52 protein-coding genes and 2 tRNA genes (2 of these 54 cut by a window edge) are annotated in these 57389 nt (G+C 59.0%); 39 read left to right on the top strand and 15 right to left on the bottom strand.

Annotated features, from left to right (window positions below):
- Window positions 1-521, bottom strand: the 5' end (the start) of a protein-coding gene (recN, locus tag AAF659_RS12510; protein ID WP_349752103.1) for a DNA repair protein RecN. It extends 1162 nt beyond the left edge of the window; 521 of the gene's 1683 nt are visible here — the first part of the coding sequence; its start codon is at window positions 519-521; its stop codon lies beyond the left edge, outside the window.
- Between the two features lie 199 nt (window positions 522-720).
- On the opposite strand from recN, the gene grpE reads away from it, so the two are divergent.
- The 7 genes from grpE (at window position 721) to greA (ending at window position 10563) form a co-directional block, all read left to right on the top strand.
- On the top strand, window positions 721-1341 hold the full coding sequence (grpE, locus tag AAF659_RS12505; protein WP_349752102.1) for a nucleotide exchange factor GrpE: 621 nt from the start codon (window positions 721-723) through the stop codon (window positions 1339-1341).
- A gap of 83 nt (window positions 1342-1424) precedes the next feature.
- Window positions 1425-3347 carry a molecular chaperone DnaK gene (gene dnaK / locus AAF659_RS12500; protein ID WP_349752101.1) on the top strand — a complete coding sequence of 641 codons (1923 nt, stop codon included), beginning with the start codon at window positions 1425-1427 and terminating at the stop codon, window positions 3345-3347.
- Window positions 3348-3447: 100 nt separating this feature from the next.
- Complete coding sequence (gene dnaJ, locus AAF659_RS12495; protein ID WP_349752099.1) at window positions 3448-4581, top strand: molecular chaperone DnaJ; 1134 nt, start codon at window positions 3448-3450, stop codon at window positions 4579-4581.
- Window positions 4582-4608: 27 nt separating this feature from the next.
- Entirely contained in the window at window positions 4609-5412 is an 804-nt protein-coding gene (gene dapB / locus AAF659_RS12490; RefSeq protein ID WP_349752098.1) for a 4-hydroxy-tetrahydrodipicolinate reductase, read from the top strand.
- Between the two features lie 259 nt (window positions 5413-5671).
- On the top strand, window positions 5672-6817 hold the full coding sequence (gene carA, locus AAF659_RS12485) for a glutamine-hydrolyzing carbamoyl-phosphate synthase small subunit (RefSeq protein WP_349752097.1): 1146 nt from the start codon (window positions 5672-5674) through the stop codon (window positions 6815-6817).
- Window positions 6818-6865: 48 nt separating this feature from the next.
- Window positions 6866-10081, top strand: coding sequence for a carbamoyl-phosphate synthase large subunit (carB, locus tag AAF659_RS12480; protein WP_349752096.1), 3216 nt, complete (start codon window positions 6866-6868; stop codon window positions 10079-10081).
- Window positions 10081-10563 carry a transcription elongation factor GreA gene (gene greA / locus AAF659_RS12475; protein ID WP_349752094.1) on the top strand — a complete coding sequence of 161 codons (483 nt, stop codon included), beginning with the start codon at window positions 10081-10083 and terminating at the stop codon, window positions 10561-10563. Before carB ends, greA begins: the two co-directional genes overlap by 1 nt.
- Here the strand turns inward: greA and yhbY are convergent.
- A complete protein-coding gene (gene yhbY / locus AAF659_RS12470; RefSeq protein WP_349752093.1) occupies window positions 10560-10865 on the bottom strand; it encodes a ribosome assembly RNA-binding protein YhbY in 306 nt (101 codons plus the stop codon). The two genes, greA and yhbY, sit on opposite strands and share 4 nt — an antisense overlap.
- Before the next feature lie 83 nt (window positions 10866-10948).
- Between yhbY and rlmE the strand changes: the two genes are divergently transcribed.
- The 14 genes from rlmE to pnp all read left to right on the top strand — a co-directional run bounded on the left by rlmE (window position 10949) and on the right by pnp (window position 26158).
- On the top strand, window positions 10949-11572 hold the full coding sequence (gene rlmE / locus AAF659_RS12465; protein ID WP_349752091.1) for a 23S rRNA (uridine(2552)-2'-O)-methyltransferase RlmE: 624 nt from the start codon (window positions 10949-10951) through the stop codon (window positions 11570-11572).
- A 110-nt stretch (window positions 11573-11682) separates the two neighbouring features.
- The gene (gene ftsH / locus AAF659_RS12460) at window positions 11683-13611 is read left to right on the top strand and encodes an ATP-dependent zinc metalloprotease FtsH (protein ID WP_502949212.1); all 1929 of its coding nucleotides are present in this window, start codon (window positions 11683-11685) and stop codon (window positions 13609-13611) included.
- A gap of 71 nt (window positions 13612-13682) precedes the next feature.
- The gene (gene folP / locus AAF659_RS12455; protein WP_349752088.1) at window positions 13683-14519 is read left to right on the top strand and encodes a dihydropteroate synthase; all 837 of its coding nucleotides are present in this window, start codon (window positions 13683-13685) and stop codon (window positions 14517-14519) included.
- A gap of 11 nt (window positions 14520-14530) precedes the next feature.
- A complete protein-coding gene (glmM, locus tag AAF659_RS12450; RefSeq protein WP_349752087.1) occupies window positions 14531-15874 on the top strand; it encodes a phosphoglucosamine mutase in 1344 nt (447 codons plus the stop codon).
- 63 nt (window positions 15875-15937) lie between these two features.
- Window positions 15938-16696 (top strand): triose-phosphate isomerase, encoded by a 759-nt coding sequence (gene tpiA, locus AAF659_RS12445; RefSeq protein WP_349752085.1) that lies wholly within the window; start codon window positions 15938-15940, stop codon window positions 16694-16696.
- Window positions 16697-16707: 11 nt separating this feature from the next.
- Entirely contained in the window at window positions 16708-17139 is a 432-nt protein-coding gene (gene secG, locus AAF659_RS12440; RefSeq protein ID WP_349752083.1) for a preprotein translocase subunit SecG, read from the top strand.
- A gap of 60 nt (window positions 17140-17199) precedes the next feature.
- Window positions 17200-17284 (top strand) — tRNA-Leu (locus tag AAF659_RS12435).
- 346 nt (window positions 17285-17630) lie between these two features.
- Window positions 17631-18089, top strand: a complete 459-nt coding sequence (gene rimP, locus AAF659_RS12430) for a ribosome maturation factor RimP (protein WP_349752082.1) — start codon at window positions 17631-17633, stop codon at window positions 18087-18089.
- Between the two features lie 39 nt (window positions 18090-18128).
- Entirely contained in the window at window positions 18129-19628 is a 1500-nt protein-coding gene (gene nusA, locus AAF659_RS12425) for a transcription termination factor NusA (protein WP_349752081.1), read from the top strand.
- 19 nt (window positions 19629-19647) lie between these two features.
- Window positions 19648-22266: a translation initiation factor IF-2 gene (gene infB, locus AAF659_RS12420; protein ID WP_349752080.1), complete on the top strand. Its 2619-nt coding sequence runs from the start codon at window positions 19648-19650 to the stop codon at window positions 22264-22266.
- Window positions 22267-22278: 12 nt separating this feature from the next.
- Window positions 22279-22695 (top strand): 30S ribosome-binding factor RbfA, encoded by a 417-nt coding sequence (gene rbfA / locus AAF659_RS12415; protein WP_349752079.1) that lies wholly within the window; start codon window positions 22279-22281, stop codon window positions 22693-22695.
- Entirely contained in the window at window positions 22692-23606 is a 915-nt protein-coding gene (gene truB, locus AAF659_RS12410; protein WP_349752078.1) for a tRNA pseudouridine(55) synthase TruB, read from the top strand. Before rbfA ends, truB begins: the two co-directional genes overlap by 4 nt.
- A gap of 77 nt (window positions 23607-23683) precedes the next feature.
- Entirely contained in the window at window positions 23684-23953 is a 270-nt protein-coding gene (gene rpsO / locus AAF659_RS12405) for a 30S ribosomal protein S15 (RefSeq protein WP_349752077.1), read from the top strand.
- 78 nt (window positions 23954-24031) lie between these two features.
- Window positions 24032-26158: a polyribonucleotide nucleotidyltransferase gene (pnp, locus tag AAF659_RS12400; protein WP_349752076.1), complete on the top strand. Its 2127-nt coding sequence runs from the start codon at window positions 24032-24034 to the stop codon at window positions 26156-26158.
- A gap of 216 nt (window positions 26159-26374) precedes the next feature.
- On the opposite strand, the gene lon is transcribed toward pnp, so the two are convergent.
- A complete protein-coding gene (lon, locus tag AAF659_RS12395; protein ID WP_349752075.1) occupies window positions 26375-28825 on the bottom strand; it encodes an endopeptidase La in 2451 nt (816 codons plus the stop codon).
- A 149-nt stretch (window positions 28826-28974) separates the two neighbouring features.
- Between lon and AAF659_RS12390 the strand changes: the two genes are divergently transcribed.
- The 4 genes from AAF659_RS12390 to AAF659_RS12375 all read left to right on the top strand — a co-directional run bounded on the left by AAF659_RS12390 (window position 28975) and on the right by AAF659_RS12375 (window position 32221).
- Complete coding sequence (locus tag AAF659_RS12390) at window positions 28975-29838, top strand: tetratricopeptide repeat protein (RefSeq protein ID WP_349752073.1); 864 nt, start codon at window positions 28975-28977, stop codon at window positions 29836-29838.
- 104 nt (window positions 29839-29942) lie between these two features.
- Window positions 29943-30377: a hypothetical protein gene (locus tag AAF659_RS12385; protein ID WP_349752072.1), complete on the top strand. Its 435-nt coding sequence runs from the start codon at window positions 29943-29945 to the stop codon at window positions 30375-30377.
- Between the two features lie 231 nt (window positions 30378-30608).
- On the top strand, window positions 30609-31412 hold the full coding sequence (locus AAF659_RS12380) for a DUF7840 domain-containing protein (RefSeq protein WP_349752071.1): 804 nt from the start codon (window positions 30609-30611) through the stop codon (window positions 31410-31412).
- Complete coding sequence (locus tag AAF659_RS12375; RefSeq protein WP_349752070.1) at window positions 31391-32221, top strand: alpha/beta hydrolase; 831 nt, start codon at window positions 31391-31393, stop codon at window positions 32219-32221. The genes AAF659_RS12380 and AAF659_RS12375 overlap by 22 nt, the downstream gene beginning before the upstream one ends.
- On the opposite strand, the gene AAF659_RS12370 is transcribed toward AAF659_RS12375, so the two are convergent.
- Window positions 32218-32547 (bottom strand): hypothetical protein, encoded by a 330-nt coding sequence (locus tag AAF659_RS12370; RefSeq protein WP_349752069.1) that lies wholly within the window; start codon window positions 32545-32547, stop codon window positions 32218-32220. The genes AAF659_RS12375 and AAF659_RS12370 overlap by 4 nt on opposite strands.
- A 63-nt stretch (window positions 32548-32610) precedes the next feature.
- On the opposite strand from AAF659_RS12370, the gene AAF659_RS12365 reads away from it, so the two are divergent.
- Entirely contained in the window at window positions 32611-33135 is a 525-nt protein-coding gene (locus AAF659_RS12365; protein WP_349752068.1) for a hypothetical protein, read from the top strand.
- A 40-nt stretch (window positions 33136-33175) separates the two neighbouring features.
- Here the strand turns inward: AAF659_RS12365 and AAF659_RS12360 are convergent, their stop codons facing one another.
- Entirely contained in the window at window positions 33176-33754 is a 579-nt protein-coding gene (locus AAF659_RS12360; RefSeq protein WP_349752067.1) for a hypothetical protein, read from the bottom strand.
- Between the two features lie 192 nt (window positions 33755-33946).
- Here AAF659_RS12360 and aceE point away from each other — a divergent pair, with 192 nt between their 5' ends.
- The 4 genes from aceE to cysI all read left to right on the top strand — a co-directional run bounded on the left by aceE (window position 33947) and on the right by cysI (window position 41983).
- On the top strand, window positions 33947-36613 hold the full coding sequence (gene aceE / locus AAF659_RS12355) for a pyruvate dehydrogenase (acetyl-transferring), homodimeric type (RefSeq protein ID WP_349752066.1): 2667 nt from the start codon (window positions 33947-33949) through the stop codon (window positions 36611-36613).
- A 27-nt stretch (window positions 36614-36640) separates the two neighbouring features.
- A complete protein-coding gene (gene aceF / locus AAF659_RS12350; RefSeq protein ID WP_349752065.1) occupies window positions 36641-38299 on the top strand; it encodes a dihydrolipoyllysine-residue acetyltransferase in 1659 nt (552 codons plus the stop codon).
- A gap of 184 nt (window positions 38300-38483) precedes the next feature.
- The gene (locus AAF659_RS12345) at window positions 38484-40280 is read left to right on the top strand and encodes an assimilatory sulfite reductase (NADPH) flavoprotein subunit (RefSeq protein ID WP_349752064.1); all 1797 of its coding nucleotides are present in this window, start codon (window positions 38484-38486) and stop codon (window positions 40278-40280) included.
- Window positions 40280-41983 carry an assimilatory sulfite reductase (NADPH) hemoprotein subunit gene (cysI, locus tag AAF659_RS12340; RefSeq protein WP_349752063.1) on the top strand — a complete coding sequence of 568 codons (1704 nt, stop codon included), beginning with the start codon at window positions 40280-40282 and terminating at the stop codon, window positions 41981-41983. Before AAF659_RS12345 ends, cysI begins: the two co-directional genes overlap by 1 nt.
- Before the next feature lie 101 nt (window positions 41984-42084).
- On the opposite strand, the gene AAF659_RS12335 is transcribed toward cysI, so the two are convergent.
- Window positions 42085-42744, bottom strand: a complete 660-nt coding sequence (locus AAF659_RS12335; protein WP_349752062.1) for a peroxiredoxin — start codon at window positions 42742-42744, stop codon at window positions 42085-42087.
- 207 nt (window positions 42745-42951) lie between these two features.
- Here AAF659_RS12335 and AAF659_RS12330 point away from each other — a divergent pair, with 207 nt between their 5' ends.
- Both AAF659_RS12330 and AAF659_RS12325 read left to right on the top strand, forming a co-directional pair.
- A complete protein-coding gene (locus AAF659_RS12330; protein WP_349752061.1) occupies window positions 42952-44382 on the top strand; it encodes an exonuclease domain-containing protein in 1431 nt (476 codons plus the stop codon).
- Window positions 44383-44564: 182 nt separating this feature from the next.
- The gene (locus AAF659_RS12325) at window positions 44565-45773 is read left to right on the top strand and encodes an acetylornithine/succinyldiaminopimelate transaminase (RefSeq protein ID WP_349752060.1); all 1209 of its coding nucleotides are present in this window, start codon (window positions 44565-44567) and stop codon (window positions 45771-45773) included.
- On the opposite strand, the gene trhO is transcribed toward AAF659_RS12325, so the two are convergent.
- The gene (gene trhO, locus AAF659_RS12320; RefSeq protein ID WP_349752059.1) at window positions 45766-46740 is read right to left on the bottom strand and encodes an oxygen-dependent tRNA uridine(34) hydroxylase TrhO; all 975 of its coding nucleotides are present in this window, start codon (window positions 46738-46740) and stop codon (window positions 45766-45768) included. The two genes, AAF659_RS12325 and trhO, sit on opposite strands and share 8 nt — an antisense overlap.
- Window positions 46741-46881: 141 nt before the next feature.
- Here trhO and AAF659_RS12315 point away from each other — a divergent pair, with 141 nt between their 5' ends.
- The 3 genes from AAF659_RS12315 to AAF659_RS12305 all read left to right on the top strand — a co-directional run bounded on the left by AAF659_RS12315 (window position 46882) and on the right by AAF659_RS12305 (window position 48299).
- Window positions 46882-47853 (top strand): LpxL/LpxP family acyltransferase, encoded by a 972-nt coding sequence (locus AAF659_RS12315; RefSeq protein ID WP_349752058.1) that lies wholly within the window; start codon window positions 46882-46884, stop codon window positions 47851-47853.
- Window positions 47854-47889: 36 nt separating this feature from the next.
- Window positions 47890-48162, top strand: a complete 273-nt coding sequence (locus AAF659_RS12310) for an oxidative damage protection protein (protein ID WP_349752057.1) — start codon at window positions 47890-47892, stop codon at window positions 48160-48162.
- Window positions 48163-48223: 61 nt separating this feature from the next.
- A tRNA-Phe gene (locus AAF659_RS12305) sits at window positions 48224-48299 on the top strand.
- Window positions 48300-48385: 86 nt separating this feature from the next.
- On the opposite strand, the gene AAF659_RS12300 is transcribed toward AAF659_RS12305, so the two are convergent.
- The 3 genes from AAF659_RS12300 to AAF659_RS12290 all read right to left on the bottom strand — a co-directional run bounded on the left by AAF659_RS12300 (window position 48386) and on the right by AAF659_RS12290 (window position 49811).
- Complete coding sequence (locus AAF659_RS12300) at window positions 48386-48622, bottom strand: DUF5062 family protein (protein ID WP_349752056.1); 237 nt, start codon at window positions 48620-48622, stop codon at window positions 48386-48388.
- Window positions 48623-48755: 133 nt separating this feature from the next.
- Window positions 48756-49367 carry a Tll0287-like domain-containing protein gene (locus tag AAF659_RS12295; protein ID WP_349752055.1) on the bottom strand — a complete coding sequence of 204 codons (612 nt, stop codon included), beginning with the start codon at window positions 49365-49367 and terminating at the stop codon, window positions 48756-48758.
- Between the two features lie 81 nt (window positions 49368-49448).
- On the bottom strand, window positions 49449-49811 hold the full coding sequence (locus AAF659_RS12290) for an ArsR/SmtB family transcription factor (protein ID WP_349752054.1): 363 nt from the start codon (window positions 49809-49811) through the stop codon (window positions 49449-49451).
- A 64-nt stretch (window positions 49812-49875) separates the two neighbouring features.
- On the opposite strand from AAF659_RS12290, the gene AAF659_RS15130 reads away from it, so the two are divergent.
- Window positions 49876-50067 carry a YgaP family membrane protein gene (locus tag AAF659_RS15130; RefSeq protein WP_502949211.1) on the top strand — a complete coding sequence of 64 codons (192 nt, stop codon included), beginning with the start codon at window positions 49876-49878 and terminating at the stop codon, window positions 50065-50067.
- Between the two features lie 109 nt (window positions 50068-50176).
- Here the strand turns inward: AAF659_RS15130 and AAF659_RS12285 are convergent, their stop codons facing one another.
- The 3 genes from AAF659_RS12285 to AAF659_RS12275 all read right to left on the bottom strand — a co-directional run bounded on the left by AAF659_RS12285 (window position 50177) and on the right by AAF659_RS12275 (window position 51968).
- Window positions 50177-50452, bottom strand: a complete 276-nt coding sequence (locus AAF659_RS12285; protein ID WP_349752053.1) for a hypothetical protein — start codon at window positions 50450-50452, stop codon at window positions 50177-50179.
- Window positions 50453-50543: 91 nt separating this feature from the next.
- Complete coding sequence (locus tag AAF659_RS12280) at window positions 50544-51353, bottom strand: sterol desaturase family protein (protein WP_349752052.1); 810 nt, start codon at window positions 51351-51353, stop codon at window positions 50544-50546.
- A 48-nt stretch (window positions 51354-51401) separates the two neighbouring features.
- The gene (locus AAF659_RS12275; protein WP_349752051.1) at window positions 51402-51968 is read right to left on the bottom strand and encodes a hypothetical protein; all 567 of its coding nucleotides are present in this window, start codon (window positions 51966-51968) and stop codon (window positions 51402-51404) included.
- 142 nt (window positions 51969-52110) lie between these two features.
- Here AAF659_RS12275 and AAF659_RS12270 point away from each other — a divergent pair, with 142 nt between their 5' ends.
- A complete protein-coding gene (locus AAF659_RS12270; protein ID WP_349752050.1) occupies window positions 52111-53652 on the top strand; it encodes a cryptochrome/photolyase family protein in 1542 nt (513 codons plus the stop codon).
- 17 nt (window positions 53653-53669) lie between these two features.
- On the opposite strand, the gene AAF659_RS12265 is transcribed toward AAF659_RS12270, so the two are convergent.
- Window positions 53670-55196, bottom strand: a complete 1527-nt coding sequence (locus AAF659_RS12265; RefSeq protein ID WP_349752049.1) for an FAD-binding domain-containing protein — start codon at window positions 55194-55196, stop codon at window positions 53670-53672.
- Window positions 55193-55345 carry a DUF2256 domain-containing protein gene (locus AAF659_RS12260; RefSeq protein WP_349752048.1) on the bottom strand — a complete coding sequence of 51 codons (153 nt, stop codon included), beginning with the start codon at window positions 55343-55345 and terminating at the stop codon, window positions 55193-55195. Before AAF659_RS12260 ends, AAF659_RS12265 begins: the two co-directional genes overlap by 4 nt.
- 105 nt (window positions 55346-55450) lie before the next feature.
- Between AAF659_RS12260 and AAF659_RS12255 the strand changes: the two genes are divergently transcribed.
- Both AAF659_RS12255 and AAF659_RS12250 read left to right on the top strand, forming a co-directional pair.
- Window positions 55451-55966, top strand: coding sequence for a shikimate kinase (locus AAF659_RS12255; protein ID WP_349752047.1), 516 nt, complete (start codon window positions 55451-55453; stop codon window positions 55964-55966).
- A 93-nt stretch (window positions 55967-56059) separates the two neighbouring features.
- Window positions 56060-57389 carry the 5' portion of a WS/DGAT/MGAT family O-acyltransferase gene (locus tag AAF659_RS12250; RefSeq protein WP_349752046.1) on the top strand. It continues 32 nt past the right edge of the window, so only the first 1330 of its 1362 coding nucleotides appear in the window; the start codon lies at window positions 56060-56062; its stop codon lies beyond the right edge, outside the window.

Below are 57389 nucleotides of genomic sequence, written 5' to 3'. Positions count from 1 at the left end.
TCCAGGCGCTGGCTCAGGTCGCGCCATTCCTTGAAAGCGTTGCGGACCTGTTCGGCCTGTTCATGATTGCCGCCGAACTCGTCCACCAGCCGATGGTGGGTTTCGCGCTTGAGCAGGGATTGATGCTGATGCTGGCTGTGGATGTCCATGAGCATGCTGCCCAGGGTTTTCAGGTCAGACAGTGTGCAGGGCTGCCCGTTGATGTAGCCCCGTGAGCGACCGTCACGCCGGATGACGCGCCTCAGCACGCAGTCCCCGTCCTGATCCAGGTCGCGTTCCTCAAGCCAGGTTCTTGCCTGCGGGATGCGCGAAAGGTCGAAAACCGCGCTCAGGTCGGCTTTATCCGCTCCTTCACGGACAGCGCCTGCATCCGCACGCGCGCCTGAAACCAGGTTCAGGGCATCCATGACAATAGACTTGCCGGCTCCGGTTTCGCCGGTGAGTGCGGTCATGCCTTTCCTGATGGTCAATTCCACTTTTTCCGCAACAGCGTAGTTGGCGACGGTCAGGTGCGTGAGCATAGATGGCTCCTAGCGTGTATCGATATACAGTATATGGTTATTTGTACAGTTACTTTCTGCAGGTTTCAAGTGGCCGTAACGATCCGGTTTGTGACGAAAGTGGCCAATGGTGGTTGAAACCAGCCCAAACAGCCCCATATTGCTCCGCAGACGTCCCGCAGCGGGCTAAAGAATCTGATACCGAGCAATGAGGTTGATCATGAGTGATGACGAAACCCGTAAGGATGAAGCCGTGAATGAAACGGGCGCGGATGACGGCGCCGACGCGGGAAGCGCGGAAGCGGCCTCCGATGCTCCGGAGGAAGCTGAGAGCGGGGGCAGCGAGGCAGAGCAGTTGCGCGCTCAGCTCGAGGAGCAGAAAGAGGAAGTGATGCGCGCCAAGGCTGAGATGCAGAACATCCGGCGGCGTGCTGACATTGATGTCGAGAAAGCCCACAAGTTCGGGGTCGAGAAGTTCGTGAAAGAACTGCTGCCAGTAGTCGACAGCCTTGAAAAGGCGGTTGAAAGCACTCAGGGCCAAGAAGTCCAGAGTGAAGAAGTGCTTACCCGCATCAAGGAAGGGGTCGACATGACGCTGGATATGTTTGTGGGCGCACTGGAGAAGTTCAACGTCGAGCAGATCAACCCGGTGGGAGAGCCCTTCGACCCACAGAAGCATGAGGCTATGTCCATGGTTCCGAGCAATGAGGCTGAGCCCAACACGGTGATCGCGGTTATGCAGAAGGGCTATCTACTGCATGACCGGGTGGTTCGCCCGGCGATGGTCATGGTGGCCAAGGCGGATGACTCCGGGGGCGGAAACGTCGACGAGCAGGCTTGAAATTGAGTCGTTAGGCCCAATTTAGGGATTAACGGCAACTGGAAACCGGATCTGAATTCAACGAAATAATTGGAGTGATTTCCATGGGTAAGATTATAGGTATTGACCTGGGCACCACGAACTCCTGTGTGGCCATCCCGGATGGCGATGGAGTCAAGGTGATTGAGAACGCGGAAGGCGATCGCACGACGCCCTCCATTGTGGCTTATACCGATGAAGGCGAGACGCTTGTCGGTCAGGCGGCCAAGCGCCAGGCGGTCACCAACCCGAAAAATACGCTTTATGCTATCAAGCGTCTCATCGGGCGTGCTTACAACGATGATGTTGTGCAGAAAGACATCAACATGGTGTCTTACGACATCGTCAAAAATGACAACGGCGATGCCTGGGTACAGGTGAAAGACGAGAAAATGGCACCGCCGCAGGTTTCTGCTGAGGTGCTCAAGAAGATGAAGCGCACCGCTGAGGATTATCTCGGCGAGACCGTGACCGAAGCGGTTGTTACTGTCCCGGCCTACTTCAACGACAACCAGCGCCAGGCAACCAAGGATGCGGGCCGTATCGCCGGGCTTGAGGTTAAGCGCATCATCAACGAGCCGACCGCAGCCGCGCTGGCTTACGGGCTCGATAAGAAGGGTAAGGATCGCACCGTTGCGGTCTATGACCTTGGCGGCGGTACCTTCGATATCTCGGTTATTGAGATTGCGGACGTTGATGGCGAGAAGCAGTTTGAAGTGCTGGCCACCAGTGGTGACACCTTCCTGGGTGGTGAAGACTTCGACATGGCGCTGATCGAGTACCTTGCTGACCAGTTCAAGAAGGATCAGGGCATTGATCTGCGCGGTGACTCCCTGGCCATGCAGCGTCTGAAAGAAGCGGCAGAGAAGGCGAAGGTTGAGCTTTCCAGTGCCCAGCAGACTGATGTGAACCTGCCGTACATCACGGCGGACCAAAACGGGCCCAAGCACCTGAACGTGAAGGTGACCCGCGCGAAGCTTGAATCACTGGTCGAGGACCTGGTCAAGCGCAGCATTGATCCCTGCAAGACCTGCATCGACGATGCCGGCGTGAAAGTGGGCGATATCGACGAGGTGATTCTGGTCGGTGGTCAGACCCGCATGCCCAAGGTTCAGGAAGCGGTGAAAGAGTTCTTCGGCAAAGATCCGCGTAAGGATGTTAACCCGGACGAAGCAGTAGCCATGGGTGCCGCCCTTCAGGGCTCCGTGCTTTCGGGCGACGTCAAGGACGTGCTGCTTCTGGATGTGACACCGCTGACTCTGGGCATCGAGACCATGGGTGGTGTGGCGACACCAGTAATCGAGAAGAACACCACGATCCCGACCAAGAAGTCGCAGACCTTCTCGACCGCTGAGGACAACCAGACCGCGGTGACCATTCATGTGGTTCAGGGCGAACGCAAGCAGGCGAACCAGAACAAGTCGCTCGGGCGCTTTGACCTGCAGGATATTCCGCCGGCACCGCGCGGTACTCCCCAGATCGAAGTCACTTTCGATATCGACGCCAACGGTATCCTGAACGTATCGGCTAAGGACAAGGCAACCGGCAAGGAGCAGTCCATCGAGATCAAGGCTTCTTCCGGTCTGACCGAGGACGAGGTCGACCAGATGGTCAAGGATGCCGAGCAGAATGCTCAGGAAGACGAGAAGTTCGAAGAACTTGTTCAGGCGCGGAATCAGGGCGACAGCATGATTCATGCCGTGCGCAAGAGCCTTGAAGAAGCTGGCGATCAGGCGTCCGAAGAAGAGAAGACCGCCATCGAAAATGCCATCTCCGAGCTGGAAGAGGCGATGAAAGGTGACGACAAAGAGCAGATCGAGGCTAAGACCCAGGCTCTGACTGAAGCCTCCTCAAGCCTTGCGCAGAAGATGTACTCGCAGGAAGGCGAGGAAGGTGCTGCCGGAGCTGAAGGCAGCCAGGAGCAGGGCGGTGGCGATGATGCCGTCGATGCTGAATTCGAGGAAGTCGACGACAATGACAAGCGGTAAAACCGCTGGCATTATCCGTACCCTTTGATCGACGCACGCGGGAGTCCTCTCCCGCGTTCGTCGTTGTTGTGAACATTTGAATTACGGTTGACAGACTGTCATGGCCAAACGCGACTATTACGAGATCCTTGGTATCTCCCAGAGTGCCGACGACAAGGAGATCAAGAAGGCATACCGGAAGCTGGCAATGAAGTATCATCCGGACCGGAATCCGGATGACGAAGACGCCGAGGCGCGCTTCAAGGAGGCCAGTGAGGCCTATGAAGTCCTGGGTGACCCCGAAAAGAAAGCCGCGTACGACCAGTTCGGTCACGCCGGTGTTGATGGCTCCGCCGGTGGCGGTGGTGGCTTCGGCGGCGGTGGTGGCGCCAGCTTCTCCGATATCTTCGGGGATGTCTTTGGCGATATCTTTGGTGGCGGTCGCGGCCGCGGCGGCCGGGGCGCTGACCTGCGCTATACACTGGAGCTGGATCTTGAGGATGCCGTGAGCGGCAAAGACGTCAAGATCGAGATCCCGAGTGCCACCGAATGCAGCAGTTGCAAAGGCAGTGGTGCTGAACCCGGGACTCGCCCGGAGACCTGCGGAACCTGTCGTGGCATGGGTCAGGTCCGGATGCAGCAGGGCTTCTTTTCTGTACAGCAGACCTGCCCGAACTGCCGTGGCGCCGGCCAGATTGTGAAAAATCCCTGCAAGGCGTGCCGTGGCGAAGGCTTCGTCGAAGAAGAGAAAACGCTCTCGGTCAAGGTGCCACCGGGCGTGGATACCGGCGATCGTATCCGCCTCTCGGGCGAAGGTGAGCCCGGTATGCATGGCGGTGGACCGGGCGATCTCTACGTCCAGATGGCCGTCAAGGAACATCCGATTTTTGATCGTGACGGCCGCAATCTGCACTGCGATGTGCCGATCAGCATCACGGACGCGGCTCTGGGTGGCGAACTGGAGGTGCCGACGCTTGATGGAAGAGTTAAGCTCAAGATTCCGGCAGAGAGTCAGAGCGGTAAGACCTTCCGCCTGCGCGGCAAGGGTGTAACACCTGTGCGTGGTGGTGCCCCTGGTGATCTGCTGTGCCGCATTGTAGTGGAAACGCCGGTCAATCTCACGAAGAAGCAGAAAGAGCTGTTGCGTGAATTTGAATCGACCCTTCAGGAAGACAGCGATGGTAAGCAGCACGGACCACGCAAGAGCTCCTGGTTTGAAGGCGTTAAGAACTTTTTTGACGATATGAAGTTCTAGGTTGCAGGTCTCAGGTGTGGAGGGGGTATGACGCGTATTGCAGTGACTGGCGCCGCTGGTCGGATGGGCAAAACACTGGTTGAGTCGGTGACCCTGACCGAGGGAGTGTCCCTTGGAGCGGCAACTGTCCACCCGGAAAGTTCTCTGATCGGTTCTGATGCGGGCGAAGTGGCCGGCGTTGGCCGCAACGGGGTGATGCTGAGTGGCGGCCTGGAAAAAGTGGTGGAAGATTTCGATCTGGTGATCGATTTCACCTTTCCTGAGCTCACACTGCAGCATCTCGATGTGTGCCGGGAGGCCGGCAAAGCGGCCGTAATCGGGACAACCGGTATGGCTGAGGCTGAAAAACAGCAGCTCGAAGCCAAAAGCGAAGGTCTGAACGTGGTGCTTGCTCCCAACATGAGTGTGGGCGTTAACCTTCTCCTTCAGATCCTGCAGACGGCTGCCCGGGTCATGGGTGATGAAGCCGATGTGGAGGTCATCGAAGCGCATCACCGCCACAAGAAGGATGCTCCTTCAGGTACCGCCCTGCGGCTGGGGGAGGTGGTGGCGGACACGCTCGGGCGTGATCTGCAACAGTGCGCTGTTTACGGTCGCGAAGGGTTTACAGGCGAACGCCCGCGTGAGGCCATTGGTTTTGAGACGGTCCGTGCCGGTGACATCGTGGGTGAGCACACCGTGATGTTTGCTGGGTTGGGGGAGCGTATCGAGATCAGCCACAAAGCGAGCAGCCGCATGACCTTTGCCCAGGGAGCCGTCAGGGCCGCCCAGTGGCTGGTGCAGCAGCCTGCGGGGCTGTATGACATGCAGGATGTACTGGATCTCAAGTGACATTCGAGCCAATGGCCGCTGTTCGGCGCCATATGGGATCTCGCGGATGACAGTAGCGTCGGTTTCTCTATATAATGCGCCGGATTTGTTAAGCGCTTACTCCACCGGCTGTTAAGGAACTTCTGAGAGTCTATTAAGAAGTTCCTGGAACCCCTGCAGGAGCGGGACGGGTGTACGACACCGTCCCGCTTTTTGCAAATGGGCGCCGGGGTTTCGTGATGCGCGTCCTACCCGCCAGAGACGCTAGAGGGGCATGGCTTTGACGAAACCAGCGATCCTTGCACTTGAAGACGGCAGCATCTTCAGAGGCGAGTCCATCGGTGCTGACGGCACCACCAGCGGTGAGGTCGTTTTCAACACGGCCATGACCGGCTATCAGGAAATCCTGACTGACCCGTCCTATACCCGCCAGATGGTCACGCTGACCTATCCGCATATTGGTAATACCGGCACCAATCCGGAAGATGTGGAGTCCGACCATGTCTGCGCATCCGGACTGATTATCCGCGACCTGCCGCTGCTGGCCAGCAACTGGCGACGCAGTGAGTCGCTGCCGGATTATCTGCAGCGCGAAAAGGTTGTGGCTATTGCCGGAGTGGATACGCGGCGGCTGACTCGACTTCTGCGCAACAAAGGCGCCCAGGGCGGTGCCATCGTGGCGGGGGAGAACATGAGTGAGGAGGAAGCTCTGCGTCTGGCACGGGACTTCCCCGGTATCAAAGGGATGGATCTGGCCTCCGAGGCCGGCTGCAAAGAACCGCGCACCTGGACCCAGGCCGCTTGGACCCTGGACCAAGGCTATGGTGAGGGGCTGGAAAAACGTTACCGCGTCGTCGCCTATGACTACGGCATCAAATACAACATCCTGCGGCTTTTGGTTTCGCGAGGGTGTGAGGTAACACTAGTGCCTGCGCGCACGCCGCTCGATGAGGTGATGGCATACAACCCGGACGGCGTTTTCTTTTCCAATGGCCCGGGCGATCCAGAGCCCTGTGGTTACGCCGTTGAGGCCCTGAAGAGCTGTATTGAGCGTCATATTCCCACCTTTGGGATCTGTCTCGGGCATCAGCTTCTAGGTCTGGCGGTTGGCGGCCGCAGCGAGAAAATGAAGTTCGGTCACCATGGCGCCAACCATCCTGTTGAATGTGTTGATGATGGGACAGTGGTTATTACAAGTCAGAATCATGGTTTTGCGGTAGATGAGAAGTCGCTGCCGGAGAATGTGGCGGTGACGCACCGCTCGCTGTTTGATGGCACTCTGCAGGGTATGCGTCTGCGTGATGCGCCGGTGTTCAGCTTTCAGGGACATCCGGAAGCCAGCCCCGGGCCGCGGGACATGATCCCGCTGTTCGATGAGTTTACCCGTCTGATGGACGAGCATAAAACCACGCAGGCCGCCAAGTGAGAACAACGGCTTCGAATCACGGCTCGAGACGAACAGGATAAGGGTTCAATGCCGAAACGAGACGATATCCAAAGCATTCTGATTCTTGGTGCTGGCCCCATTGTGATCGGCCAGGCGTGCGAGTTTGATTATTCCGGTGCTCAGGCCTGCAAGGCGCTGCACGAGGAGGGCTTCCGGGTCATTCTGGTTAACTCCAACCCGGCGACCATCATGACCGATCCGGTGATGGCGGATGCTACCTACATTGAGCCCATCACCTGGCGCACCATCGAGAAGATCATTGAGCAGGAGCAGCCAGATGCGCTGCTGCCAACCATGGGCGGCCAGACGGCGCTGAACTGCGCCCTGGACATGGAGCGCCACGGCATCCTGCAGAAGCATGGCGTGGAAATGATCGGTGCCAACGCGGACACCATCGACAAGGCTGAGGATCGTGACCGTTTCGATAAGGCGGTTCATAACATCGGTCTGGAAACACCGCGTGCATCCATGGCACACAGCATGGAAGAGGCTTATCAGGTTCTGGAGCACATTGGTCTGCCCTGCATCATCCGGCCCTCCTTCACCATGGGCGGTTCCGGTGGCGGTATCGCCTATAACCGGGAAGAATTCCACGAAATCTGTGAACGCGGCTTAGCGCTTTCGCCCACCAATGAGCTGCTCATCGACGAGTCACTCATCGGATGGAAGGAATACGAGACCGAGGTTGTCCGCGATAACAACGATAACTGCATCATCGTGTGTGCCATCGAGAACATGGATCCCATGGGCGTGCACACCGGTGACTCCATTACTGTGGCACCGTCACAGACGCTGACCGACAAGGAATGGCAGATCATGCGTGATGCCTCGCTGGCGGTGCTGCGCGAGGTGGGCGTTGAAACTGGCGGCTCAAACGTCCAGTTTGGCATCAACCCGGCTAACGGGCGCATGGTGGTGATTGAGATGAATCCGCGGGTGTCACGCTCGTCAGCGCTGGCGTCCAAGGCTACCGGGTTCCCCATCGCCAAGGTCGCCGCTAAGCTGGCCGTAGGCTTCACGTTGGATGAGCTGAGTAACGAAATCACTGGTGGCGTTACGCCGGCCTCCTTCGAGCCGTCCATTGATTACGTGGTCACCAAGATCCCGCGGTTCACTTTTGAAAAGTTCCCGCAAGCGGATCCGCGCCTTACGACCCAGATGAAATCCGTGGGTGAGGTCATGGCCATTGGTCGTACCTTCCAAGAATCCTATCAGAAGGCGCTGCGCGGACTTGAAACTGGTGCCTCCGGCCTGGATCCGATCCTTGAAGATAAGGAGGATGCCCGGGATACCCTGATCCACGAGCTCAAAGTGCCCGGCGCCAGCCGCAGCTGGTACATCGGTGAAGCCTTCCGCCGTGGCATGAGTCTGGAAGAGGTCTTTGAGTACACGTTCATTGACCGCTGGTATCTGATCCAGATCCAGGATCTGATCGAGGAGGAGAAACGGCTGGAATCCACGGGTATGGCGGATCTGGATTACAGCACTGTGTTCCGGCTCAAGCGCAAGGGCTTTTCCGATACACGCCTGGCCAACCTGCTGGGCGTTTCCGAGCAGAGTTTCCGCAAGCTGCGCCATGATCTGGGCGTACGGCCGGTGTACAAGCGCGTCGACACCTGTGCCGCTGAATTTGAGTCCTCCACGGCCTATATGTACTCCAGCTATGAAGAGGAGTGCGAGGCCAACGTCAGTGATCGCCAGAAAATAGTGGTCATTGGTGGTGGGCCCAACCGGATCGGGCAGGGCATTGAGTTCGACTATTGCTGTGTGCATGCGGTGCTCGCCATGCGCGATGATGGCTACGAGACCATCATGATCAACTGCAATCCGGAGACGGTTTCCACCGACTATGATACCTCTGACCGGCTCTATTTCGAGCCGATCACTCTGGAAGACGTATTGGAGATTGTGCAGTCGGAGAATCCGGATGGTGTCATCATCCAGTACGGTGGCCAGACGCCGCTCAAGCTGGCACGTGGCCTGGAGGCGGCGGGTGTGCCCATTATTGGCACCAGCCCGGACGCCATCGATCGTGCCGAGGATCGGGAGCGCTTCCAGCAGATGATCAATCGGCTGGGGCTTAAGCAGCCGGCTAATGCCACGGTACGGAGCCTCGAGGAAGGTATTCTGGTGGCGCGTGATATCGGTTACCCGTTGGTGGTCCGTCCTTCCTACGTGCTGGGCGGTCGCGCTATGGAGATCGTCTACACCGAGGAAGAGCTCAAAGAGTATATGCGCAGCGCGGTGCTGGTCTCCAATGACAGCCCCGTCCTTCTGGATCACTTCCTCAACTCCGCCATCGAGATTGACATCGATGCCGTGTGTGACGGTAAGACTGCGGTCATTGGCGGCATTATGCAGCACATTGAACAGGCAGGTGTGCACTCGGGGGATTCCGCCTGCTCACTGCCGCCTTATACGCTGCCGGAGAACGTTCAGGATCAGATGCGCGACATGGTCAAGCGCATGGCGCTGGAGCTGGATGTAGTGGGTCTGATGAATGTGCAGCTGGCCTGGCAGGACGACGAGATCTACGTGATCGAGGTGAATCCGCGGGCCTCCCGGACAGTGCCATTTGTATCCAAGGCCGTAGGCCGCTCACTGGCGCGTATCGCCGCGCGCTGCATGGTGGGCTTCAGCCTGGAGGAGCAGGGGGTCATCACCGAGTCCGTGCCCCAGTACTATTCGGTGAAGGAATCCGTCTTCCCGTTCCCGAAATTCCCGTCTGTGGATCCAATCCTCGGGCCGGAAATGAAGTCCACCGGCGAGGTCATGGGCATTGGCGACAGCTTCGACGAAGCCTTTGCCAAGGCCGCGCTGGGCGCCGGCGAAACACTGCCCACCTCGGGAACTGCCTTCATCAGTGTGCGTGATGCCGATAAACCGGATGTTGTGCGCCTGGCGCAGGATCTGGCGGACGTTGGCTTCCGGCTCATCGCCACTGGTGGTACGGCCCAGGTCCTGTCCGAGGCAGGGCTTGAGGTTGAGAAGGTTAACAAGGTCCGCGAAGGCCGGCCGCACATCGTGGACGCTATCAAAAACGGCCAGGTCGACCTGATCGTGAACACCACCGAAGGGCGCAAGGCGATCGCGGATTCCGCACAGATTCGCCAGTCCGCCCTTCAGCGCAAGGTCACCTACGCCACCACATTGACCGGCGGCGAAGCCTTCTGCCGCGCCATCCGTTTCGGCTCTGAGCGCCAGGTTCGCCGCCTTCAGGACTTGCACGCGGGGTATCAGTAATGAGCAACAACCGTGTTCCCATGACCAAGCGGGGCGAAAAGGCTCTGCGTGATGAGTTACACCGTCTCAAGAGCGAAGACCGGCCCAAGGTTATTCAGGCGATTTCCGAGGCGCGTGAGCACGGCGACCTCAAAGAGAACGCCGAGTATCACGCTGCCCGGGAGCAGCAGAGTTTCATCGAGGGGCGCATCCAGGAGGTCGAAAGTAAACTGGCAGCGGCTCAGGTGATCGATGTCACGACCATCGAAAAGACGGGCAAGGTGATCTTCGGCACAACGGTGCGCCTGATCAACACCCAAACCGAGGAAGAGGTGACTTACCAGATCGTCGGCGATGAAGAAGCCGATATCAAAGAAGGTCGCATTTCGATCTCTTCACCGATCGCGCGAGCCCTGATCGGCAAAGAGGAGGGCGAAGAGGTCACGGTTCAGGTGCCCTCAGGCACCGTTGAATATGAAATCGACGAGGTGAGCCATATCTAGCGCTGGCGCAGGTTGGAAAGCTTGGTGTTGGGCTCGGTGGCGCGACGCAGCAGCACCGCTACCTTGCCGATTATCTGCACCAGCTCCGCGCCTGTGCTTTCGCAGGCCTCGTCGATCAGCTCGCGCCGTTCCTCGCGGTCCGTGGAGGCTACTTTGACTTTGATCAGTTCGTGATCCTCCAGGGCCCGCTCCAGTTCCTGCTGCAGCCCCTCGGAAATGCCATTGTCGCCAACCTGTACGACCGGTTTGAGATCATGGGCGATAGCCCGGTACTGGCGGCGCTGTGCGGCGGATAGTGACATGATGGCGTCTCTTGCTCGTATGATTTGGAGGAAAGACATGATACCAGCCGGCATAGCCCGGTTGCACCGGTTCGGAGGCCGCTTTGGGGCGTACCAAAAGCAGTGATCGCTGGCTACGTGAGCATCACCAGGATCCCTATGTCAATCAGTCGCGGGAAGATGGCTACCGTTCTCGGGCCAGTTACAAGCTGATTGAAATCGATCGCAAGGATGGTCTTTTCAAGCGTGGGCAGACTGTCGTCGATCTGGGCGCTGCGCCTGGTGGTTGGTCCCAGGTGGCCGCCGAGAAAGTGGGTTCAAATGGTACAGTGCTTGCCAGTGACATCCTCCCAATGGAGCCAATTCCGGACGTGGATTTTGTTCAGGGGGATTTCACAGAACAGGCTGTGCTGGATGAGCTGTTGCAAAAGCTCGATGGTCGTCCAGTCGACCTTGTTATTTCTGATATGGCGCCCAATATGAGTGGGGTGCCATCAGTTGATATCCCCAGTGCCATGCATCTGGTGGAGCTGGGGCTGGAAATGGCAAACGAGGTGCTGCGCCCCGGCGGCACCTTTGTTACGAAGGTTTTCCAGGGTGAGGGATTCGACGACCTGCTGCGTACCATGAAACGGGATTTCCGGCGTGTAGCGAGCCGTAAGCCGGATGCCTCAAGGGACCGTTCGCGGGAACAGTATCAGGTGTGTATGGGATTCCGGGGGCGTTAAAGGGCGGTAACCGCGAGGGCTGCGCTATGGCCGCTGGCCCGCGCATTGGTGTAACCTTTGATTCAAAACCGTTCGAATTCGGAACGGGCAGACAGTATGGGTGAGTGATCTTGAACGATATGGCAAAAAATCTGGTTCTGTGGCTGGTCATTGCAGCCGTTCTGCTGATGGTATTTCAGAACTTCAGCCCGGAACCACAGCAACAACAGCTTAACTATTCCCAGTTCATTGAAATGGTACGCAGTGGCCAGGTCGAGGAAGTGACCATTCAAGGCCAGACCATTACCGGGATGCGCCAGAACGGGAACAACTTCACCACCATCCGGCCGGCGGTCGAGGACCCTAACCTGATGGATGACCTCTACAACAACGAAGTGGAGGTGACCGGCAAAGAGTCGTCCGGCCAGAGTATATGGACTCAGCTCCTGGTGGCCTCGTTCCCGATCTTGATTATTATCGCCATCTTCATCTTCTTTATGCGGCAAATGCAGGGAGGTGGCGGTGGCGGCAAAGGCCCCATGTCGTTCGGTAAGAGCAAAGCCAAGCTCATGAGCGAGGAGCAGGTCAAGACTGGTTTCGCAGATGTCGCTGGTGTTGATGAGGCCAAGGAGGACGTCAAAGAGCTGGTGGATTTTCTGAAGGATCCGAGCAAGTTCCAGCGGTTGGGCGGTCATATTCCAAAGGGCGTGCTCATGGTGGGGCCGCCTGGTACCGGCAAGACGCTGCTGGCGAAGGCCATCGCCGGCGAGGCGAAGGTGCCCTTCTTTACCATTTCCGGTTCGGATTTCGTGGAGATGTTTGTGGGTGTGGGGGCTTCCCGTGTCCGCGACATGTTTGAGCAGGCCAAGAAGCAGAGCCCGTGCATCATCTTCATTGACGAACTTGATGCGGTCGGGCGTCATCGTGGCGCCGGCATGGGCGGCGGAAATGATGAGCGTGAGCAGACCCTGAACCAGATGCTGGTCGAAATGGACGGTTTCGAGGGTAATGAAGGCGTTATCGTCATCGCCGCCACCAACCGGCCCGATGTGCTGGACCCGGCGCTATTGCGCCCGGGCCGGTTCGATCGTCAGGTCGTTGTGCCCCTGCCTGATATCCAGGGCCGGGAGCAGATGCTCAAGGTTCATCTTTCCAAGATACCGTTGGCGGATGGCGTCGAGCCCAGGAACATCGCGCGAGGTACGCCCGGATTCTCCGGCGCGGATCTGGAGAACCTGGTCAACGAAGCGGCGCTGTTTGCCGCCCGGCGCAACAAGCGGCTGGTTTCCATGGATGAGCTGGAGGTGGCCAAAGACAAGATCATGATGGGCTCCGAGCGTAAGTCCATGGTCATGTCCGAAAAAGAGAAGCTCAACACGGCGAACCATGAATCCGGCCATGCCATTGTCGGGCGGCTGATGCCCGAGCATGACCCGGTCTATAAAGTGAGCATTATCCCGCGCGGTCGGGCTCTGGGTATTACCATGTTCCTGCCGGAAGAAGACAAATACAGTCACAGCCGGCGCTATATCATCAGCCAGCTCTGCAGCCTCTTCGGTGGCCGTATTGCCGAGGAACTGACGCTGGGCAAGGATGGTGTGACCACTGGTGCCCAGAACGATATCAAGCGCGCTACCGAGCTGGCGAGGAATATGGTCACCAAGTGGGGCCTTTCCGACAAGCTCGGCCCGCTGATGTATGATGATGATCGCGAAGAGCCGTTCGCGGGCTACGATTCGGGGGCCAGTGCTAAGGGTGTATCCGGGCCCACAGCCCAGGCCATCGACGAAGAAACGCGGCGCATCATTGATGAGTGCTACGGCACCGCCAAGCAGATCCTCGTTGATAACATGGACAAGCTGCACCTGATGGCAGATGCCCTGATGAAGTGGGAAACCATTGATGGCGGCCAGATTGATGACATCATGGCTGGCAAGACGCCGCGCCCGCCCAGTGGCTGGGATGATGATGATCCCGATGATGATACGGTTGTGGCCGACATCAACGCCAAGTCTGATGCCGACAGTGAGGAGTCGGGACACCCTGCTGGCGGTCACTGACCCCTGACTCACCTGCGGTCCGAACGCTCCCGAGCTTTGCCCGGGAGCGTTTTTCGTTGCGAGGAGCCGATATGATCGATTTGCCGGATCAGATGCCGTCCCCTGCTGTTATGGGGGTGATCAACGCCACTCCGGATTCGTTTTCTGATGGTGGTCTTTTCAGTGCCCCGGAGCAGGCTGTGGCACAGGCCAGGGCTATGGTTGAGGCCGGCGTTGACTGGGTGGATGTGGGGGGAGAGTCCACGCGCCCAGGCGCGGCGCCGGTTCCTTTGCAGGAGGAGCTTGATCGGGTCTGCCCAGTGATCGAAGCGATCCGGGCTGAACTCAATGTGCCCATCTCGCTTGATACCAGTGCGCCCGAAGTGATGCGTGCAGGCGCGCGCCTGGGCATCAGTATGCTCAATGATGTGCGCTCGCTGGAGCGTGAGGGCGCTGTCGCTGCGGCGCGCCAAACCGCTTTGCCGATCTGTATTATGCACCGACAGGGTGAGCCGGCAACCATGCAGGATCGGCCTGAGTACGGTGATGTCCTTGAAGAGGTTGTGGGCTACCTGGATCGCCGGGCTGCTGAACTCCGTGCGGAAGGCATCAACGGGGATCGACTGCTTTATGACCCCGGGTTTGGTTTTGGTAAGACCCTGGCCCACAATCTGACCCTCCTGGACAATCTGGAAGCGATTGTGGCCCGGGGCTGGCCGGTACTGGTGGGGATGTCGCGAAAGAGCATGGTTGGGCATGTGACCGGGCGACCGGTTGAGGAGCGAATGCCGGGTAGCGTGGCCGCAGCAACCATGGCCATGATGAAAGGCGCCGCCATCGTCCGAGTGCACGATGTGCCGGAAACAGTAGACGCGGCACGCATGGTGCGCGCGGTGCGTGATCAGGGGAGTCACTGGAATAATGGGTAAGGAACGCAATTATGGGTGAGTGCAGGTATTTTGGAACTGACGGGATTCGTGGCGAGGTCGGGGTTCACCCAATCTCCCCGGATTTCATCCTCAAGCTGGGTTGGGCTGCGGGTCGAGCCTTCCGTCGCGAAGGGCAGGCCAACACCATGCTGATTGGTAAGGATACGCGCCTTTCCGGTTATATGTTTGAGTCAGCGCTGGAAGCGGGGCTGTCTGCTGCCGGTATGGATGTGCGCCTTCTTGGCCCCATGCCCACCCCCGCTATCGCCTATCTTACGCGTACCTTCCGCGCCGCAGCGGGTATTGTGATCAGCGCCTCGCATAATCCACATCATGACAATGGCATCAAGTTTTTCTCCGCGGACGGTGCCAAGCTGAGCGATGCTCTGGAAGCACGCATTGAGCAATGGATTGATGCTGAGCTCGAGGTGGTGCCTGCTAAGGGATTGGGCAAGGCAGCCCGTATCGATGATGCCCCGGGGCGCTATGTCGAGTTCTGCAAGAGCACGGTGCCCGGTCAGTTCAGTCTCGAAGGCGTCCATCTGGTGGTGGACTGTGCGCATGGTGCGACCTATCACGTGGCGCCATCAGTATTCCGGGAGCTGGGTGCTCAGGTTACGCTTATCGGGGCAGACCCCGATGGGCTCAACATCAACGACGGCTGTGGATCTACGTCGCCAGAAGCGATGCGTCAGCGTGTTCTGGAATCCGGCGCGGACCTTGGTGTAGCGTTTGATGGTGACGGTGACAGAGTGATCATGGTCGATCATACCGGGCATGAAGTGGACGGCGATGAACTGCTTTATATCATCGCGAGAGAGCGCCATGAGGCCGGCGGGCTCGATGGTGGCGTGGTCGGAACCCTGATGACGAATCTGGGTATAGAGCAGGCTCTCGGGCGGCGTGGTATCGCGTTTGCGCGGGCCAGGGTCGGGGATCGCTATGTGATGGAGGAGCTGGTTAACCGCCGCTGGTTGATTGGCGGCGAGGGCTCTGGGCATATCGTGTGCCGGGATCGCACGACGACCGGCGACGGCATTGTCTCCGCTCTTCAGGTGCTGGTAGCAATGCAGCGGCGAGAGTGCGGTCTTGCGGAGCTTCTTTCGGATGTCACCCGCCTGCCTCAGGAGACAGTGAACGTGCGGGTTGGGCAGCGCTTCAATCCGGACGACGTAGAGGCAATTCAGGCGGCGGTACGTGCGGCCGAATCCGAACTCGGTGAGCGCGGGCGGATCCTGTTAAGGGCCTCGGGCACAGAGCCCGTGATCCGGGTTATGGCCGAAGGCGAAGACGCGGATCATATTGGGCGTGTTGCCCGTGAGCTGGCGGGTGTGGTTCAGCGTGAGGCGCCCTGAGCGTCCTTGCGCTGCTACGGCATCTTGGGTATAGTGCCGCGTCCCTAAAAAACGGCTTCATGTATGCGACGTCGGCTGATAGCAGCAAACTGGAAACTCAACGGGACAGGCGCCTTTGCGGCGGAGTACGCGGCAGAGTTGGTGTCTGCACTGGAAGGGTTGGATCCCGCCGTTGAAGTGGCGGTGATGCCTCCAGCCATTCTCGTCCCGGCGTTGCGTGAGTCATTGAACGAAAACAGTGGTCGGCGGATCATGGTTGGCGTTCAGGACGTTTCTGCTTGGGAGGAAGGCGCCTATACCGGTGAGATCGGGGCGTCCATGGCAGCGGATCAGCATGGTAGTTTTGCCGTCGTGGGTCACTCGGAGCGGCGTCAGTACTGGGCGGAATCCGACGAGCGAATCAACGCTAAAGTTCTTCAGGCGTTGAGTGCAGGGCTTGATCCCATTCTCTGTGTCGGTGAAACAGAGGCGGAACGGGAAGCCGGTGAAACCGAGGCGGTCGTTGCCCGCCAGGTCCGCTCAGCGCTGGCAGAGGTTCCTGGTGCGGACTGGCGTCATGTCTGCGTTGCGTATGAGCCGGTATGGGCCATCGGAACAGGGCGGAGCGCGACCGCGGAGCAGGCGCAGGCGGTGCATGCGCATATCCGGGAAGTTCTCGGGTGCCTGGACTCTGCAGCGTCCGAGGCACCGGTGATTTACGGTGGCAGCGTCAAGCCTGATACGGCTGAAAAACTGTTTGCACAGCCCGACATTGATGGTGGCCTGATCGGTGGCGCATCCCTGAATGCGAGCGATTTTGCCGCCATCTGCCGGGCCGGTTGAGAGACGGAATTATGGATTGGGTTGAAACAGGCATACTGCTGGTGCACGTAGGTGTTGCGGTCGCTCTGGTGGTACTGGTGCTGGTGCAGCAGGGCAAGGGCGCTGATGCCGGGGCGGCTTTCGGGGGTGGATCCTCGCAGACGGTGTTCGGAAGTTCCGGCGGTGTAGGCTTCATGGTTAAGCTTACGGCGGTACTGGCGGCGCTGTTCTTCGTGACCAGCTTCACTCTGGCCATGTACGCCAAGCAGAGGGCTGAGGTTGGCGTGCAGGCGGGTGTACCTTCGATGGAGGAGTCAGCACCTGCTTCAGAGCAGCAGGGCGGTCAGGCGCCGGATATTGCCTCAGACAGTGGCGCCAGCGAAGGTGAATCAGGGCCGGAAAGTTCTGGAAGCTCTGAAAGCGGTGGCGGGCAAGGCAACAATGAGGTCCCGTCGATCGAATAAATCCTCCAGGGTATTGGAAATACCGGGGCTGTCGGTTAAGATACGCCTCGCAAAAGATAAGCCGAAGTGGTGGAAATGGTAGACACGCTAGCTTGAGGGGTTAGTGGCGCAAGCCGTGCCGGTTCAAGTCCGGCCTTCGGCACCAACACAGGGAACGGCTTGGAAGGGGTAACGCTGCTTTCCCCGTCCAAGCCGTTTTTATTGGTCAGTGCTTGACCAGTTAAGGGGCGGCGATTACAATTCTGCCCCTGTGCAGTGCGAGGTATGCGCTGCTAAAGCGTTGTTTCGGCGGTGTTCGAAGCATCGCGCGGGGTGGCATTACCAGCCCGCGGCGCCCTGAGGGTGCCAGGCCGCCAAGAGGTGGCTGGCTTTTCGTTCGGTGGCTCCGCAGACCGGAAGCCACGTTTTGAAAAGGGGCTGGTTAGAGCCCTTTTTTTGTTTCTGGGCACCGCCAAAAGGTTAGCTCAGAGTCTCATGGCAGCGGAGGCATATTGTCCGCGAAAGTTCGCAAGCTTGAAGAAATGCTGGCTCCGGTGATTGAGGGGCTGGGGTTTGTGTTCTGGGGGATTGAATATCTGGCCCAGGGCAAGCACACCACGGTAAGAGTCTACATCGATCACGCCGACGGCATCTCCGTGGATGACTGCGAGCAAGTCAGTCGCCAGGCCAGCGGTGTTCTGGATGTTGAGGACCCGATCGGAACCGGGTACACCCTTGAGGTTTCCTCCCCGGGGATGGATCGACCGCTGTTCCGGCTGGAGCAGTACCATGACTTCATTGGTTCCAGGTTGAGCGTGCGGCTGAACGCGCCTTTTGAAGGCCGGCGCAAATACGAGGGTGTTCTGCGTGCGGTTGAGGGCGGGGAGATCTGTCTGGTCGTGGGGGAATACGAGCTCCAGCTCCCGTTTGAGTCCATCGAGAGCGCACGCATCGTTCCGGTATTTGAATGATTCGCAGTATCAGGCTTACAGGAAAGGCAGGGCTGTTCAATGAATAAAGAAATCCTGATGGTGGTCGAAGCCGTCTCGAACGAGAAGGACGTCGAAAAAGACGTGATCTTCGAGGCAATCGAGATGGCGTTGGCAACAGCGGCTAAAAAGCGGTATGAGGACGAAGAGGCTGATCTGCGCGTCAGTGTTGACCGCAAGACCGGTGAGTATGAGACCTATCGCCGCTGGACCATCGTGGACAACGACGCGGTTCCGGCCCTTGGTACGGAGTTGACTCTCCAGGAAGCGAACGAGATCGATGCGTCCCTGGAACCAGGTGATGTGTACGAAGAACAGGTCGAGTCGGTCTCGTTTGGCCGCATCGGTGCCCAGGCCGCCAAGCAGATCATCTTCCAGAAAGTCCGCGAAGCGGAACGGGCACGAGTAGTCGACAGCTATCGTGAGCGTGTGGGTGAGTTGATCTCCGGCTCAGTCAAAAAGGTGACCCGGGACAACGTCATCGTGGACCTGGGCAGTAACGCCGAGGCCCTGCTGCCTCGTGACCAGCTCATCCCGCGCGAGACGTTTCGTATGGGTGACCGCGTGCGCGCTCTGCTCAAAGAGATCCGCACTGATCACCGTGGCCCGCAGCTGATTCTGAGCCGGACCAGCCCCCAGATGCTGATCGAGCTTTTCCGCATCGAGGTGCCGGAAATCGCCGAGGAGCTGATCAATATCAAAGGCGCGGCACGTGATCCAGGTTCCCGAGCCAAGATCGCCGTCAAGACCAACGATGGCCGTATCGATCCTGTTGGCGCCTGCGTTGGGATGCGTGGTGCACGGGTGCAAGCGGTTTCCAATGAGCTTGGTGGTGAGCGGGTGGACATTGTCACCTTTGACGACAACCCGGCTCAGTTGGTTATCAACGCCATGGCGCCGGCTGAGGTGGTATCCATTGTGATCGATGAGGATACTCATTCCATGGAAGTGGCGGTCGCCGAGGATAACCTGGCTCAGGCTATCGGCCGCGGGGGCCAGAATGTTCGTCTCGCCAGCGAGCTCACTGGTTGGGAGCTCAATGTCATGACCGAGAGCGAGGCGGAACAGAAACAGGAGCAGGAAGCGCAGCGGCTGGTTGAACACTTCCAGCGCTTTCTGGAGGCGGACGAGGAGCTTGCTCAGGTGCTGGTGGAAGAGGGTTTCACCACGCTTGAGGAAATCGCCTACGTGCCGCGTGACGAGATGCTCGCCATCGAAGGCTTTGACGAGGATCTGGTTGAGCAGCTGCGTGAGCGTGCCCGAGATGGCATGCTCAATGAGGCACTTGCTACCGGAGACGAGAGTCAGCAAAGCGGCGGCGAACCTCAGGAGGACCTTCTGGGAATGGACGGCATGGATCCCGAGCTGGCTCAGACGCTCGCCGGCAAGGGCATCTGCAGCATGGAGGATCTGGCGGAGCAGTCCGTGGATGAGCTGCTCGACATCGAGGGTATGGATGAGGATCGCGCGGGTCAGCTTATTATGACCGCGCGCGCACCCTGGTTCGAGGGCCAGGAATAATCGGGAGAGGAGGACCAGTATGGCCGAAGTAACAGTTAAGCAATTGGCCGAAGACGTAGGCGCTCCCGTTGATCGCTTGCTCCGTCAATTTGAAGAAGCTGGCCTGAGCAAGCGGGCGGAAGACGATGTGGTCACGGACGAGGAAAAGCAGACATTGCTTGCCTATCTGCGCCGCAATCAGAGCGGCGCTGAAAGCGGTGGGCCGAGCAAGGTGACGCTCAAGCGCCGTACCACAACCCAGTTACGGACTGGCGGAGGGAGCCGTGGCAGTAGCGCTAAAACGGTAAACGTTGAGGTACGCAAGAAGCGCACTTACGTCAAGCGTTCCGAAGCACAGGGGCAGCCCGAAGAGGAAGCGTCGCAGCAGCAGGCTGAAGAACCGGCAACGGACGAAACCCAGGTTTCACCGGAAACGCCGGATACTGGCGATGCCGCGGAGCAACAGCAGCCGCCTGAGGAGTCCGGCGCGGTTGCGGAAGGTGCCGAGCAGGCCGGAGATGCAGCCGAAACGGAGGCAGCAACCGCTGAATCCGCGGAAAATGAAGCTGAGCCCGCGGCTGAAGAACCTGCGCCCGCTCCCGAGCCCGCCAAAGAGGATTCGCGCAAGCACACTAAGAAAAAGAAAGGTAAGCCGCAGCGCGAGGACGAAGAAGGCAAGCAGAAGAGCAAGGGCGGCAAAGCGGCTCAGAAAGGGGCCAAAAAGCCGCGTGTTGAGGAAGAGCTGGCTGAACTGGATACGCCTGAGGGCGAGGTTGAGGCCGAGGCCGAGGCTGAAGAGGCTGCCCCCGCCGCTGCGGAAGAGCCGCGCAAACCGCTGCGTTCATCCCGCCGTAAAAAGCAGCAGCGCGAAAAGCGCCATGTTTTTGAAAAGCCGACCAAGCCCAAGGTGCATGAAGTGGAAATTCCGGAAACCATCACGGTGGCTGATCTCGCCCAGCGCATGGCCGTCAAGGCAGGCGAAGTTATCAAGACTCTGATGGGAATGGGCGTCATGGCTACCATCAACCAGGTACTGGATCAGGAAACCGCGATTCTGGTGGTTGAGGAGATGGGGCATAAGGCCAAGTCGGTCCGCGAGGATGAGATTGAAGAAGAAGTTCTCAGCGATATCGAATACGAAGGTGACGCCCAAACCCGGGCCCCGGTTATCAGCGTTATGGGCCATGTCGACCACGGCAAGACCTCGCTTCTCGACTACATCCGTAAGACCAAAGTGGCCAGTGGTGAGTCCGGAGGCATCACCCAGCATATTGGTGCCTACCATGTGGAGACCGGCCACGGCATGATCACCTTCCTGGACACCCCAGGGCATGCCGCGTTCACCGAAATGCGCGCCCGCGGTGCGCAGTCTACGGATATTGTCATCCTTGTCGTGGCGGCTGACGATGGCGTCATGCCACAGACCAAGGAAGCAGTCCGGCATGCGCGGGCGGCTGGCGTGCCTCTGGTGATTGCGGTTAACAAGATGGACAAGCCGCAGGCGGATCCGGACCGGGTCAAGAATGAGCTGGTGGGGATGGAAGTGGTTCCCGAGGAATGGGGCGGCGAGACACAGTTTGTGCATCTCTCGGCTCAAACCGGCGACGGCATTGATGGCTTGTTGGAGGCGATCCTGCTTCAGGCCGAGGTTCTGGAGCTGACCGCCGTGCCCGAAGGGCCTGCCAAAGGTACCGTGGTCGAATCCCGCATGGAGAAGGGGCGCGGATCGGTGGCAACGCTGCTGGTCCAGAACGGAACCATGCATAAGGGCGATGTCATCGTCGCCGGTATGTACTATGGCCGGATCCGGGCCATGGTGGACGAGACCGGCAAACATATTGAAACCGCAGGCCCCTCGATTCCGGTCGAGGTGTTGGGCCTGAATGGCACGCCCAGTGCTGGCGACGAATTCGTGCGTGTGGCCGACGAGAAGAAGGCCAAAGAGCTTGCCGAGTACCGTCAGGAGAAAGAGCGTGAACAGCGCCTTCATCGCCAGCAGGCAGCCAAACTCGAGAACCTGTTCGAGAATATGGGCAAGGAAGAGGCCAAGACGCTCAATCTCATCGTCAAGGCCGACGTTCAGGGGTCTCTGGAAGCCATTACCGGTGCCCTTCAGGATCTGGGTAACGAGGAAGTCGAAGTCCAGGTGATTTCCAGCGGTGTTGGTGGTATCTCCGAATCCGACATCAACCTGGCGATTACCAGCGAATCCGTGGTCTTTGGCTTTAATGTCCGTGCGACACCGGCGGCCAAAAAGCTCTCGGAGCAAGAAGATGTGGACCTGCGCTATTACAGCGTCATCTACAACCTGATTGATGATGTTAAGGCAGCGCTTACCGGTATGCTTAAGCCCGAGTTCCGTGAACAAATTCTGGGTATTGCCGAAGTTCGCGATACCTTCCGCTCGCCGCGCTTTGGTCAGGTAGCCGGCTGTATGGTTACGGAAGGCCACGTCTACCGCAACAAGCCCATCCGCGTGCTGCGTGACAACGTGGTTATCTTCGAGGGCGAGCTTCATTCCCTGCGCCGCTTCAAGGACGACGTTAACGAGGTACGTAATGGAATGGAGTGCGGTATCGGCGTGAAAGGGTATGACGTAAAAATTGGCGACCAGATCGAGGTCTTTGACCGGATCCAGGTCGAGCGCAAGCTCAACTGATCGGGAGTATTCATGCCGCGTGAATTCAGTCGTGCCGACCGTGTCGCCGACCAGATCCAGCGGGAGCTGGCGCAGCTGATCCAGCGCGAGGTCAAAGACCCGCGGCTGGGTATGGTTAATATCAGTGAAGTGCGAGTGAGTCGGGACTTCGGTTATGCGGATATCTACATCACGCTGCTGAGTACTGAGGAGCTGGACGAGAACAGCGAACAAGTCCAGACCAGTCTGGAGGTGCTGCAGCGCGCCTCCGGCTTCCTGCGCGGGCACCTGGGCAGGTCCATGCGCCTGCGCGTCGTGCCCCAATTGCGCTTCCGCTTTGACCGCCTGGCTGGGCAAAGCCGTCACATGGAATCGCTGATTCGTGAGGCTGTCGCGAGTGACCAGCGACGGCATGGTGAGCAGGACCCGGAAGACGGAGACGGGGATTGAGTCGAAGACGTCGTGGTGACGATATCAACGGCGTTCTGGTACTTGATAAACCGGCAGAGATGACCTCCAAGGCTGCGCTGCAGCAGGTCCGACGGCTTCTCAATGCTGCCCGTGCCGGCCACACCGGTGCTTTGGATCCGCTTGCCACCGGGATTCTGCCGCTTTGTTTCGGTGAAGCCACCAAGTTCGCCCAGCGATTGCTGGAAGCAGACAAAACCTACTGTACCGTCGCCAAACTGGGCCAGCGAACTACCACCAGTGATGCCGATGGTGAGGCCGTCCAGACCCGTGCCATACCGTCAACGCTGGATCCAGCGGCGCTTGAGGCCGCTCTGGAGGGGTTCCGGGGAGCTATTGAGCAGGTGCCGTCGATGTATTCGGCGCTCAAATACCAGGGTCGGCCACTCTATGAGTATGCCCGGGAAGGACAGACAGTTCCCCGGGAGGCACGGTCCATCCGTGTTGATGAGCTGACTGTGTTGCGGCTTGAAGGCGATGAGTTGGAGCTGCGCGTGCGCTGCAGCAAAGGCACCTACATCCGCACGCTCGTGGATGATATTGGTGAGGCACTGGGTTGTGGTGCGCATGTGGCTGAGTTGCGCCGGGAGCAGGCTGGGGCTTTTGAGCTCACGCAGGCATTGGACCTCGACGAGCTTGAAACTATGGGAAGGATGGCGGCGCACGAGCACCTGTTACCGCCGGATGTGCTGCTTTCGGACCTGCCCGCCACAGTGCTGGAAGGTGAGCGCGCTGTATCGATTTCCCACGGCCAGGCTGTTACCATATCGGGTTCTGAACCGGGGGGCGAGGGCTTCTGTCGGCTTTATGATCAGGATCAACGCTTCCTCGGTCTAGCAGAAAAGGCAGGGGATGCGATCAAGCCTCGGCGGCTGATGAGTGCCCGCGGCTGACAAACCGTACGGTCGGGCTGTAGATATGCGCGGTCCGGCCCGTTTTCATTCAAGGCATATTCGGGAGAGAGTGAATCATGGCACTGACCAACGAAGAAAAGCAGAAAATCGTTCAGGATTACCAGCGCGCCGAAGGCGATACTGGTTCTCCTGAAGTACAGATTGCGCTTCTGACGCACAACATCGTGAAGCTGCAGAGTCACTTCAAGGAAAATAAGCAGGATCACCACTCGCGCCGCGGGCTGATCCGGATGGTCAACCAACGCCGCAAGCTACTGGACTACCTCAAGCGCAAGAATGCGGATCGCTATCTAGAGATGATCCGCAGCCTTGAGCTCAGGCGCTAACGGTCAAAACAATGTCGGCCAGACCTCCGGGTCTGGCCGTTTTGGTTCTGAATAACGAACGTCTGGAAAGGAGCAAGTGTGAATCCAGTCAAGAAAACCTTCGAATTTGCAGGGTCCACCGTTACCCTCGAGACCGGCCGAATTGCACGGCAGGCCACCAGCTCCGTCCTGGTAACCATGGATGATACCTCCGTTTTGGTTACCGTCATGGCGGAGAGGGAACAGAGCTCGATGCCATTCTTCCCGCTTTCTGTCCACTATGTGGAAAAAACCTACGCCGTGGGTAAGATTCCAGGTGGTTTCCTTAAGCGTGAAGGGCCGCTCTCGGAAAAAGAAACGCTGACCTCACGTCTGATCGATCGGCCTATCCGGCCGCTGTTCAAGGACGGGTTTAAGCACGAAACCCAGGTCATCTGCACCGTTATGTCTTCAAATAGAAATGTCGATCCGGACATTCCCGCAATGATCGGCGCATCCGCAGCGCTGTCCATCTCCGGGCTGCCTTTTGAGGAACCTATTGGCGGTGCTCGCGTCGGCTTTACGGATGAAGATGGCTATTGCCTCAATCCGACCTACGAAAAGCTTGAGGAAAGCCGCCTCAACATGGTTGTGGCAGGCACCAAGGACGCCGTTCTGATGGTCGAGTCTGAAGCGGACCGTCTGACCGAAGACCAGATGTTGGGCGCTGTGCTCTTCGCCCATAATGAGATGCAGACAGCGATCCACGGAATCAACGAGTTCGTTGAGGAAGTCAAGCCGACGTCTTGGGAGTGGGAAGCTGAGCCCGAGAAAACCGAGCTCAAGAACCGCATCAACGAGCAGTTCGGCAGTGAGATTGAGGCCGCCTACCAGGTCAAGGATAAGCTGGAGCGCCAGGATCAGCTGGGTGAGCTGAAGAAGCGCGTAGTCGAAGCGCTGGCATCTGCCGAGGAAGGCGGCGAACCCACCGAAGATGACGTCAAGGAGTACTTCGGTAAGGTAGAAAAAGAGATTGTGCGCGGGCGAGTCCTGCGTAACGAGCCGCGTATTGATGGTCGGGACAACCACACCGTACGCCCGATCAGCGTGGAGGTCGGACTGCTTCCGAACGCCCATGGCTCAGCGCTGTTCACTCGGGGTGAGACCCAGGCCATCGTAACCACAACGCTTGGTACAGCCCGTGATGCCAAGATTGTGGATTCCCTCAAGGGGGAAAGCCGGGATCCGTTCCTGTTTCACTATAACTTCCCGTCCTATTCCGTGGGCGAGACTGGCCGCATGGGGCCCCCGGGGCGCCGTGAGATTGGCCATGGCCGGCTGGCACGCCGGGGTGTTCAGGCGATCATGCCCAAGCATGACGACTTCCCCTACACCGTGCGCTGTGTGTCCGAGATCACGGAGTCTAATGGCTCCAGCTCTATGGCGTCGGTCTGCGGCAGCAGTCTGGCACTGATGGACGCTGGTGTGCCGGTGAAGTCGCCCGTGGGCGGCATCGCCATGGGCCTTGTGAAGGATGGCGATGATTTCGCCGTCCTGACCGACATTCTCGGTGATGAGGACCATCTCGGCGATATGGACTTCAAGGTGGCGGGTACGCCCGATGCGGTTACGGCCCTGCAGATGGACATCAAGATCGCCGGTATCACCGAGCAGATCATGGAAATCGCGCTGCAGCGCGCCTATGAGGCCCGCCAGCGCATTCTCGGCGAAATGGCTAAGGTTATTGGTGAGCCGCGCTCGGATGTGGCGAACAATGCGCCCAAGATGCACACTATGCACATCGACTCCGAAAAGATCCGCGATGTGATCGGCAAGGGTGGCGCCACCATCCGGTCGCTTTGTGAGGAGACGGGCGCATCCATCGATATCGAGGATGATGGCACGGTCAAGATCTACGCCGACAATTCCGAGCAAGTCGAGAAGGCTACGTTCCGCATCATGGAGCTGACCGCGGACGTGGAAGTTGATCGGGTCTACCGTGGCCGTGTAGAGCGCATTGTCGACTTCGGCGCCTTCGTTAACCTGCTGCCCGGCAAAGACGGACTGGTGCACATCAGCCAGATTGCCGACCGGCGCATCGAGAGCGTGCGCGAAGAGCTTACCGAAGGCCAGGAAGTGCTGGTCAAGGTCCTGGACGTGGACCAGCGCGGCCGGGTCAAGCTCAGCATGAAGGAAGTAACTGGTGACGAAGAGCCGGTGGACTTCCGTCTGCCCGGTGAGGCGTAAACACCGGTACAGGTGCCAGCCGGTACGTGATAAAGGGGTGGCTATGGCGACCCCTTTTTTGTGAGGGGCTCAAAAGCACATAAAAAAGGCCACCGCGTCGGTGGCCAATGGGCTCTACTCAGATGACAGGAATTCTGAGGATCGGATGCGCCGCAACCGATACTCATTAGTATAGCCTTCACAGCCTGAAGCGCTATAGCGGTTTGTCCTTATCCGTCAGGTCGGCTTGTGTCGCGGCGAGTCCTCGAAGCAAACCCGATACACGTCGGTGTATTCCTTGGCGAAATGCACCTCCATATCGTCTTTCAGGTAGTCTGGAAGCTCTTCGTAATCGCCGCGGTTGGCTTCCGGGAGGATCACGGTACTGATCTTCTGGCGCCGCGCGGCGATGATTTTTTCCCGGATGCCCCCCACAGCCAGAACCTGCCCCGTCAGTGTCAACTCACCGGTCATCGCTAATGTCTTGTGGGGCGCCTCGTTGCGCGCCAGCGACAGCAGGGCCGTGGCCATCGTCACACCCGCACTAGGGCCGTCTTTGGGGGTTGCCCCTTCCGGTACATGCAGGTGAATGTAGGAACGGTCGAAGAACTCCGGGTCACCCTTGTATTGCTTCAGATGCGAGGAGACAAAACTGTGTGCGATGGAGGCGGATTCCTTCATGACATCGCCAAGCTGGCCTGTGAGCTTGAAACCCCGATCCTGGCTGTGGACGCGTGAAGCCTCCACTGCCAGTGTTGCACCGCCCATGGCGGTCCAGGCCAGGCCGGTCACAACGCCGACACCACGCAGGGCCTTTTCTTTACGGAAAAGGGGCTGACCCAGATAATCCGGCAGGTTTTTGACGCCCACCCGGATCGGTCGCTGTTCCCCTTCAGCCTCGATCATGCGGACGATGCCTTTGCGAACGATCTTGTGCAGCTGTTTCTCCAGGTTGCGCACGCCCGCTTCGCGGGCATAGCCTTCGACCACTTGGCGGATCGCACCGTCAGTAATGTCGAACTGCTTTTTCTTGAGTCCGGCCCGCTTCAGCAGCTTGGGTAGAAGGTGGTGCTTGGCAATGTCCACCTTTTCGTCCGTGATGTAGCCCGAGAGCCGAATGGTATCCATGCGGTCCAACAGGGCCTGCGGGATGGTGTCCAGCTGGTTGGCGGTGCAGATGAACAGCACCTTGGACAGATCCACCCTAAGATCAAGGTAGTGGTCCAGGAACTCGCCGTTCTGCTCCGGGTCCAGACTCTCCAGTAGTGCGGAAGCCGGATCACCCATGAAGGAGTTGCCGATCTTATCGACCTCGTCGAGCATGATCACAGGGTTATTGGTCCCTGCTTCCTTCAGCGCCTGCACAAACTTGCCCGGCATGGCGCCGATGTAGGTGCGCCGGTGACCTTTGATTTCGGCCTCGTCGCGCATGCCGCCCAGGGAGAAGCGGTAGAATTCGCGCCCCAGGGCGCTGGCCACGGACTTGCCGATGGAGGTCTTGCCGACCCCTGGTGGGCCCACCAGCAGCAGGATGGAGCCGGAGATCTCGCCCTTGAAGGTGCCTTCGGCCAGAAACTCGAGTATGCGGTCCTTGATGTCGTCGAGCCCGTCGTGGTCGCGGTTGAGCACCCGCCGCGCCTCCTTCAGGTCCAGTTTGTCCTGGGAATGCTGCCCCCATGGCATCTGGGTCAGCCAATCCAGGTAGTTACGGGTGGTGCCGTATTCCGGTGAACCCTGCTCCAGGACCTGAAACTTTTCGATCTCGTCGTCGAAGCGCTCCTGTACGTTTTCCGGCGGTGCTTTCTCCGCCATACGCTTGCGGAACATGTCGACGTCCGCGGTCTTGTCGTCCTTGGCAATGCCGAGCTCACGCTGGATGATCTTGAGCTGTTCGCGCAGGAAGAACTCGCGCTGGTGCTTCTGCACACGCTCATTCACCTCCTCGGTGATTTCCGCCTGCATCTGTGCGACTTCATGTTCCTTGCGCAGTAACAGCAGTACTTTTTCCATCCGGTTGAGCAGCGGGATGGTGTTCAGTACGTCCTGCAGCTCCGGGCCGCGGGAGCTTGTTATGGCGGCGCCGAAATCGGCGAGGGGCGAGCTGTCATCTGGCCCAAAGCGCGAAAGGTAGTGCTTGACCTCCTCGCCATAGAGTGGATTGGTGCGCAGTAGCTCTTTGATGGAGCTGATGATTGCCAGGGTATAGGCCTTGACCTGCTCATGGTCCTCGGAGGGTTCATCGGGATAGCTCACCTCGGCCAGATAGGGCGGTTCACGGCGCAGCCAGTGATCAATCCGGAAGCGGCGGACTCCCTGAGCGATGAACTGGATCTTGCCGTCTTCACGATGCACGTGATGCACACGCACGGCGCAGCCCATGCTTGCGAGCTGCTCTGGTGCCGGCTGATGATCCTCGTCCTCGCTCTCGCCGCTCTCATTCTCCACAAAACACAGGCCTACAGTCATGTGGCTGCTGTCGTCCAGTTGCTGAAGCGTCTCATCCCACGGATCCTGGTCCAGGACCACGGGCTGAACCTGGGCCGGCAGGAAGGGGCGGCCGGAGAGCGGCATAATGTAGAGCCGCTTCGGCATTACCTGGTAGGGCAGGGCCAGACCACTTCCTTTACCGGCCTGGTCATCTCCATTGTCGTCCCTGCCGATGTATTCGATTGCGTCGCTGTCTGTCATGATCCCCTTTCCGTCGCCAAACTTCATTACTCCTGCAGATATGAAGGCTCAAACCCGCAAATCAAGGGGGCCGGCCGGGTTGAACAACGTCCACTGGATCCCCATCTTCACGACAAGACGGACGATCGCCAATTACAGGATCCAGCGCTATGAGCAACTCCGAGTTCATTTTTGATGCCACACTCGAGAACTTTCAGCAGAAGGTGCTGGAAGCGTCCATGTCCACCACCGTGGTCATTGATGTGTGGGCGGAATGGTGCCAGCCCTGCAAGCAGCTCAGCCCCATTCTTGAAAAGCTTGCCGAGGAATACCGAGGGGCCTTTGTGCTCGCCAAGGTCAATGCCGAGGAACAGCAGGAACTCGCCGGGCACCTGGGCGTTCAGAGCCTGCCCAACGTTAAGATCGTGAAGCAGGGGCAGTTGCTGGATGAATTCAACAGTGCGTTGCCCGAGGGCGAGATCCGGGAAAAGCTGGATCAACATGTCGACGCACCACCGGAAAGCGACCAGGAGAAGGCAAAGCGCCTGTGGTCCGAGGGGCAGCTTGAGGAAGCGGAGGCAGTGCTGGTTCGGATGAATCAGCAGAACCCCCAGGATTACGATGTGCTGATCGACCTGGCCCGCCTGCGGTTGGAGCAGGGTCAGCTCGAAGAAGCCCGCGCCATCTATGAAAGCCTGCCCGGCGAAGAACGCCTTAAGCCCGGGGCAAAGCAGGTTGAAGCCCGCTTCGAGTTTGAGGAGCAGGCACGGGACATCCCGCCGGTAGCGGAGCTACAGGCCCGCGTAAAAGAGGATCCGTCAGATGTGGCCGCCATGAATCAGCTGGCTACGCATGGAATCCTTGCTGGTGACTACGAGGCGGCTATGGAGCTTCTGCTGAAATCGGTTCAGACGGAAAAAGACTTTGAGGACGGAGCCGCCAAGAGCACACTCATCAAGCTTTTTGACCTGCTTGGTAACGAGAACTCGCTGGTGCGCCAATATCGGCGGCGGCTGTTCGCGATGATGTACTGAGCAGCAGGCTTGAATGTTAACGAGATTTAAGCTTGAATGAGTGTGCTGTGTGGGTTGCTGCACAGAGGCTTTAAGCTTTTGGAGTAAGAATTCAAGGAGACACGATGAAAAAAATTGCAATTGCTGCGATAGCATCCGGGGCGCTGGCTCTGGGAGGTTGCTCGGCGACTAAGGTTAGTACGAATTCAATGCCGCTCACGTCACCGCTTCAGACAAATGTCGAAGCAGATGTCGAGGTGGGCGGAAAAATCTCAGGTGAAGCTACTTTCTCAAGGTTCCTGGTTTTTCCAATTGGAGCTGACGACTCTACTTTGGCAGAAGGTGTGTCTTACGGAGGTGGCGTAACCTCTGGCTATGGCTATTTTGGGCAAGAAGTTCAAAAGGCTAAAGCTGCGGCAGCATATGAGGCTGTTGAAAGCAGTGGCGCTGATATTATCGTTGCTCCGAAATACGAAATTGACAGGAGTAACTATCTGATCTTTAGTACGACTCAAGTTAAAGTTTCGGGATATAAAGGGACGATTAACTCCATCGAATGATGAATTGACCCGCATGGGGTGGACTATTGCCCCATGCGTGCCTTCTTCTAATATTTTCTCGGCTGTACTTCAGCTACCTAGTTAGTTCTCCTCTTTCCGGCATTCAGAAGAATGCACGAACCTTCTTGATAGGATGATCAGTGGGATCATTATTACAAGGAGTTTCGAAATGAAGAACAAAACTCTCTTAGAGAAGCCTTTACGAAGCTGGAGCCCCAACGCCAGAATCTGGTGGCCCGTACCGCCTACGCCCACCTGCGCCTCCAGAACCGTGAAAGCGAACGCAGTCAGGCGGTTGCCCAGCGTGGCATGGCGCTTCTCAGAACCATCAATGATACGCCTACGGTTTCTGGGATTGAACCAGAGAGACCGGCCTCGCCGGAAAAGGGCCATGGCACCAAGATGCTGGCCGCCGGCGGTGGCATGCTGGGTGACCGCGGGTTCGGAGAGCTCCAGGCCCGCTTCACTTATCATGACTGGCTGGATAACCCGGAGGGTTACCTGAATGGCGCGGCGATCGAAGCCTTCCATGCGCGCATCCGGCGTACGGAAAGCGATGACCTGAGCCTGGAACAGCTGGATGTGGTCAACATCAAGTCGCTGGCCCCACGCAACCGTTTCCGTAACCCCATATCCTGGTTCGTGAACGGCGGATTGGACCGGCGGTTCATCGGTGATAAGCGCCATCTTACGCGCCATATCCAGGGTGGCCCCGGTCTGGCCTGGGAGCTGGGTTCGGTCATGCCCTATGCCTACGCCATGGCGCGGGCGGAGAATAACAGCGCCCACGACGTGCTGGTCTCCACGGCGGCTGGCGCGCGAGCTGGTCTGCTCTGGTATGCTGAACACTTCCAGCTGGGGCTTGAAGCGGAGGGTCTGTACTATCATAACGATGACCGCCGCTATCGACCCTCGGCTACGCTTAACGTGCCCCTGGGTCGCAACCATGCTCTGCGCGCCCGTGTTGAGCGGGATGGCGGACCGGACCGGGCTGAAACGGAGTTCCACCTCTCATGGCGCTATTACTTCGACTGACCCTGCTGCTGACGCTACTCGGGGTGGGTGGCTGCAGCGGCCTCTTCTTCTATCCCATGAGCGACTGGGTTCAGAACCCGTCCCGCCAGGGCCTGGATTATGAGGATATCGTTCTCATCCACCCGGATGGCCAACGCATCCATGGTTGGTGGCTACCCTCGGCCACGGATGAGGTGCGCGGCACGGTGTATCACCTGCACGGCAATGCCCAGAACATCAGCACCCACCTGATGAACGTGGCCTGGCTGCCCGAGAAGGGCTACCAGGTACTGTTGATCGACTATCGTGGTTATGGTCTCTCCGAAGGGGAGCCGGATCTGGCCGGTGCTCGCAAGGATATCCAGCTGGGGCTGGACTGGCTCTATGCGGCAGACCGTGTGAAACCGCCTCTGGTGGTTTTCGGGCAGAGCCTGGGGGCGTCACTGGCGACTGGTGTACTGGCGCGCGCGGGTAATGCCGGTAAGGGTGACTGTGTCATCCTGGAGGCACCGTTCACCAGCTACCAGAGCATCACCCGCGATGTGATGCGTAAGAGCTGGGTACTCTGGCCGTTCAGCTTTCTGGTTGCTCCGCTGATGCCGGACGAGGCCGATCCCATTGACCGGATTGCCGATATCGCACCAAGGCCACTGCTGGTCATGCACAGCATCGAGGATGGCATCATCCCGTTTGAACATGGCAAGGCGCTTTATGAGGCGGCAGCGCAGCCTAAAACCTTTCAGCGTCTCAGGGGAAAACACATCCGCAGTGCCCAGGCGGAAGACGTGCGCGGGCGGCTTCAGGATTTCATTCGGGAAGATTGCCCCTAGCGTCGCGGATGCCGTTTTTTCGGCACAAAGCCCGGAGGTTTGGTGCTAAGCCAGTTAATAAAATCGGCCAGTTCCGGGATGGCCAGCAGTGACTCCCGCGTATTGTAGAACATGCCCAGCTGCTGTTCGCTGCACACATGATGAATCATGTTGTGACACGGACGGCAGACCCAGCAGATGCGCGTTACCAGCTCCTCTCGTGAAAATGCCTTGCGGAACCGCTTTTTGCGGTGCAGGCGCCGTGGCACGAGATGGTGCTGGGTAAGCTCATCCACTTCCCGCCCGCACAGCTCACAGAATCTGGGCCTGGGTGGTTTGGCGTTCATCGGGTGTGCAAACAGGGCTCGGTTTGGCTATTATCATTAAGCATTCTACCGAGGAAATGCTTGATGTTCGAAATCCGGCCCGCGACGGGGCCTGATGTGCCCGCTATCCACCGTCTTGCAGAGCAATGGGTTCTCCAGGGTCTGAGCAGTAAAGAGGCACGTGATTATGGATTTCTGGTCTCCAATTTCACGCCCGCCGAGTACCGTCGTTTTACTCAGATCGCCAATGCCTTCTATGTGCTGGAACACGAGGGGCAGGTGGAGGCGTTTATCCTGGCCTTCACGGATGACCGCATCAGCCCTGATGATCCGGTGAGCCTGTCGGTTTACGACTGTGAATCCGGGCGCTTTCTTCTGGTCAAGCAGATCTGCAGCCGGCGGGGCGGTGGGGTTCGTGGTGCCGCTACGGAGCTCTACCGGTTCGTAAGTCAGGAATTCAGCGGGGTGCCGCAGTATGCAGCCATTGTTCTGGAGCCTGAAAACGTGCGCTCAATTCACTTCCATGAGCAGCGTGGTTTTGCCAGGTGTTTTGAGCGCGATGCACCTGATGGGCGCCGTCGCGGCATCTGGGCCAAGCGTCCTGCCTGATGCAGCTAAGCTATGCTGGTGTAACGGCGCGTGCAGCGTTTCAGTCAATACTGCGCATCATGCGCCCGTTGCCCTGAAATTCCAATCCATAAAGGGTTTGATTGAAGCCGTCACGGGAGATGGCCTGTTTGGGAAAGCGCACCCCCTGCCACTGAATCTGTTCCACCCGTACATCGAATCCCATATTCACAACCGGTCGCCCCTGAATGGGTTCAATAAAGCTCTGGAGGCGGTGCTCGCGGGGGTCGATGACTGTCAGCGTCTGGCCGTTGCTGGCAGGGCTCGGCACTGAGCGTTCGCGGGGAATTGAAACCTCCGGTTCCGCGAATACCAGCGAAAGGATGCTGCGCTCGTCCTCGGCCCGGCGGCCAGGGCGGTTGGGTTCAGTGTCTGCCACGCCCAGCGCCATGCTCAGACTGGCCTGTTTCCCCGCTGTTTGCTGGATGGGCGGCGCTTCCCCACCACCGGCTGCAGTGGGCCCGACAACGCTGAGCACATTGCCAGCGTCGATATGGACGCCTCCAAGGGCTGATTCATCCATCATTTCCACTGCCTGAACGGACCCCCCCAGCAGGGTACTGACGAGGGCAAGAGCCAGAGTTTTGGTTACCTTTTTCATGATGGCGCTCCGGATCCGTGGGCAAGATTTCTACACAAAGTGTAATGTTCCGTTAAAGAAGGTCAAATTCTGTTCAGCGCTGTAAGGGTGGTCTATCCGGAAACTGTGAACTAATCCGCGCAATCGCACTGCAATGAGCTATGTTAGTGTTAGGTGATGTACGGCGAGATGCCCACGACGGAGGAGGCCCTGATGCGCGAAGACGAGGATCCGGTCGAAACACGGGAATGGCTGGAGGCACTGGAATCGGTTATCGAATACGAGGGCGTTGAGAGGGCGGAATACCTGCTCTCGAAACTTTCAGACAGGGCCACCCGGGCGGGCACGCCCATGCCCTACGCCATCACCACGCCCTTCCGTAACAGCATCCAGCCTACAGACGAGGCACGGATGCCCGGCGACATGTTCATGGAACGCCGCATTCGCTCGCTGATCCGCTGGAACGCACTTGTAATGGTGATGCGGGCGAACATGAAGCCGGGGGATCTGGGCGGCCACATCTCCACCTTCTCCTCGGCCGCCACTCTATACGATGTTGGGTTCAACTATTTCTTCCATGGCGGCAATGAAAGCCGTGAGCCGGATCTGGTCTATTTTCAGGGCCACGCAGCACCGGGCATCTACGCCCGCTCCTTCCTGGAGGGGCGGCTGAGCGAGGAGCAGCTCGACCACTACCGTCAGGATACGCTGGAAAACGGCATCTCCTCCTATCCCCACCCCTGGTTGATGCCGGACTACTGGCAGTTCCCCACTGTGTCCATGGGGCTGGGGCCGATCCAGGCGATCTACCAGGCCCATATCATGAAGTATTTGCATAACCGGGAGCTGGTGGAAAGTGGTGACCGCAAGGTCTGGTGCTTCGTCGGTGATGGCGAATGCGACGAGCCCGAGACTCTGGGGGCGATTGGTCTGGCCGGGCGCGAGAACCTGGACAACCTCATCTTCGTGGTCAACTGCAACCTGCAGCGCCTGGACGGGCCGGTGCGCGGCAACGGCAAGATCATCCAGGAGCTGGAAGGCATTTTCCGCGGAGCCGGCTGGAACGTGCTCAAGGTTGTCTGGGGCCGCCACTGGGATACCCTGTTCGAGAAGGACACCGAGGGGGTGCTCCAGGAAGCGCTGGATCGCACCTGTGACGGCGAGCTCCAGAATTACCTGAGCCAGGGCCCGGCCTACACGCGCAAGCATTTCTTTGGCCAGACCCCGGAGCTGGCGGCGTTCGCCAGGGAGCTGACCGATGACGACATCCTGGCGCTTAACCGTGGCGGCCACGATCCGTACAAGGTCTATGCCGCCTACAACGAGGCGGTGAACAATAAGGGCCAGCCCACGGTCATTCTGGCGCACACCATCAAGGGCTATGGATTCGGCAAGGGCGCGGAGGCGCAGAACATCGCCCACCAGGTGAAAAAGTTGGATAAAGAGGGGCTCAAGGCATTCCGGGATCGCTTCGCCGTGCCGGTCAACGACGACGAGCTGGAGAACCTGCCCTACTACCGCCCGGCCGCCGACAGCCCGGAGATGCAGTACATGCAGAAACGCCGGCGTAACCTTGGTGGTCATCTGCCGCGCCGGCGCCGCGATGCCCGTCCGCTCAAGGTCCCGGAACTCAGTGCCTTCGACAAGCTGCTCGAGGGTACCGGTGAGAAAGAGATGTCCACGACCATGGCGTTCGTGCGCATGCTCACCATCCTGCTCAAGGACAAGCAGGTGGGTCAGCGCGTGGTGCCCATTGTGCCGGACGAGGCCCGCACCTTCGGCATTGAGGGGCTGTTCCGCCAGACCGGCATCTACACCTCCGAGGGCCAGAAGTACACGCCCGAGGACCGGGACCAGATCATGTACTACCGGGAGGACAAAAAGGGCCAGATCCTTCAGGAAGGCATCAACGAAGCCGGCGCCATGTCCGCCTGGATCGGGGCAGCCACGGCCTACAGCAATCACGATTACCCATTGATGCCGTTCTACATTTTCTACTCCATGTTCGGTTACCAGCGGGTGGGCGACCTGTGCTGGGCTGCTGGTGATATGCGTGCCCGGGGTTTCCTTCTGGGCGGTACGTCTGGCCGCACCACCCTCAATGGCGAAGGGCTCCAGCACCAGGACGGCCACGGGCTGATCCTGCACAACGTGGTGCCCAACTGCCTGACCTACGATCCCACCTACGCCTACGAGGTAGCGGTGATCATCCAGGATGGGATGCGGCGGATGTATCAGGAAAACGAGAGCATCTACTACTACATCACGCTGCTCAACGAAAACTATCAGCACCCGCCCATGCCCAAGGGGGCTGAGGAGGGCATCATCCGCGGCCTCTATCAGTTGGAGACCGTGAACGTGGCGGGTAAGGCGAAGGACAAAGCGCCCCGGGTTCAGCTGCTGGGCAGCGGTGCCATCCTCAATGAAGTGAGGGCCGCAGCGCAGATGCTGAAGGAGGAATTCAAGGTGGGCTCCGATGTGTGGAGCGTAACCAGCTTTGGTGAGCTGGCCCGCGATGGCCAGCATGTGGCGCGCTGGAACCGCCTCCACCCGGACAAGACAAACCGGACCTCCTGGGTCCACGACCAGCTCAGGGACCAGACAGGGCCGGTGATCGCCTCCACGGATTACATCCGGCTGCAGTCCGAGCAGATCCGTGCCTTTGTGCCAGCCCCTTACCACGTTCTGGGCACTGACGGTTTCGGGCGCTCTGACACCCGCTGGAACCTGCGGGCCTTCTTTGAGGTGGATCGCTACCACGTGGTGGCTGCTGCGCTGAACGCGCTGGCTGAGGAAGGCCGCGTGGAGCACGCGACGGTCATTGAGGCCATGAACCAGTACGGTATCGATGGCGATAAACCCAATCCGGCGTCCAGCTGATCCGCCAGTAAAAGGAGACACGGCACTATGAGTGAACAGCAAATCCGGGTTCCCGAGCTGGGCGGTGCGGAGTCAGTAGAAATTGTCGGCGTTCTGGTCAGCGTTGGGGACTCAGTCAATGCCGAGGACCCGCTGCTGGAGCTTGAGTCCGACAAGGCGACGGTGGAACTGCCGGCACCGGCAGCCGGAAAGATCACCCGTCTGGATGTGAAGGAGGGCGATTCCCTCAAGGAAGGCGATCTTGTAGGCATGATGGAAACCGCCGAAGCCGGCGCCTCCGGCGACAGCGACCAGTCCGAAAGCGACGAGGAACCTGCAGGAGCGAGCCCCGCTCGCGATGAGGCGCAGGAAGCGGATACCGACTCGCAGGCCGGGGATGCGGCTTCCGAGGCATCCGGAACTTCCGCCGGCGAACAGGAGATCCACGTCCCCGAACTCGGCGGCGCCGAGTCGGTTGAAATCGTTGGGGTTCTGGTCGGTGTTGGCGATTCAGTGAACGCCGAGGACCCACTGCTGGAACTGGAATCCGATAAGGCCACGGTCGAAATGCCATCTCCGGCCACCGGGAAGATCACCCGTCTGGATGTGAAGGTGGGCGATTCCCTCAAGGAGGGCGACGTCGTCGGCATGCTGGAGGCTGCAGACAGTAGTGCGCAGGGCACAGGTGCTGATAAACAACCAGAGCACAAGAAAGAAGCTCCCGCTGCAGGAGCGAGCCCTGCTCGCGACAACACCAAGGCCGATGCGTCTCAGAGCGCTTCTTCCGACACCGCCTCAGGCAAACGCGTCCATGCCGGGCCCTCTGTGCGTCGTATCGCCCGCGAATTCGGCGCGGACCTGCAGCAGATTCAAGGCAGTGGGCCAAAAGGACGCATCCTTAAGGAAGACGTTCAGGCTTGGGTGCGCAACCAGCTCCAGTCCGGCGCCAGTGCGCCTGCCGGTGGTGGTGCCGGTATCCCCGAGGTGCCCCTGCCTGATTTCAGCCAGTTCGGCGAGGTCGAGCGTCAATCCATGACCAAGATCCAGCGGCTGACTGCCCAGGGCATGCATCGCAGCTGGCTCAACGTGCCGCACGTAACCCAGTTCGAGAAGGCGGACATCACCGATTTGGAAGCCTTCCGCAAGGACCACAAGGCCGAGGGCGAGAAGCGGGGCGTGAAGATGACGCTGCTGCCTTTCCTAATGAAGGCCTGTGCCCATGCCCTCACCACCTATCCGCAGTTCAATGTGTCACTGGACATGGCGAACGAGCAGATCATCCAGAAGCACTACTGTCACATCGGCATCGCGGTGGATACACCCAACGGGCTGGTGGTGCCCGTGATCCGGGACGTGGACCGCAAGAGCATCTGGCAGCTGGCAGCGGAGGCCCAGGAGCTGGCGGGCAAGGCGCGCGACAAGAAGCTTACGAACAACGACATGAGCGGTGCCTGCTTCACCATCACAAGCCTCGGTGGCATTGGCGGCACTGCGTTCACGCCCATTGTGAACTCGCCCGAGGTCGCGATTCTTGGCGCCTCAAAAGCCGCTATGGAGCCGGTCTGGGATGGCGCCCAGTTCCAGCCGCGGCTGATGCTGCCGCTGTCGCTGTCCTACGACCACCGCGCCATCAACGGCGCAGACGCGGCCCGCTTCACCACGTTGCTGTCGACGACGCTTGGGGATCTCAGGGAGCTGCTGCTCTAGCTCCCCGGTTGTTGGGCATTCATCTGACCCCGGCTTCAGCCGGGGTTTTTTGTGTTCATCCGGTAAGCCATTATTAATTATCGGTAAAACCCATAAAAAAACATTCATGGATGGGTTAAAGCGATAACTTATCGCTGTTACCCTTTAGGTCATCGTGCTATTGGATAACAGGTGCTTATTCCTGATGACGCTATCATCGAACAACTCACCCCTGACTGACGAGCAGGCTCGCCAGCTCAACGACGTGCTCGGTGCCCTTGAAAGCCACCAGGTTGATTGGCTTTCCGGGTATCTGGCCGGCTGGCGTGCTGCCCAGACCGGCCAGCCCTCCGCCGGCGGTGCTGCAGCGGCCAGTGCGGAGACCCCTTCGCTGACCGTTCTTTACGGCTCCCAGACCGGTAATGCCGAGGGTGTGGCCGAAATGCTCGGGGAACAGGCCAGTGCCCGGGGCATCAATGCCACGGTCGTGGATATGGCGGATTACAAACCACGCCAGCTCAAGAGCGAGAGTCACGTGGCGGTGCTGGCATCCACCCATGGCGAAGGTGATCCGCCGGACGGCGCGTTGGACTTTCACGAGTTCATGCACAGCCGCAAGGCACCTGGGCTGAAGGGCGTCCATTACGGCGTTCTGGCACTCGGAGACACCAGCTACGAGCATTTCTGCCAGACGGGGAAAGATTTCGACGCCCGGTTTGCCGAACTGGGGGCCACCCAGCTGGTGGAGCGGGTTGACTGCGATGTGGATTACGACGATCCGGCAGAGGCCTGGGTCAGTGCGATGCTGGACGCGATCGAAGCCAGGGCCGGGGCGGCAGTGTCGGCGGCTGGCAGCCAGGCCACAGGATCCGCGCCGGGTAAGTCCCAGTACGACCGTAAGCATCCATTCCCGGCTCCGGTGCTTGAGAACATCGTGCTCAACGGCCGTGGTTCCAACAAGGAAACCCGTCATATTGAGCTCTCACTGGAGGATTCAGGGCTGAGTTATCGGCCGGGCGATGCGGTTGGTATCTATCCGCAGAATACGCCCAGGCTGGTGGCGGCAATCATCGAAAAGCTGGGGCTGAGTGCGGATGAAACGGTTTCGCTGGGGGAAACCCAGACAACCCTGGCGCAGGCGCTCCAGCACTACCGTGAGATCACGGTGCTGACCAAGCCCTTGATGGAGCAATGGGCGGGCTACAGTGGTGATGCTCAGCTGCAGAAACTGCTTGAGGATCAATCGGCCTTGAACGAGTGGATGCGCGGCCGCGATCTTCTGGATCTGGCCGAGGCATGGCCTGTGGAGGGGCTGGGCGCGGATACCCTCACTGGCATGCTGCGCAAGCTGCCACCACGGCTCTATTCCATTGCGTCCAGCCAGGCGGCAGTCGAGGACGAAGTTCACATAACTGTGGCCGCCGTACGGTACGAATCGCACAATCGGGAGCGTGAAGGAGTGGCTTCCACCTGGTTGGCGGACCGGCTGGAAGACGACGCGAGTGTGCCCGTCTACATCGACCCCAACAAGAACTTTAAGTTGCCGGACGATGATGACGCGCCCATTATTATGGTTGGGCCGGGGACTGGCGTGGCTCCCTTCCGGGCTTTCCTGCAGGAACGGGAAGAACGCGGCGCGAATGGCCGTAACTGGCTGTTCTTTGGAGAGCAGCAATTCCGCGCGGACTTCCTCTACCAGAGTGAATGGCTGGCGTGGCGCCGGCAGGGGATGCTGGAGCACATTACCGTCGCCTTCTCCCGCGATCAGGCGGAAAAGGTCTATGTGCAGGACCGGATTCGGGACTACGCCACTGAGCTCTGGAGCTGGCTCCAGGACGGTGCCTATATCTATGTGTGCGGGGATGCCGACGCCATGGCGCCGGATGTGAACGAGGCCCTGATCGACATGATTGCCCACGAGGGCAACAAGAGCCGTGATGAGGCCACCGAATACCTGCGGGATCTTGCCCGCGAGAAACGTTACCAACGGGATGTGTACTGATGGCCGATAAACTGCCAGAAGCCGAGATCATCAAACGCGAGAGTCACTACCTGCGGGGCACCATTGAGGAAAGCCTGGCGGATGAGGCCACGGGTGCCATCGCGGAGGCGGACACCAAGCTGACCAAGTTCCACGGCAGCTACCAGCAGGACGACCGCGACGTGCGCGACGAGCGCCGCAAACAGAAGCTGGAGCCGCTGTACATGCACATGGTACGTCTGCGCCTGCCAGGTGGTGTGCTGACGCCCACACAGTGGCTGGGGCTGGACGAGGTGGCCGATGAGTGCGCCAACCACACACTGCGGCTGACTACACGCCAGACGTTTCAGTTTCACGGCGTTTTCAAGAACAAGATGCGAACGCTCATGCAGCGGGTGAATGACCTGGGCATTGACTCCAAGGGCGCCTGCGGGGATGTGAACCGAAACGTGGTCTCAAACGTGAATCCCCACGAGTCGCAGCTGCATGCCGAAATTCACCGCTTGTCCGCTGAGATCAGCGAGCGCCTGATGTGGCGCTCCAGTGCCTATGCCGAGATCTGGCTTGGTGAGGAATGCGTGCACCGTGTGGGTGAAGAGGAAGAGGATTTTTATAGTTACTACTATCTGCCGCGTAAGTTCAAGATTGCGCTTGCGGTGCCGCCTGAGAACGATGCGGATGTGTTCGCCAACGACATCGGTCTGATCGCCATTGTTGAGGGCGGTGAGCTGCGCGGCTTCAATATCGCCGTCGGTGGTGGCATGGGGACCACCTATGGTGAGCCTGAAACCTATCCACGCCTGGGGGAGGTGGCCGGCTTCGTACCGGCGGATCAGGCCGCAGATGCTTGTGAAGCCATCACTGCAATCCAGCGGGATCATGGCTGCCGCACCAACCGGTCCCATGCACGCTTTAAGTACACCATGGATGACTATGGCCTGGATTGGTTGCGCGAGAAATTCGCCGAGTACCACGGTCAACCGATGGAGGAGGCGCGGCCCTATGAGTTCGAACATAACGGTGACCGTTTTGGCTGGGTTGAAGGCGAAAACGGCAACAGCCATCTGACGGTGCACATCGACAGTGGCCGGATCGCGAACTGGGACGGTTACCCGTTGCGCACGGGCCTTCGGGAGATTGCCAGGGTGCACACGGGCGAATTCCGGGTTACCTGTAATCAGAATCTGGTCATTGCCAACGTAACGCCGGAACAGAAGAGCAGCATCCAGGCATTGGTGGACCAGTATGGGCTGCGTGATGGAACCAAGAGCACGCCGCTGGCGCGTAACGCCATGTCCTGCGTGGCCTTTCCGACCTGTGCTCTTGCCATGGCAGAGTCAGAGCGGTATCTGCCGGAGCTGGTTGGGAAGCTGGATGCGCTGATGGCGAAGCATGGGCTTTCGGAGCAGGCTCTCAATGTGCGTGTGACGGGCTGCCCTAATGGTTGTGCGCGGCCCTATCTGGGGGAGATTGGCCTGACTGGCAAGGCGTTGGGTAAGTACAACCTGTATCTGGGCGCGGATCACCGTGGTGAGCGGATGAATCGGCTGTACCGCGAGAATATTGACGAGGAAACCATCCTCGGGATTCTGGATCCGATGCTGGCGCGATATGCGGCTGAGCGGGAGTCTGGTGAGTACTTCGGGGATTTCCTGGTGCGTGCTGGAATCGTCGAGGCGGAGCGCACGCCGGCGATGTTCCATGAGGCATTGTCGGCGGAGTAAGCTTTAGGCCCTGCCGCACTCTCCTCTCCAGACTGTTGAGCTTCCAGAAATAAAAAACCCGGCTCGGAAGCCGGGTTTTTTGTGTCGTGCCGTCGGAGTGGTTACTTCGGCTGCTTGACCGTACGCAGGTAAGGCTTGTGCGTGGTGAAGCCTTCCGGGTACTTTTTATGCGCGTCTTCGTCGCTCACGCTCGGCGGGATGATGACATCGTCACCGCTTTGCCAGTTCACGGGTGTGGCTACGGTTTCTTTGGCGGTCAGCTGGCAGGAGTCCAGCAAGCGCAGCACTTCGTCGAAGTTACGGCCAGAGGTCATGGGGTAGGTGAGCATGGCCTTGATCTTCTTGTCCGGCCCGATGATGAACACCGAGCGTACGGTGGCGTTGTCGGCCGGTGTGCGGCCTTCGGCTTCCGCTTCTTCATCAACGGGCAGCATGTCGTACTTCTGCGCAACGTTCAGGTCGGTGTCGCCAATCATAGGGTAGTTTGGCGCGGTGCCCTGAGTTTCCTCAATGTCTCTGGCCCAGCCCGCGTGGTTGTCCACCGGGTCGACGGAGAGGCCGATGATTCTGGTGTTGCGCTTATCGAACTCCGGCTTCAGCTTGGCCATGTAACCCAGCTCGGTGGTGCACACCGGTGTGAAGTCCTTCGGGTGCGAGAAGATGATGGCCCAGCTGTCGCCGATCCATTCGTGAAAGTTGATCTTGCCTTCGGTGGTCTGGGCCGTGAAATCCGGTGCTGTCTGTCCGATTCTGAGAGTCATTGGGCATTCTCCTGAGGGTTGTGGTCATCTATGTCTAGGATATATAAGCAGCTGTTCTTATCAAAATGGGTTTTATAGATAAGGTTATGCGGTTCCTTTGGTGCCATCCATTCAACGCTCCGTAGCATCTCGTATGTGCCTGAAATGGGCAATCCCCGGAGCACTGCGGCGCGTAGACCCGTTACAGGTCTGTAAGGATATTGCTTTATGAAACTCGCCTTCATCGATCTTGAAACCACGGGCGGAAGTGCCTCGCGCGACCGCGTCACCGAGATTGGTCTGCGCCTGTGGGAAGACGGCGAGGTGGTTGGGGACTGGCAAACGCTGGTGAATCCGGAGCAGACCATCCCGCACTACATCGAGTCCCTGACCGGCATCACCAATGCCATGGTGGCGGATGCACCGCGTTTTGAGGAGGTGGCGGAGACCTTCCGTGAAAAGGTGGGTAATGCGGTCTTCGTGGCGCATAACGCGCGCTTTGATTACGGCTTCATCAAGGCGGAGTTCCGGCGGCTGGGGAAGGCGTTTGCGGCGCCGGTGCTGTGCACGGTGAAGCTATCCCGCCGGCTTTATCCGGAATACCGGCGCCACAATATGGATGCACTGATCGAACGCCACGGGCTGAATCCAGGGCCGCGGCACCGGGCCATGGGCGATGTGGTGTCCATGGTCCAGTTCTTTGAGCGTACCCGGTCCGAGCAGGGCGTTGATTCGGTTGAGCAGGCCATCCAGGCGTTGCTGAAACGCCCCAGCATTCCTTCCCATATTTCGCCGGATATTCTGGATGAGCTGCCGGACACGCCTGGGGTCTACCGTTTCTACGGTGAGAATGACGTGCTGCTCTACGTGGGCAAGAGCACCAACATCCGCCAGCGGGTGGCGTCGCATTTCTCCGGGGATCACAACAGCAGCCGCGGTGTTCAGCTGTCCCAGAGCATGCGGCGGGTGGACTGGACCGAGACAGCCGGTGAGCTGGGGGCGTTGCTGCTGGAGCTGCACCAGATCAAGACGCTCAAGCCGCTGTACAATCGGCGCTCACGGGCGGCGAAACGGCTGGTCAGTATCGCGCTGGCGGAGACGGAGGCCGGGTATCTTGGCGCTGAGATGAGCTGGCGGATTGATCCTTCAAGTCTGGATCAGTATCACGGACTTTTCCGGTCTAAGAAGGATGCGCAGAAAGCGCTTCAGGGGATCGCCCAGAAGAATGAGCTGTGCAACCGGATGCTGGGGCTTGAAAGCGGACCAGGGCCCTGTTTTCAGCGGCGGCTGGGGCGGTGTCGGGGTGCCTGTGAGGAGGTGGAGGATGTCACCCGTTACAATCTGCGCACGAAGATTGCCTTCCACAGTCTGCAGCTGACGACCTGGCCCTGGGACGGGGCGATCGGGGTAGTAGAAGAGAATGAGGCCACGGGTAGAACGGATGTCCATGTGCTTTATAATTGGGCGCATCTTGCGACGGTTCAAAGTGAGGCGGAGTTGCGGGATCTGGAGCTGGGGCGCGAGGCGCTGGCGTTTGATCTGGATTCTTACAAGCTGCTGGTAAAGTATGTGATGGCGCCTTCGCATCGGTTGCGGGTTATTGAGTGTCCTTGGGTGCCGCGGCCGGAGGTTGTGTGGCCTTCTGTTGCGGAAGACTGAGGGTCAGTTGCTGGGGAGTGGTGCTGGTACTGCTTCCCGGGAAACGCTGTAAATACGTCCCTGTACGCTCCTCTTCCGCCATCGATGGCTCCAGAGGTTCCCGGTAAGCAGTACCAACACCACTCCCTTTGAGCGTGCCGCCATGCGCTGTGAATGGAAATTTTCCGAAAGAGAGCGATTGAATGAGTGATTCCTCCGTAAACCGAGCCACCTTTGACGAAGTCATGGTTCCGACCTACGCGCCCGGTGATGTGATCCCGGTGAACGGCGAGGGCGCCCGTGTCTGGGATCAGGAGGGGCATGAGTACATTGATCTGGCCGGAGGGATTGCGGTGACGGCGCTGGGGCATTCGCACCCCGGGGTGATGGCGGCGCTGCAGGAGCAGGCGGCGAAGATCTGGCATGTGAGCAATGTCATGACCAACGAGCCGGCGCTGAAACTGGGGCAGTATCTGTGTGAGCACACCTTCGCGGAGCGGGCGTTCTTTGCGAATTCCGGAGCGGAGGCCAACGAGGCGGCGTTCAAGCTGGCGCGGCGCTACAGCTGGGATCATCACGGTGATGGCAGGCACGAGATCATTGCCTTTGATGGCAGCTTTCATGGGCGGACGCTGTTCACCGTGGCCGTCGGCGGTCAGCCAAAGTATCTGGATGGCTTTCGGCCAGGGCCGGAGGGTATCCGGCACGCGCGCTTCAATGATGCGGATTCGGTAAAAGAGCAGATCTCGGATAAGACCTGCGCCATTGTGGTGGAACCGGTGCAGGGTGAGGGTGGTGTGCGCCCGGCGGATTACGGGTTCCTGCGCGAACTACGCCGGATCTGTGATGACAACGGGCTGCTGCTGATCTTTGATGAGGTTCAGTGTGGCGTGGGCCGTACTGGGCGGCTCTATGCCTATCAGGATTATCACGTGGAGCCGGACATCCTGACCACCGCCAAGGCGCTGGGTAACGGGTTTCCGATCTCGGCCATGCTCACGCGGGCGGACATCGCGGCGAGTTTCACGGTCGGTACTCATGGAACCACCTATGGCGGTAACCCTTTGGCCTGCGCCGTGGCGCGTCGGGTTCTGGAGCTGGTCAACACGGATGAGATACTGGGTGGTGTAGTGAAGCGCCAGCAGCGGTTAACTGAGTGGCTGGAGGCCATGGCCGAGGAAACAGGATTGTTCCGCGATGTGCGTGGCCGTGGCCTGTTGATGGGAGCGGAACTGGCCGAGCCCCACAGCGACAACATCAAAACCTTCGTGTCGGCCGCGCTGGAGACGGGCGTTCTGGTGCTGGTGGCGGGCGGCACGGTGCTGCGATTCGCGCCGCCGCTCAACATCCCCATGGCGGATCTGAATGAGGCACTGGGTCGCCTCGAAACGGCGTGGAAGGCGCTCAGCTAGCGGACTCGTCCTGAGCCTTTTTGGCCCGGCGGCGCTGCTCGATCACGTCGGAGGCTTCCGCGCCCACATGCGCCTCGCCACGTTGCTGTGCCAGACGGATCTGGCGCTCCCGTTCGGCGAAGCGTGCCATCTGCTCTTCAGTGAGTGACTCATAGCATCTGGGGCAGCTGATGCCTTTCTGGTATTGGGGCGACTGCTTGTCCGCTTCCGTGATCGGTCGACGGCAGGCGTGGCACTGGTCGTACTGACCGCGCTCCAGGTTCTGGTTCACTGCCACGCGCTCGTCGAACACGAAGCACTCGCCATTCCACAGCGACTGCTCCTCCGGCATCTCCTCGAAATAACGCAGTATGCCGCCTTCCAGGTGATAGACCTCCTCAAAGCCCTGTTCCCTGAGATAGGCCGTGGACTTTTCGCAACGGATGCCGCCGGTACAGAACATGGCCACCTTGCGGTGTTTCTGTGGGTCCAGATGCTTGGCCGCGTATTCCGGGAACTCGCGGAAGGCATCAGTGCCGGGGTTGATGGCGTTTTCGAAAGAGCCCACTTCCACCTCGTACTCGTTACGGGTGTCGATCACGGTCACTTCCGGGTCCTTTAGCAGCTCGTTCCATTCATGAGGCTTTACATAGGTGCCGGCGGACTGCTTCGGGTCGATCTCCTCAACGCCCATGGTGACGATCTCGCGCTTGAGCTTCACCTTGGTGCGGTTGAATGGCTGGATGTCCGTTTCGGAATCCTTATAGTCAATTCCGTCGAAACGCGGGTCCTCAGCGAGGCGCGCCTTGAGTGCGGCAATGGCCTCACGGGAGCCGGCCACGGTGCCATTAATGCCCTCGCGGGCCAGAAGCAGGGTGCCGCGGATGCCGTGGTCCAGCAGAAACTGGCGCAGTGGCTCGCGCAGCTGTTCGTAATCGTCGAGGCGCACAAAGCGGTAGAGTGCGCAAACGGCGTAGGGCGTCGTCATCGGGGATAGCCTCCGTTGCGGGCTGGAACGTAAAACCAGAGCAATGGTGAATGCGGATTGTACCCAATGTGCTTCACCGTTCGCCATGCAATCGGTATTCTGAGTGGTTACAGTGATAACTGATGTATAAGAGCAGAGCCCTTGCGTCCCATAGATCCCAAGTACTATTACCGGCGTTTCCTTCATCCACGCTACTGGCCGACCTGGTGTCTGATCGGGGTCCTGCGCCTGCTTGCCTATCTGCCGCTTCCCGTGTTGCAGGGAATCGGGCGAGTGCTGGGGTGGGGGAGCTATCTCATTGGTGCCGAGCGCCGGACGATTGCCCGCACCAATATCTCACTGTGCTTCCCAGAGTTGTCTTCCCGGGAGCAGGAGAAGCTGGTTCGGGAAAGCATTATCGCCACCACCAAGGGCTATGTTGAGAGTCCCAAAGCCTGGTGGGGGAACATGAAGCCGCATGTTGAAAGGCTTGAAGTGCATGGTAAGGAGCACCTGGAGGAAGCCCGCCGCCGAGGCAAAGGCATATTGATGCTGGGTGGCCACTTCAGCATTCTGGATTTTGCCGGGCCCTTTGCGAATGCCGTCTTCGACTTCAACCATATGTACCGGCCGAACAACAATCCTCTGTTTGATGCTGTTATTGAGCGCAACCGGCGCAAGTTCAGTGGCGCGGCCTTTGATAAGCGCCAGATGCGGGAGATGATGCGCTTCATTGAGGAAGGCAACATTGTTTGGTACGGCTGTGATCAGGACTTTGGCCCGCGCTACAGCGTTTTTGCACCCTTCCTTGGTGTGCCGGCGGCAACGCTCACAACACCTGCCTGGATCGCCCGGCAAACCGGTGCAACGGTCCTGTTTCTGAGCCAGTTCCGGGAGGGCAATGGCGTTTACAGCGTGCACTTTTCCGAGATTTTCGAGGACTACCCCTCGGACGATGAGGTGGCGAACGCAACCCGCCTGAACAACGAGATTGCGACCATGGTCAGGCGCTACCCGGAGCAGTATCTCTGGGTGCACCGGCGCTTCAAGACACGGCCAAAGGGTGAACCCAGTGTTTACCCGCCGAAGAAAAAGACATTCACGAAAAAGCTGCGAAAGATGATGCGGGGCTGATCAACCCGGAACCACTTTCCAATCAGGAGCCGCTCAATGGCCAGAACTGTTTTCTGCCGCAAATACCAACAGGACCTGGAAGGCCTCGACTTTGCCCCGCTGCCGGGCGAGAAGGGCCAGGACATCTTCAACAACATCTCAAAGCAGGCGTGGGAGGAGTGGCAGGCCCGCCAGACCCGCCTGATCAACGAGAAGCACCTCAACATGCTGGACCCGAAGGCGCGGGAATATCTGCAGCAGCAGATGGAGGCGTTCTTCAACAACGAGGAGTCTGACGAGGCTGATGGCTTCGTTCCACCAGAAGAATAACCTGATTTGAGCGCCAGCCCTTGACGCTGGCGCTCCAAATCGGTTTAATACCGCTCCATTGGCCCGGATAGCTCAGTCGGTAGAGCAGTGGATTGAAAATCCTCGTGTCGGCGGTTCGATTCCGTCTCCGGGCACCAACCTTTCCCGCGATTTTGCAAACCCCTCGGCGTCAGCCGGCATGAACCAATAATGCAATCCCTGAGCACCCAGTCTGTTCTAAGCGCTACTTGAGCTTCGATGCCCAGATTGCCAGCTTATGCTTCATGGCTTTTTGTGACACCTGATCCTCCGGGATGGGCTGAATCATGTTGTCGTGGACCAGCAGGCGGTAAATGTATTCGATTTTCTGCGCCTGTGAATCCGTGGCCTCGAATTCCACTACGCCCCGGTTTTCGCCATACTTCATGCCTTCCTCAATGGCTTTTTTGACCATTTCCTTTTCGTTCTTGAGCTGTTTCATCGTGCCACCTCGCTGGTGAATGCCATTCGGCGTTGGGAACCACCATAACGCCCTGACTATGCGTGGGCCACTGTCTGTGAGCACAGTTTTGTCGGCGTCTTTGAGCGGCTGAGGCGGAGATGGCTGATCGGGCTCAGGGCGTTTCGTAGGCGTCAGCCATGTTCTGGATGACCGAGAACGCGCCGCGCAGCTCGCCCGCTTCATAACCCACCGCTTTGTCCGCAGGATACTGTTCCTCAAGTGTGGTGCGTATGGCTTTGGGCTGGTTCTCAACCGGGCCATGGCAGCCGAGGCACTGGGGTTTAACGCCAATGGCCTTCATGTACCGGAAGTAGCGGTCGTCGCCGGCTTTTTCCACGCTGGCGTGCTCCAGCTTTGGCATGGCGGCGCCGTCGTCAAGCTCGCTTTGGAAGCGGGACAGGATCTCCGCCTCGTGCGCATCCGGCATGCCCAGCAGCGGATTGCGCACCCGTGTTCCCACTCGGGTGATCTGCCAGCCTGTTTCGCGTGAAAGCCTGGATTTAATCGCTGGGGCACGGTCACGGCAGACGCGGATGGCGGCTTTCGGGCCACCTTCCTTCATGGCGGCCTTAAGCTCGGATGAAAGTTGGTCGGCCAGCTGTGTCACAACGTCCCTGGCGCCCGCCTTGCGCTGCTCAAGCTCGCTGGATTGTGGCGGCTCAGAAGCGGGGACTGCGGTTGGAATAATGGCAACAAGCATCAGTACAGCGATAAAGCGGTTCATGACGGGCCCTTTACTGTGGTTAATATTAGAATAATCTAAATTGTTTGGGCCCGTGAATCAAGGTGGTTTCAGGGTGTGCGCCTAACCGCTGGGCTCAGGGGCGCAGTAAAGCTCATACAGGTGCGACATGAGCTCGATGATCCGAGGGTCCTTGATCCGGTAGTGAACCGTCTGCCCCTCTTTGCGTGAGATCACGAGGTTTTCCGCTCTGAGGCGTGCCAGGTGTTGAGAAAGCGCGGACTGGCTGAGAGGCACCTCGTTGTTGATGGTGCCCACTGTTTTTTCCTCTTGAATAAGGCAGCACAGGATCATCAGCCGGTTGGGGTTGGCGATGGATTTCAGAACCTGACTTGCCTCTTCCGCATGCACCGCCATCTCTTCGGCGGTGAGGTTGGTGGCGTTGCTGAGATTCTGAGGTGCAGTGGCGGACTCTGGAGATTTCATTTGTCGCTTCCCGACTTCTGTATTAGTTTATTCTAAACTAACCGCGTTGAGAGAGGAACTGGCTATGACTGTTAATGATGCGCTCCGGTTGATCGCAGGTGCCTTCGTGCTGATTTCCGTACTGCTGGCTCATTTTCTGCACCCCGCCTGGCTTCTTTTTACAGGGTTTATTGCGCTGAATCTGATGCAGTCAGCATTCACAGGCTGGTGTCCAATGATGACTCTGCTGCGGAAAGCAGGTCTTAAGGAATGCTGAGTGAGTTTACTGTCAGAGCGATGATATCAAAGGTTTGGTGGCGATGGGTTGCTTAGAAAGGCCGGACCTGTAGCGTTATGGCACAGGTCCGGACCGACCACGCTAGTTCTTACCAGCTTGAATCACCGGCATGCTCGTCGCCTTGGTCATCGGAATGCGCTTCCTCGCCTGCGTGCTCATCCGATTCGGACCTATCGTCTTCACTGGAACTGTCGTCTTCTCCAGAATCGGCTTCCTGATCAGTATGATCGTGCTGCGCGTGTTCTTCAGCCTGGGCATTGTCACCCGCATGTTCATCGCCATGGCTGGATGCCACTGCCAGTCCACCCATAGTGAGCCCTGCCATCATTGCCAGGATGGTAATGGTTGCCTGAAAACGTTTCATTGTTTTTGCTCCTCATCGCTGCCGTACATGCAATCAGCATGCTTTCGATACCTTTGACGCTGTCGTTCTCACCGTCAATGACCATCTCGATTTACGACGTCGTTCGCCGCTCCGGATCAGCCTGATTCGCGTTGCGCGGTGATAGTGGCTCAGTGAGCCAGGCCAAAAATGACAGATAATCGTCGCGCCCCTCGGGCAGTCCCAGGTGCTCCAGCTCTTTGCCATCGGGCTCCTGATAGGTTCCAAACAGACGGTCCCAGACGATGAAAATCGTCGCAAAATTGGCATCGCCTGTGCGGCGGGAGACAGTGTGGTGGCTGGTATGGAATCGCGGGGTCACGATGAATAAACGCAGCATACGCTCCCAGCGTTCAGGAAAGTCGATGTTTGAGTGATGGAACTGGCTGGCCAGGCTGACGCCAATCTCAAAGGCCACAAACCCGGCCAGGCTTGGTCCCCAGGCACCAATCCAGACGAGTTTCACGAAGAAGGAAATGAACAGTTCCCCAGGGTGGAAGCGCAGAGCGGTGGTGACGTCTACATGGGTATCTACGTGATGCACCTTGTGGAAGCGCCAGAGCAGACCCACACGGTGATTGAAGCGGTGCCACCAGTAATCGAACATGTCCAGCACGATGAGGGTCGCGACGATGCCGCCAACGCCGCTGTAGCCCAGCATCGGTGCCAGCCCCCAGCCCTGTTTGGCAATGTATTCTGTCCAGTAGAGAAACGGCGCAAGGATGAGCAGCTTGAGGACGACTGTGTTGAATACGGCCACGGCGGCATGCATCCGCAGGCGTTTTCCACGTGGTTCCTGCCAGGGCCGCTTGGCCGCTATCCCCTCGATCAGGAAAAACAGCGCAAAACCGCCGAGGAAGAGGGGAAGCTTTAAATCGTCCATAGTCTCAGCTCCAGTGTACTGCGGTGCCGCTCTTTAGCCCGTAGGCGGCTACCGAAGCAGGTTGATCCGGTCATCCACAAAGTTGTATCGGGGTTGTTGAACCCATCGGCCGTTTTGATGCACGGGCAGCTTGTGGACGTTCTCCTCGTACACGATTAGCTCGCCATCATGCACCTGCAGCCAGAAATCCAGGTCATAGGTTTTATAGGGGTCGCCGATGGCCGCGAAGTTGGTGCATGCGAAGTAGTGGCCATCGCCCATGGTGCGCACCGGGTCATGGATTTTCTGGAATCGCAGGTCCAGGGTCTGGCTGGTCCGCGGGTCCGTTATCTCGAATACGCCGGGGTTGCCCATCCGCGTGCGATTGTCGATGTGCTCGCGCATTGCGGCCTTGATGTCGCTCGCGGTGAATTCGTCCCGTGCGGGCTCACTGTTTTTGGCCGGTGCCGGCTCAGCGGTGCTCTGACTTGGAGCCGAGCCATTCGTTTCATCGCCCGAGGTTTGGTCGCTGCTGCCGGCGGTGTCACCGCCGCATCGGGCCAGCACCAGAATCAGGATGACGGGCAGGGCAATCATTCCCTTGCGAAGCAGCCACGATAGCCGATCGTCTTGCATGGGGACTCCTTTTAAATGAAATTATGCAATAGGTACGTTCATTTGTCGGGGTACGTGCACTGTCCCCCTGGGGAGGGACTCGATGGGGCTCCGTCTGTAATACTAGGAGAACCGCAGAGCCGTGCAAGGCGTAGGGATCTGTATGACTGAAAACAATCCCCGCAATCTTATTCTGATCCTCGGCGATCAACTCACTCCGTCACTCACTGCATTGGCGGAAGCCGACCCCAACCGCGACCATGTTGTTATGGCCGAGGTCGCCGAAGAGGCTGGCTACACCAATCACCACAAGCAGAAACTGGCGCTGATTTTCAGCGCTATGCGCCACTTTGCAACGGAGCTGGAGCAGGCGGGGTGGTGTGTTCATTACCATGCGTTTGATCCAGACAGTGCGCATCAAAGCCTTGGCGACGTAGTCCGCGAGACGGCTGACGCCGTGGGAGCCGAGGGCGTGGTTGCCACCGAATGCGGTGAGTGGCGGTTGGATCAGGCGATGCGGCAGTGGGAGTTGCCAGTATCGCTGAGCATTCGTCCGGACAACCGCTTTTTTGCCACCGTTGAGCGCTTTCAGAAGTGGACCCGTAACCGCAAGCAGTGGCGCATGGAGTACTTCTACCGGGAGCTGCGCCGGGAGTCGGGCCTGTTGGTGGATGCCGATGGTCAGCCCGAGGGCGGTGAGTGGAACCTGGATGCGTCAAACCGTAAGAAGTGGAAAGGTGATCCGCCGGCACCTCCGGCGTTCCGGGTTGAGCCGGATGCCACGACCAGGGCCGTTATTTCGGAGGTCGGATCCCACCTGGGTGGCCACATTGGTAACACGGATTCCTTCGGCTGGGCAGTCACCCGGGAAGACGCGCTGGCTGCCCTGGACCACTTTCTGACACACCGGCTGCCGTGGTTCGGCGATTTCCAGGACGCCATGGCCGATGACGAGCCGAATCTGTTCCACGCGCTGCTTTCGCCCTATCTCAATATCGGGCTGTTGCTCCCGAGGGAAGTCTGCGAGGCGGCCCAGGCGCAATATCATGCCGGTCGCGCGCCGTTGAATGCCGTTGAGGGCTTTATCCGCCAGATCCTGGGGTGGCGGGAGTTCGTGCGCGGGCTCTACTGGACGCTGATGCCCGGCTATGCGGATGAAAACCGGCTCGGCAACACCGCGCCTCTGCCAGCTTTCTACTGGACCGGCGACACCCGGATGCGCTGCATGGCCAAAGCCATCGGCAACACCCTGGAGCACGCCTACGCCCACCACATTCAACGGCTGATGGTGACGGGTAACTTCGCGCTGCTGGCCGGCGTCCATCCCGAGGCGATCTGCGACTGGTACCTGGGCGTCTACGCGGATGCGTTCGATTGGGTGGAGCGGCCCAACACCCAGGGCATGGTGATGCATGCGGACGGTGGCATTCTGGGATCGAAGCCTTACGCGGCTAGCGGTAAGTACATTAACCGGATGTCCGATCACTGCCGCCACTGCGTCTACAACGTGAACGCCACCACCGGCCCGGATGCCTGTCCGTTCAACAGCCTTTACTGGCATTTCATTGATCGTCACCGCGAGCACTTCAAGTCCAATCCGCGCATGGGCATGATTTACCGGAACTGGGAAAAGCAGGGTGAAGAACAACGCGCAGCGGTTCTGGCGAAAGCGGAAGAGGCATTGGTTAACGTCAACGCGCTTTAGCGTGGCTCATGCAGCCGTTACTCAAACAGGTCCATCTGAGCGTTGCTGCCTTTGCGGCGCTTGGCGCGTGTCCCGGCGCGCGGCCTGCGCGGCTGGTTGGCACGGCTGCCGTGGCGCTGCAGCACTTGGTTGGTGGCTTCTCTGCGAACATGCTGCTGTCGCCACGCTTTGATGTGGGCCCTGGCCTGGCGCGCGCCTTCCTCATGATCAATAACAGGTAAAGGATACGCCCCGGCACCGAACTGGTCGCGCTGTGTGGATGACAGGCCCCAGGGGGTATGAACCCATTCTGCGGGTAGACCGGCAAGTTCTGGGACCCAGTCGCGGATGAAGACACCTTGGGGGTCCAGTTTCTGCGATTGAAGCACCGGGTTGTAGATGCGTAGGGCGTTGATGCCGGTCAGCCCTGACTGCATCTGGGCCTGCGGGTAGTGGATGCCAGGCTCGTAATCGGTGAAAAGCCGTGCCAGATGCAGGGCCGGCTCACGCCAGTGTTGATGCAGATGATAGCTGGCGACGGCCATGAGCATGGCCCGCATCCGGAAATTGATCCATCCGCTGTGGTGGAGTGCCCGCATGCAGGCGTCCACCAGCGGCCAGCCAGTGAGGCCCTGGCACCAACGCTCAAGCGCCTCCGGCGATTCGCCGGGCTGGCGTAGTCCTTCCAGGTCCGGGTGGATGGTCCGGAACTCAATGGCTGGCTCATCTTCCAGCTTTTGTATGAAGTGGCAGTGCCAGTGCAGGCGCGAACGGAAGGCTCTGAGGCTGCGGCGATGCCCGGCTGGTATCTCCGGGGCGGCTGCTATGGTCTGGCACTGTTGCACGATGCGTCGCAGTGAGACCGTACCGTGGGCTATGTGTGGGCTCAGGCGTGAGCTGGCCTCCCAAGCGGTTACCGGGCTGGAGATCCGCTTCTCGTAACCCTTGCTCCGCTGTTTCAGGAACTCTTCAAGCAGATTGTCTCCCTGGCTCATGCCGCCACGCTGGCGTCCGGGGCAGGGGCGTTGATCCCAGCACACCGGTGTGATCACCGATTCAGGAGGGTGAAGGTTATCCGTCAGTGATGGGGTGATGCGTGACGGCGCAGGGTAAGCGGGCGCTTGCATTACTTGTCGCCATGCCTGGTCCCAGTGATCCCGGTCATGCGGGCCCCGGACCACGCCGAATTGCGCGTATTCCCGCCATTGAACCCCATTCTGCCGGCACCAGCAGGCAACAGCGCGGTCCCGTTGGAAGGTCCAGTCATTCCCCGTCTCCTGGTGGCTGACCAGATGGGTGAAGCCAGTCTGTTGTCGCAACTGCTCCAGAACTTTGATTACATCACCGTGTTTGATGATCAGGGGGGCGCCCAGAGCACGCAGGGCAGTGTCCAGCTCATGCAGCGAGTCACGGATGAAGGCCCACTGGCGCTCGCTGGTATCCGCAAGGCACCAGTAATCCGGCTCGACCACGTAGAGAGGCAGGAGGTTGTCTTCGACCCCATCATACAGCGGGCCATGATCATCCACCCGCAGGTCTCTTTTGAACCAGACAACGGTTGTCATCGCAGCACTTGCTCCGGGTGTCGGCGGTGGCGCCGGCAGCGTTCACTGCAATAGGTCACCTGATCCCAGCAGCGTGCCCATTTACGCCGCCATTTGAAGGGGCGCTGGCAGACCGGGCAGATTTTCTCGGGAAGTGGTTTGTGACTCATGCCTTGAGGTACGGTTAAAGGGGGAATATGGACTGCCAGGTGGTCCCTGCGCTGGCGATTTGACGTATCATGGGGGAAAAATCAAAGAGGGCAGGTTTCGGATTGATGGATGAGCGCAAAAGCAATATTGCGTTGATTGGTATGCCGGGCTCGGGCAAGAGCACCGTTGGTGTGCTACTGGCTAAAGCCAGTGGCCGGGATTTTGTGGATACGGATCTGCTGATCCAGAGTCGGACGGGCTCAAGCCTTCAGTCGATTGTCGATGAGCGGGGCTATGAAGCGCTGCGCGAGGTGGAAGAGCAGGTGTTGCTGTCGCTGGCGGTTTCCAACCACGTGATTGCTACTGGCGGTAGTGTGGTCTATAGCGAGGCGGGCATGGCCCATCTTAAGACCAGCAGTGTGGTGGTCTTTCTCGACGTCTCGCTCAATACGGTCCGCAACCGGATCGGTGACTACAGCCTGCGGGGCATTTCCAAAAGGCCGGACCAAAGCATTCAGGATCTGTTTGAAGAACGCCTGGATCTTTATCGACATTATTCAGACATCGTCATTGCCTGTGATAACCGATCCATGGAACGGGTGTGCGAGGCAGCGCTCGCGCAGCTTGAGGAATGCCCTTAGCGTCGTAATGACGGCCTCTGGTTTGAACGGGGTCAATTTTCTCTGGCAGGTGTTGTTCTATCCTGAAGGTGAATCCTTTAGTCCGGAGGTAGCGTGCCCCCTCTCAGCCCTGTTGACCAGCTGTTTCTCTGGCTTGAACAGCGCCAGCAGCCTATGCATGTGGGGGGACTCCAGCTGTTCTCCTTCCCGGAAGGGGCGCCTGATGACTACGCGGTCCGTCTCGCGCAGTCGCTGCGTGAGTATCGGCAGGTGTCACCACCGTTCAATCAGCGCCTTTCCCATCGTTTTGCGCAGCCAGTCTGGGTTCCGGACGACGATCTGGACCTGGGGCATCATTTCCGTCGCGAAGCACTGCCGGCACCAGGGCGGATCCGTGAGCTTCTGGCCTTCGTGTCCTCCGAACACAGTCATCTTCTGGATCGTGACCGTCCCCTCTGGGAATGCCATCTTATCGAAGGGGTAACGGATCGCCGGTTCGCGCTTTACACCAAGGTCCATCATTCGCTGGTCGATGGCGTCTCCGCCATGCGCATGGCCCAGCGCATGCTGTCGGCTGATCCGGATGAACGGGAGATGCCGCCAATCTGGGCCATGCCACCGAAATCCAGCGGCAGCCTGGATGAAGGGGGGTCAACGCTGTGGCGCAGCGTGGCGCGCATGCTTGAGCGCTCCGGTAAGCAGCTCGGGACCGTGCCCACTGTGGCGAAAGAGCTGCTGCGCACCATCAACGAATCCCGCCAGCATCCAGGCTACGGGTCCATTTTTCATGCCCCGCGCTGCGTGCTGAACAACAGCATCTCGGGATCCCGCCGTTTCGCGGCCCAGTCCTATTCACTGGCTCGTATCCGCAATGTTTGCGAAGCCACCGGTACAACCGTCAATGACGTGGTCATGGCCATGTGCGCGACTGCCCTGCGCCGTTATCTGCTTGAGCAGGATGAGCTGCCGGATAAGCCCCTGATTGCCATGGTGCCAGTAAACCTGCGCCGCGATGACAGCGAAGGCGGTAACCAGGTGGGCATTCTGCTTGCCTCTCTCTTCACCCATCTGGCGGATCCGCTTGAAAGGCTCAGGCACATCCATGAAGAGGTGCACAGGCAGAAGGCGCGCTACCGCGCCATGTCTGCCGAGGAGGTCATCAACTACACGGCTCTGACTCTGGCGCCAGCCGTTTTCCAGCTTCTGACCGGGATGGCCCCTAAATGGCAGACCTTCAACGTGGTGATCTCGAATGTGCCCGGGCCGGAGTCAACGCTGTATTGGAATGGCGCCCGCCTTGAGGGGATGTACCCGGTCTCGATTGCCATGGACCGGCTGGGTCTGAATATGACCCTGGCGACCTATGGCGATCAGGTGGAGTTCGGGCTGACAGGCTGCCGGCGGACGCTGCCGAGCCTCCAGCGGATGCTTGACCATCTGGAGA

Source organism: Salicola sp. Rm-C-2C1-2, assembly GCF_040196175.1.
Classification (GTDB): domain Bacteria; phylum Pseudomonadota; class Gammaproteobacteria; order Pseudomonadales; family Oleiphilaceae; genus Halospina.
The sequence above is the reverse complement of the archived record's forward strand: the minus strand, read 5'-3'. Positions and strand labels throughout refer to the sequence as shown.

Coding starts and splice junctions, on each gene's coding strand:
- dnaJ (WP_349752099.1), top strand. CDS start 3,448: ATGGCCAAACGCGACTATTACGAGATCCTTGGTATCTCCCAGAGTGCC.
- AAF659_RS12280 (WP_349752052.1), bottom strand. CDS start 51,353: ATGGACGATTTAAAGCTTCCCCTCTTCCTCGGCGGTTTTGCGCTGTTT.
- AAF659_RS12330 (WP_349752061.1), top strand. CDS start 42,952: ATGAAACTCGCCTTCATCGATCTTGAAACCACGGGCGGAAGTGCCTCG.
- aceE (WP_349752066.1), top strand. CDS start 33,947: ATGCGCGAAGACGAGGATCCGGTCGAAACACGGGAATGGCTGGAGGCA.
- AAF659_RS12370 (WP_349752069.1), bottom strand. CDS start 32,547: ATGAACGCCAAACCACCCAGGCCCAGATTCTGTGAGCTGTGCGGGCGG.
- tpiA (WP_349752085.1), top strand. CDS start 15,938: ATGCGACGTCGGCTGATAGCAGCAAACTGGAAACTCAACGGGACAGGC.
- grpE (WP_349752102.1), top strand. CDS start 721: ATGAGTGATGACGAAACCCGTAAGGATGAAGCCGTGAATGAAACGGGC.
- dapB (WP_349752098.1), top strand. CDS start 4,609: ATGACGCGTATTGCAGTGACTGGCGCCGCTGGTCGGATGGGCAAAACA.
- AAF659_RS12310 (WP_349752057.1), top strand. CDS start 47,890: ATGGCCAGAACTGTTTTCTGCCGCAAATACCAACAGGACCTGGAAGGC.
- AAF659_RS12325 (WP_349752060.1), top strand. CDS start 44,565: ATGAGTGATTCCTCCGTAAACCGAGCCACCTTTGACGAAGTCATGGTT.
- yhbY (WP_349752093.1), bottom strand. CDS start 10,865: ATGTCACTATCCGCCGCACAGCGCCGCCAGTACCGGGCTATCGCCCAT.
- AAF659_RS12275 (WP_349752051.1), bottom strand. CDS start 51,968: ATGCAAGACGATCGGCTATCGTGGCTGCTTCGCAAGGGAATGATTGCC.
- dnaK (WP_349752101.1), top strand. CDS start 1,425: ATGGGTAAGATTATAGGTATTGACCTGGGCACCACGAACTCCTGTGTG.
- secG (WP_349752083.1), top strand. CDS start 16,708: ATGGATTGGGTTGAAACAGGCATACTGCTGGTGCACGTAGGTGTTGCG.
- AAF659_RS12345 (WP_349752064.1), top strand. CDS start 38,484: ATGACGCTATCATCGAACAACTCACCCCTGACTGACGAGCAGGCTCGC.
- AAF659_RS12335 (WP_349752062.1), bottom strand. CDS start 42,744: ATGACTCTCAGAATCGGACAGACAGCACCGGATTTCACGGCCCAGACC.
- rpsO (WP_349752077.1), top strand. CDS start 23,684: ATGGCACTGACCAACGAAGAAAAGCAGAAAATCGTTCAGGATTACCAG.
- AAF659_RS12265 (WP_349752049.1), bottom strand. CDS start 55,196: ATGACAACCGTTGTCTGGTTCAAAAGAGACCTGCGGGTGGATGATCAT.
- folP (WP_349752088.1), top strand. CDS start 13,683: ATGATCGATTTGCCGGATCAGATGCCGTCCCCTGCTGTTATGGGGGTG.
- AAF659_RS12260 (WP_349752048.1), bottom strand. CDS start 55,345: ATGAGTCACAAACCACTTCCCGAGAAAATCTGCCCGGTCTGCCAGCGC.
- AAF659_RS12375 (WP_349752070.1), top strand. CDS start 31,391: ATGGCGCTATTACTTCGACTGACCCTGCTGCTGACGCTACTCGGGGTG.
- rbfA (WP_349752079.1), top strand. CDS start 22,279: ATGCCGCGTGAATTCAGTCGTGCCGACCGTGTCGCCGACCAGATCCAG.
- AAF659_RS12255 (WP_349752047.1), top strand. CDS start 55,451: ATGGATGAGCGCAAAAGCAATATTGCGTTGATTGGTATGCCGGGCTCG.
- greA (WP_349752094.1), top strand. CDS start 10,081: ATGAGCAACAACCGTGTTCCCATGACCAAGCGGGGCGAAAAGGCTCTG.
- aceF (WP_349752065.1), top strand. CDS start 36,641: ATGAGTGAACAGCAAATCCGGGTTCCCGAGCTGGGCGGTGCGGAGTCA.
- lon (WP_349752075.1), bottom strand. CDS start 28,825: ATGACAGACAGCGACGCAATCGAATACATCGGCAGGGACGACAATGGA.
- AAF659_RS12365 (WP_349752068.1), top strand. CDS start 32,611: ATGTTCGAAATCCGGCCCGCGACGGGGCCTGATGTGCCCGCTATCCAC.
- glmM (WP_349752087.1), top strand. CDS start 14,531: ATGGGTGAGTGCAGGTATTTTGGAACTGACGGGATTCGTGGCGAGGTC.
- AAF659_RS12390 (WP_349752073.1), top strand. CDS start 28,975: ATGAGCAACTCCGAGTTCATTTTTGATGCCACACTCGAGAACTTTCAG.
- AAF659_RS12290 (WP_349752054.1), bottom strand. CDS start 49,811: ATGAAATCTCCAGAGTCCGCCACTGCACCTCAGAATCTCAGCAACGCC.
- carB (WP_349752096.1), top strand. CDS start 6,866: ATGCCGAAACGAGACGATATCCAAAGCATTCTGATTCTTGGTGCTGGC.
- AAF659_RS12270 (WP_349752050.1), top strand. CDS start 52,111: ATGACTGAAAACAATCCCCGCAATCTTATTCTGATCCTCGGCGATCAA.
- AAF659_RS12295 (WP_349752055.1), bottom strand. CDS start 49,367: ATGAACCGCTTTATCGCTGTACTGATGCTTGTTGCCATTATTCCAACC.
- AAF659_RS12285 (WP_349752053.1), bottom strand. CDS start 50,452: ATGAAACGTTTTCAGGCAACCATTACCATCCTGGCAATGATGGCAGGG.
- infB (WP_349752080.1), top strand. CDS start 19,648: ATGGCCGAAGTAACAGTTAAGCAATTGGCCGAAGACGTAGGCGCTCCC.
- nusA (WP_349752081.1), top strand. CDS start 18,129: ATGAATAAAGAAATCCTGATGGTGGTCGAAGCCGTCTCGAACGAGAAG.
- AAF659_RS12300 (WP_349752056.1), bottom strand. CDS start 48,622: ATGAAACAGCTCAAGAACGAAAAGGAAATGGTCAAAAAAGCCATTGAG.
- AAF659_RS12360 (WP_349752067.1), bottom strand. CDS start 33,754: ATGAAAAAGGTAACCAAAACTCTGGCTCTTGCCCTCGTCAGTACCCTG.
- trhO (WP_349752059.1), bottom strand. CDS start 46,740: ATGACGACGCCCTACGCCGTTTGCGCACTCTACCGCTTTGTGCGCCTC.
- AAF659_RS12385 (WP_349752072.1), top strand. CDS start 29,943: ATGAAAAAAATTGCAATTGCTGCGATAGCATCCGGGGCGCTGGCTCTG.
- AAF659_RS15130 (WP_502949211.1), top strand. CDS start 49,876: ATGACTGTTAATGATGCGCTCCGGTTGATCGCAGGTGCCTTCGTGCTG.
- cysI (WP_349752063.1), top strand. CDS start 40,280: ATGGCCGATAAACTGCCAGAAGCCGAGATCATCAAACGCGAGAGTCAC.